This window comes from Amycolatopsis sp. NPDC104819, from assembly GCF_055583145.1.
In genome coordinates, this window is sequence record NZ_JBVJON010000006.1 from 209149 (window position 1) to 265964 (window position 56816).

51 protein-coding genes (2 of these 51 only partly in view) are annotated in these 56816 nt (G+C 71.8%); 20 read left to right on the plus strand and 31 right to left on the minus strand.

Annotated elements, in window-relative coordinates:
* The 3 genes in view from ACZ63E_RS20375 to ACZ63E_RS20385 are tightly spaced (at most 10 nt apart) and all read right to left on the minus strand, a layout consistent with a single transcriptional unit that may run on beyond the window.
* Positions 1-3632, minus strand: partial view of a coiled-coil domain-containing protein gene (locus ACZ63E_RS20375; protein WP_465337720.1) — the 5' portion only. 838 nt of this gene lie to the left of the window's left edge; the window shows 3632 of its 4470 coding nt (coding positions 1-3632); its start codon is at positions 3630-3632; its stop codon lies off the left edge, out of view.
* Between the two features lie 10 nt (positions 3633-3642).
* Entirely contained in the window at positions 3643-4443 is an 801-nt protein-coding gene (locus tag ACZ63E_RS20380) for a hypothetical protein (RefSeq protein WP_465311176.1), read from the minus strand.
* Positions 4443-5918 (minus strand): hypothetical protein, encoded by a 1476-nt coding sequence (locus ACZ63E_RS20385; protein WP_465311175.1) that lies wholly within the window; start codon positions 5916-5918, stop codon positions 4443-4445. Before ACZ63E_RS20385 ends, ACZ63E_RS20380 begins: the two co-directional genes overlap by 1 nt.
* Positions 5919-5980: 62 nt before the next feature.
* Here ACZ63E_RS20385 and ACZ63E_RS20390 point away from each other — a divergent pair, with 62 nt between their 5' ends.
* The 3 genes from ACZ63E_RS20390 (at position 5981) to ACZ63E_RS20400 (ending at position 10316) form a co-directional block, all read left to right on the plus strand.
* Positions 5981-6418 (plus strand): PPOX class F420-dependent oxidoreductase, encoded by a 438-nt coding sequence (locus tag ACZ63E_RS20390; protein ID WP_465337721.1) that lies wholly within the window; start codon positions 5981-5983, stop codon positions 6416-6418.
* A gap of 39 nt (positions 6419-6457) precedes the next feature.
* The gene (gene hemF / locus ACZ63E_RS20395) at positions 6458-7402 is read left to right on the plus strand and encodes an oxygen-dependent coproporphyrinogen oxidase (protein ID WP_465337722.1); all 945 of its coding nucleotides are present in this window, start codon (positions 6458-6460) and stop codon (positions 7400-7402) included.
* A gap of 346 nt (positions 7403-7748) precedes the next feature.
* On the plus strand, positions 7749-10316 hold the full coding sequence (locus ACZ63E_RS20400; protein WP_465337723.1) for a PQQ-dependent sugar dehydrogenase: 2568 nt from the start codon (positions 7749-7751) through the stop codon (positions 10314-10316).
* Between the two features lie 57 nt (positions 10317-10373).
* On the opposite strand, the gene ACZ63E_RS20405 is transcribed toward ACZ63E_RS20400, so the two are convergent.
* Complete coding sequence (locus ACZ63E_RS20405; protein WP_465337725.1) at positions 10374-10742, minus strand: hypothetical protein; 369 nt, start codon at positions 10740-10742, stop codon at positions 10374-10376.
* 639 nt (positions 10743-11381) lie between these two features.
* On the opposite strand from ACZ63E_RS20405, the gene ACZ63E_RS20410 reads away from it, so the two are divergent.
* Complete coding sequence (locus ACZ63E_RS20410; RefSeq protein ID WP_465337726.1) at positions 11382-11855, plus strand: hypothetical protein; 474 nt, start codon at positions 11382-11384, stop codon at positions 11853-11855.
* Between the two features lie 7 nt (positions 11856-11862).
* Here ACZ63E_RS20410 and ACZ63E_RS20415 read toward each other — a convergent pair whose 3' ends face one another.
* A complete protein-coding gene (locus ACZ63E_RS20415; protein WP_465311169.1) occupies positions 11863-12471 on the minus strand; it encodes a TetR/AcrR family transcriptional regulator in 609 nt (202 codons plus the stop codon).
* A gap of 70 nt (positions 12472-12541) precedes the next feature.
* On the opposite strand from ACZ63E_RS20415, the gene ACZ63E_RS20420 reads away from it, so the two are divergent.
* Complete coding sequence (locus ACZ63E_RS20420; protein WP_465337727.1) at positions 12542-13420, plus strand: sterol desaturase family protein; 879 nt, start codon at positions 12542-12544, stop codon at positions 13418-13420.
* Here the strand turns inward: ACZ63E_RS20420 and ACZ63E_RS20425 are convergent.
* Positions 13399-14160, minus strand: coding sequence for a GntR family transcriptional regulator (locus ACZ63E_RS20425; protein ID WP_465337728.1), 762 nt, complete (start codon positions 14158-14160; stop codon positions 13399-13401). The genes ACZ63E_RS20420 and ACZ63E_RS20425 overlap by 22 nt on opposite strands.
* Positions 14161-14267: 107 nt before the next feature.
* Here ACZ63E_RS20425 and ACZ63E_RS20430 point away from each other — a divergent pair, with 107 nt between their 5' ends.
* Positions 14268-14750, plus strand: a complete 483-nt coding sequence (locus ACZ63E_RS20430) for a glycine-rich domain-containing protein (RefSeq protein ID WP_465337729.1) — start codon at positions 14268-14270, stop codon at positions 14748-14750.
* A 115-nt stretch (positions 14751-14865) separates the two neighbouring features.
* Positions 14866-15591 (plus strand): hypothetical protein, encoded by a 726-nt coding sequence (locus tag ACZ63E_RS20435; RefSeq protein ID WP_465337731.1) that lies wholly within the window; start codon positions 14866-14868, stop codon positions 15589-15591.
* A 4-nt stretch (positions 15592-15595) separates the two neighbouring features.
* Here the strand turns inward: ACZ63E_RS20435 and ACZ63E_RS20440 are convergent, their stop codons facing one another.
* Positions 15596-16594: a glucosyl-3-phosphoglycerate synthase gene (locus ACZ63E_RS20440; RefSeq protein WP_465337732.1), complete on the minus strand. Its 999-nt coding sequence runs from the start codon at positions 16592-16594 to the stop codon at positions 15596-15598.
* Between the two features lie 157 nt (positions 16595-16751).
* On the opposite strand from ACZ63E_RS20440, the gene ACZ63E_RS20445 reads away from it, so the two are divergent.
* The gene (locus ACZ63E_RS20445) at positions 16752-17162 is read left to right on the plus strand and encodes a DUF6086 family protein (protein ID WP_465337734.1); all 411 of its coding nucleotides are present in this window, start codon (positions 16752-16754) and stop codon (positions 17160-17162) included.
* Positions 17159-18016: a hypothetical protein gene (locus ACZ63E_RS20450; RefSeq protein ID WP_465337735.1), complete on the plus strand. Its 858-nt coding sequence runs from the start codon at positions 17159-17161 to the stop codon at positions 18014-18016. The genes ACZ63E_RS20445 and ACZ63E_RS20450 overlap by 4 nt, the downstream gene beginning before the upstream one ends.
* On the opposite strand, the gene whiA is transcribed toward ACZ63E_RS20450, so the two are convergent.
* The 4 genes from whiA to uvrC are packed head-to-tail and all read right to left on the minus strand — an operon-like array spanning position 17982 to position 22823.
* Entirely contained in the window at positions 17982-18974 is a 993-nt protein-coding gene (whiA, locus tag ACZ63E_RS20455; protein WP_395923744.1) for a DNA-binding protein WhiA, read from the minus strand. The genes ACZ63E_RS20450 and whiA overlap by 35 nt on opposite strands.
* Positions 18974-19966, minus strand: coding sequence for a gluconeogenesis factor YvcK family protein (locus tag ACZ63E_RS20460; protein WP_465337736.1), 993 nt, complete (start codon positions 19964-19966; stop codon positions 18974-18976). The genes whiA and ACZ63E_RS20460 overlap by 1 nt, the downstream gene beginning before the upstream one ends.
* Before the next feature lies 1 nt (position 19967).
* Positions 19968-20825, minus strand: a complete 858-nt coding sequence (gene rapZ, locus ACZ63E_RS20465) for an RNase adapter RapZ (protein ID WP_003101350.1) — start codon at positions 20823-20825, stop codon at positions 19968-19970.
* A 42-nt stretch (positions 20826-20867) separates the two neighbouring features.
* The gene (uvrC, locus tag ACZ63E_RS20470) at positions 20868-22823 is read right to left on the minus strand and encodes an excinuclease ABC subunit UvrC (protein WP_465337737.1); all 1956 of its coding nucleotides are present in this window, start codon (positions 22821-22823) and stop codon (positions 20868-20870) included.
* A 164-nt stretch (positions 22824-22987) separates the two neighbouring features.
* On the opposite strand from uvrC, the gene ACZ63E_RS20475 reads away from it, so the two are divergent.
* Together ACZ63E_RS20475 and ACZ63E_RS20480 are read left to right on the plus strand one after the other, a co-directional pair.
* A complete protein-coding gene (locus ACZ63E_RS20475) occupies positions 22988-23710 on the plus strand; it encodes a S1 family peptidase (RefSeq protein ID WP_465337738.1) in 723 nt (240 codons plus the stop codon).
* A 72-nt stretch (positions 23711-23782) separates the two neighbouring features.
* On the plus strand, positions 23783-24559 hold the full coding sequence (locus ACZ63E_RS20480) for an exodeoxyribonuclease III (protein ID WP_465337739.1): 777 nt from the start codon (positions 23783-23785) through the stop codon (positions 24557-24559).
* Positions 24560-24587: 28 nt separating this feature from the next.
* Here ACZ63E_RS20480 and ACZ63E_RS20485 read toward each other — a convergent pair whose 3' ends face one another.
* The 5 genes from ACZ63E_RS20485 to rpe all read right to left on the minus strand — a co-directional run bounded on the left by ACZ63E_RS20485 (position 24588) and on the right by rpe (position 28242).
* Positions 24588-24989, minus strand: a complete 402-nt coding sequence (locus ACZ63E_RS20485) for a PH domain-containing protein (RefSeq protein ID WP_465338090.1) — start codon at positions 24987-24989, stop codon at positions 24588-24590.
* Positions 24990-25036: 47 nt separating this feature from the next.
* The gene (ribH, locus tag ACZ63E_RS20490) at positions 25037-25543 is read right to left on the minus strand and encodes a 6,7-dimethyl-8-ribityllumazine synthase (RefSeq protein WP_465311157.1); all 507 of its coding nucleotides are present in this window, start codon (positions 25541-25543) and stop codon (positions 25037-25039) included.
* A complete protein-coding gene (locus ACZ63E_RS20495) occupies positions 25540-26868 on the minus strand; it encodes a bifunctional 3,4-dihydroxy-2-butanone-4-phosphate synthase/GTP cyclohydrolase II (RefSeq protein WP_465337740.1) in 1329 nt (442 codons plus the stop codon). The genes ribH and ACZ63E_RS20495 overlap by 4 nt, the downstream gene beginning before the upstream one ends.
* Positions 26865-27491: a riboflavin synthase gene (locus ACZ63E_RS20500; protein WP_465337742.1), complete on the minus strand. Its 627-nt coding sequence runs from the start codon at positions 27489-27491 to the stop codon at positions 26865-26867. The genes ACZ63E_RS20495 and ACZ63E_RS20500 overlap by 4 nt, the downstream gene beginning before the upstream one ends.
* A gap of 79 nt (positions 27492-27570) precedes the next feature.
* A complete protein-coding gene (gene rpe, locus ACZ63E_RS20505) occupies positions 27571-28242 on the minus strand; it encodes a ribulose-phosphate 3-epimerase (RefSeq protein WP_465338091.1) in 672 nt (223 codons plus the stop codon).
* 134 nt (positions 28243-28376) lie between these two features.
* On the opposite strand from rpe, the gene ACZ63E_RS20510 reads away from it, so the two are divergent.
* The 5 genes from ACZ63E_RS20510 to ACZ63E_RS20530 all read left to right on the plus strand — a co-directional run bounded on the left by ACZ63E_RS20510 (position 28377) and on the right by ACZ63E_RS20530 (position 34215).
* Positions 28377-29576 (plus strand): sensor histidine kinase, encoded by a 1200-nt coding sequence (locus ACZ63E_RS20510; protein ID WP_465337743.1) that lies wholly within the window; start codon positions 28377-28379, stop codon positions 29574-29576.
* Positions 29573-30232: a response regulator transcription factor gene (locus tag ACZ63E_RS20515; protein WP_465337744.1), complete on the plus strand. Its 660-nt coding sequence runs from the start codon at positions 29573-29575 to the stop codon at positions 30230-30232. Before ACZ63E_RS20510 ends, ACZ63E_RS20515 begins: the two co-directional genes overlap by 4 nt.
* 156 nt (positions 30233-30388) lie before the next feature.
* Positions 30389-31783 carry an alkaline phosphatase gene (phoA, locus tag ACZ63E_RS20520; protein WP_465337745.1) on the plus strand — a complete coding sequence of 465 codons (1395 nt, stop codon included), beginning with the start codon at positions 30389-30391 and terminating at the stop codon, positions 31781-31783.
* A gap of 156 nt (positions 31784-31939) precedes the next feature.
* A complete protein-coding gene (locus ACZ63E_RS20525; protein ID WP_465337746.1) occupies positions 31940-33055 on the plus strand; it encodes a serine hydrolase domain-containing protein in 1116 nt (371 codons plus the stop codon).
* A gap of 35 nt (positions 33056-33090) precedes the next feature.
* Positions 33091-34215: a serine hydrolase domain-containing protein gene (locus ACZ63E_RS20530; protein WP_465337748.1), complete on the plus strand. Its 1125-nt coding sequence runs from the start codon at positions 33091-33093 to the stop codon at positions 34213-34215.
* Positions 34216-34275: 60 nt separating this feature from the next.
* On the opposite strand, the gene ACZ63E_RS20535 is transcribed toward ACZ63E_RS20530, so the two are convergent.
* The 4 genes from ACZ63E_RS20535 to fmt all read right to left on the minus strand — a co-directional run bounded on the left by ACZ63E_RS20535 (position 34276) and on the right by fmt (position 38557).
* Positions 34276-35469, minus strand: a complete 1194-nt coding sequence (locus ACZ63E_RS20535; RefSeq protein ID WP_465337750.1) for an IS110 family RNA-guided transposase — start codon at positions 35467-35469, stop codon at positions 34276-34278.
* Positions 35470-35715: 246 nt separating this feature from the next.
* Positions 35716-36213, minus strand: coding sequence for a flavoprotein (locus ACZ63E_RS20540; protein ID WP_465337752.1), 498 nt, complete (start codon positions 36211-36213; stop codon positions 35716-35718).
* Positions 36210-37634 carry an RsmB/NOP family class I SAM-dependent RNA methyltransferase gene (locus ACZ63E_RS20545; protein ID WP_465307076.1) on the minus strand — a complete coding sequence of 475 codons (1425 nt, stop codon included), beginning with the start codon at positions 37632-37634 and terminating at the stop codon, positions 36210-36212. The genes ACZ63E_RS20540 and ACZ63E_RS20545 overlap by 4 nt, the downstream gene beginning before the upstream one ends.
* Positions 37631-38557 (minus strand): methionyl-tRNA formyltransferase, encoded by a 927-nt coding sequence (gene fmt / locus ACZ63E_RS20550; RefSeq protein ID WP_465337753.1) that lies wholly within the window; start codon positions 38555-38557, stop codon positions 37631-37633. Before fmt ends, ACZ63E_RS20545 begins: the two co-directional genes overlap by 4 nt.
* A gap of 634 nt (positions 38558-39191) precedes the next feature.
* Between fmt and ACZ63E_RS20555 the strand changes: the two genes are divergently transcribed.
* Positions 39192-39665 (plus strand): GNAT family N-acetyltransferase, encoded by a 474-nt coding sequence (locus ACZ63E_RS20555; protein WP_465337755.1) that lies wholly within the window; start codon positions 39192-39194, stop codon positions 39663-39665.
* 1 nt (position 39666) lies between these two features.
* Here ACZ63E_RS20555 and ggt read toward each other — a convergent pair whose 3' ends face one another.
* A complete protein-coding gene (gene ggt / locus ACZ63E_RS20560) occupies positions 39667-41466 on the minus strand; it encodes a gamma-glutamyltransferase (RefSeq protein ID WP_465337757.1) in 1800 nt (599 codons plus the stop codon).
* A gap of 205 nt (positions 41467-41671) precedes the next feature.
* Between ggt and ACZ63E_RS20565 the strand changes: the two genes are divergently transcribed.
* Positions 41672-42487 (plus strand): lysozyme, encoded by an 816-nt coding sequence (locus ACZ63E_RS20565; protein ID WP_465337758.1) that lies wholly within the window; start codon positions 41672-41674, stop codon positions 42485-42487.
* A 48-nt stretch (positions 42488-42535) separates the two neighbouring features.
* Here the strand turns inward: ACZ63E_RS20565 and ACZ63E_RS20570 are convergent, their stop codons facing one another.
* Positions 42536-42829: a hypothetical protein gene (locus tag ACZ63E_RS20570; protein ID WP_465337760.1), complete on the minus strand. Its 294-nt coding sequence runs from the start codon at positions 42827-42829 to the stop codon at positions 42536-42538.
* 130 nt (positions 42830-42959) lie between these two features.
* Here ACZ63E_RS20570 and ACZ63E_RS20575 point away from each other — a divergent pair, with 130 nt between their 5' ends.
* Positions 42960-44435 carry a helix-turn-helix domain-containing protein gene (locus ACZ63E_RS20575; protein WP_465337761.1) on the plus strand — a complete coding sequence of 492 codons (1476 nt, stop codon included), beginning with the start codon at positions 42960-42962 and terminating at the stop codon, positions 44433-44435.
* A gap of 96 nt (positions 44436-44531) precedes the next feature.
* Complete coding sequence (locus ACZ63E_RS20580) at positions 44532-45878, plus strand: pyroglutamyl-peptidase I (RefSeq protein ID WP_465337762.1); 1347 nt, start codon at positions 44532-44534, stop codon at positions 45876-45878.
* A 70-nt stretch (positions 45879-45948) separates the two neighbouring features.
* Here the strand turns inward: ACZ63E_RS20580 and ACZ63E_RS20585 are convergent, their stop codons facing one another.
* The 9 genes from ACZ63E_RS20585 to carA all read right to left on the minus strand — a co-directional run.
* Positions 45949-48042, minus strand: a complete 2094-nt coding sequence (locus ACZ63E_RS20585) for a primosomal protein N' (RefSeq protein ID WP_465337763.1) — start codon at positions 48040-48042, stop codon at positions 45949-45951.
* An 89-nt stretch (positions 48043-48131) separates the two neighbouring features.
* The gene (metK, locus tag ACZ63E_RS20590) at positions 48132-49343 is read right to left on the minus strand and encodes a methionine adenosyltransferase (protein ID WP_465308232.1); all 1212 of its coding nucleotides are present in this window, start codon (positions 49341-49343) and stop codon (positions 48132-48134) included.
* 94 nt (positions 49344-49437) lie between these two features.
* Positions 49438-50658, minus strand: coding sequence for a bifunctional phosphopantothenoylcysteine decarboxylase/phosphopantothenate--cysteine ligase CoaBC (gene coaBC / locus ACZ63E_RS20595; protein ID WP_465337764.1), 1221 nt, complete (start codon positions 50656-50658; stop codon positions 49438-49440).
* A complete protein-coding gene (rpoZ, locus tag ACZ63E_RS20600) occupies positions 50651-50920 on the minus strand; it encodes a DNA-directed RNA polymerase subunit omega (RefSeq protein ID WP_005152353.1) in 270 nt (89 codons plus the stop codon). The genes coaBC and rpoZ overlap by 8 nt, the downstream gene beginning before the upstream one ends.
* The gene (gmk, locus tag ACZ63E_RS20605) at positions 50917-51585 is read right to left on the minus strand and encodes a guanylate kinase (protein WP_465337765.1); all 669 of its coding nucleotides are present in this window, start codon (positions 51583-51585) and stop codon (positions 50917-50919) included. Before gmk ends, rpoZ begins: the two co-directional genes overlap by 4 nt.
* Positions 51582-51899: an integration host factor, actinobacterial type gene (mihF, locus tag ACZ63E_RS20610; RefSeq protein WP_013224622.1), complete on the minus strand. Its 318-nt coding sequence runs from the start codon at positions 51897-51899 to the stop codon at positions 51582-51584. Before mihF ends, gmk begins: the two co-directional genes overlap by 4 nt.
* 107 nt (positions 51900-52006) lie before the next feature.
* Entirely contained in the window at positions 52007-52876 is an 870-nt protein-coding gene (gene pyrF, locus ACZ63E_RS20615) for an orotidine-5'-phosphate decarboxylase (RefSeq protein ID WP_465337766.1), read from the minus strand.
* Positions 52873-56187, minus strand: coding sequence for a carbamoyl-phosphate synthase large subunit (carB, locus tag ACZ63E_RS20620; protein ID WP_465337767.1), 3315 nt, complete (start codon positions 56185-56187; stop codon positions 52873-52875). Before carB ends, pyrF begins: the two co-directional genes overlap by 4 nt.
* Positions 56187-56816 carry the 3' portion of a glutamine-hydrolyzing carbamoyl-phosphate synthase small subunit gene (gene carA / locus ACZ63E_RS20625; RefSeq protein WP_465337768.1) on the minus strand. The gene runs 492 nt beyond the window's last position, so only the last 630 of its 1122 coding nucleotides appear in the window; its start codon lies off the right edge, out of view; the stop codon is at positions 56187-56189. The genes carB and carA overlap by 1 nt, the downstream gene beginning before the upstream one ends.

Genomic DNA, 56816 nt, shown 5'->3' on the forward strand with positions numbered 1-56816 from the left:
GGCCGCAGCGCCTCGGCCCACTCCGCGGCGTGCGCCGGGAGCTGGTCGCGCTTGACGGAGATGACCTGCTGCCGCACCGGCGTGCTCAGCTTCTCGAACCGCTTCTCCGTCGCGTACTGCGCGAGCTGGTCGGCGGCGGCACGCACCCGCCGGTCTCCCGCGTCGGCGGCGTCCTGCGCCTCGGACAGCGTCGCGTTCAGCCGCGTGTGCTGCGCACGGGCGGTGTCGACGTCGCCGTCGTAGGCCACGGCAGTGTCGTTTTCGGTGTCGGTCACCAGGTGGGCCATCGACTCGGCGAGCAGCGAGAACCCGGACGCCGAGCTCTTCGCCGACTCCAGGGTGGCCTCCGCCGCGGCCCGGCGTTCCTGCAGCTCTTCCCACTTCCGCGCGGCCACGGACATCTCCAGCCCGGCGGCGTCGATCAGCTCGAGGCCGTGCTCGATGTCGCGCGGCTTCTCCCCGGAGACGCCGTTCTGCAGCGGCAACGCGTCCAGCTCGGCACGCCGGGTCGAGACCAGGCCGATCGCCTCGGTGCGCTCGTCCTCCAGGCCGTCGACGACCCGGCGGGCGCGCGCCAACGCGGCCGCGCGGGCCGAGGCGTCGGAGCCGTCGGGGGTTTCCAGCAGTTCCGCGGCCCGCGAACGGACGGCCTCGTCGAGCGACTCGACGGCCGAACCCGCGGCCGCTTCGGCCGACTCGGCCTGCTCCAGCTCGGCCCGCAGGTCGCTGCCGACCTCGACCTTCGCGTACGACTCGGACGCCGACAGGTAGGTCCGCCGCAGCGCGTCGACCGGCTCGGACGGCACCGGGCCGTCCGACGCGTCGGCCGCGCCCGGGACTTCGGCGAGCTCGGCGCGGGCGGTGGTCGCGGTCCGGCGGTGGCCGTCGGCGGTGCGCTGCTCCTCCCCCGCCTGCTCACGCAGCCGCGCGGCCTTGCCGGCGGCGTCGGCGGCCTGCAGGTCGGCGCGTTCGGCGACCTCGGTGGCGCGCTCGACGTCCTCGGTCCACTCCGCGATCCGGGCGCCGCGCGCCCCCAGCTCGCCGAGCCGCCGCGCCTTCTCCTCGGCTTCGGCCGCGGCCGCACGCAACTCGGGGACGCGCTCACGCAGCGACGCGGTCTTTTCGCTCAACCGCGCGAACTCCGCGTCCGCCTGCTCCAGCGCCGTGCGTGCGGTTTCCCGCGCGGTGCGGGCCGCCTGGGTCTGCTCGGCGAGCGTCGCGATGGCGCCCGGCGGGTAGTCCTCACGCCAGGTCGTCAGCTTCCACGTCAACGCGCCGTCCGCGGACAGCTTGGCGGACAACGACTCCAGCCGCCGCTGGCGCTCGGTGTTCCGCCGCGCCACGGCTTCCCGCTCGGCGTCGGCGGCTTCTTCGTCGTACATTGCGGGGTTCGGCGGCACGAGGAACTCGACACCGGGCGCGGCGGGCACCTCGGCCAGGAGCCCCTCGGTGGTGCCGACGGCGATGATCGCGGACGGCAGCAGCCGCCGTTTGGTCAGCACGTCCCGGGCGCGATCGGCGTGCGCGGCGTCGTTCAACAGCACCCCGGACACCAGCTGCGGCAGGCTTTCCAGCACCTCGTCCCGGCGCGAGGAGTCCAGTTTGGACAGATAACGCCAGCCGGACCACGCCGTGATCCCGGCTTCTTCCAACGCGTCCAGCGCGGCCTGGACGTCTTCGGGCGGCGGCAGCAGCCCGCCGGAACCGAGGGCGGAGAGGGCGCGCTCGTCGGCGGACTCCTCCATCCGGAGAGCGGTCTGCTCCTTCTCGACGGACGCGCTCGCTTCGCGCAGCCGTTCCAGCAGCACCGGCAGGTCGCTCTCGAGGGCGACGTCGTCCGCGCCGAGCAGCTCGACGAGCCGGCCTTCGGCGGCAAGCGCGTCGGTGCGGCGGTGCGCCCGGTCGAGGTCCTCGGTGGCGCGTTCGAAGCGGTCCTGGGTCGTGCCCGCGAGCTGGTGCGCCTCGTTCACGGCCCGTTGCGCCGCTTGGAGATCCGCCGCGACACGGTCCAGCTCCTGCTCGCGCCGGGCCAGCTCGGCGGACGCCGATTCCGCCGCCGAGCGAGCGGCCCGGGACGCGTCCGCGACGTCGGCGCCCGAGGACAGCAGCCCGCCGCGGACGGCGTTCTGGACCTCTTCCCGCAGCTCGGTGATCCGCGCGGTCAGCCCACGCGCCTCGGCCCGCCGGGCGGCCGCGAGGTTCGCGGCCTCGTCCCGCTCGGTCTGGGCCTTCTCCGCTTCGGCACGCAACGCGCCCGCGTGCGCCTCGGCCTTGTCGGCTTGACGCTGGGCGTCCTGCGCCAGCGAATGCAGCCCGCGGGCCAGCGCGGACGCCGCGTTGTTGCGCGCCTGCAGCGCCGGGCGCGCCTTCTCTTCACGGCTGCCGACGAGCTCGCGCAGGTCCTTCGCCTTGCGGGCCGCGTTGAGCTGGTTGAGCACGGTCGCCGTCTCACGCCACGCTTCCGCGGCGGTCTTCGCCGACGCGAGTTCGGCGTCGACACGCTTGCGGGCCTCCTGGGCCTCGTCCAGGCGCAGCACCGCGACCAGGCGGCGCAGCTCCGTGACCCCGGCCGCGAGCCGCCGGTGGTCGCCCTCGGCGAGCTTCTCCGCGGACTTGACCTCGGTGACGTGGTCTTCGAGCCCGGACAGCCGCGCGTTCTCCAGCTCGTTGCGCGCGACGACACGGCCGGCGAGCGACGCCATGTCGGCCTTCGCGGACTCCGCGATCTTCCGCGACTCCGCGGCGACGCCTTCTTCGGCGGCCAGCGGCCCGAGCAGGTCCAGCGCGCCCGCGACGAAGTCGCGCTCCGACAGCAGGTCTCCGCGCTGCGCGAGGTTGTGCGCGTAGGTCGAGACGACCTCGGCGAGGTCCTTCGGCTCGTCCTCGGAGATCACCGCGCGCAGCAGGAACTCGACAAACGCGTCGTCGGTGCCGAAGGCGAACGCGTCCGCCGCCTCACCCTCGCCGGCGTTCATCGCGCGCTGGTAGCGGAACAGCTCGGTGTCGAGCCCGAGCGTGTCGAGCCGGCCGGTCCACTCGTGGTGGCGCCGGGTCCAGGACAGCTCCAGCTCCGGCTCGGCCAGCTGCGCGGCGGCGAGCTTGTCGTGGAAGCCGGACATGGTGAGCAGCCGGCCGTCCTGCGTCATCGGCAGCGAGCCGAGGGCCAGCGCGGCGGTCGGGCGGAAGCAGTACCAGGAGTCGACGAGGTTCTCGGAGTCGGCGGACACGACGTGCCCGCGCCACTCGGAGACCTTGCCGGTGATGATCCGGTGCCCGCTCTCGACGTGCAGCCACTCCAGCACGACGTGTGAGACGTCCTTGGCGGCGACGAACTTCTCGAGCACCTTCGTGCTGGTGGTGCCGACGACCTGGCGGCGGCCGGGCAGCATGACCGAGAAGATCAGCTTGATGAGGACGGACTTGCCGCCGCCGTTCTCGAGGAACAGCACGCTCGCCGGGGACGGGCGGCGCAGCTCGGCCGGCCCGGTCGCGTGGATGCCGGCGCTGAACAGGGCGTCCTGCTGGGGCGCGGTGATCTTGGCGCCGACCCCGCTGAAGTCGAGGACGACGTCCTGGTAGCGGGCGCCCGCCGGGCCCACCGAGTGCAGGCGGACCCGCGAAAGCTCGTACATCGATTCCCCTCTACAGCGTGTCCGACGCCGTGGCGCGCAACGTGCCCCCGGCGTTCGCGACGGCCACGACGTCCAGCGCGAGCAGGTCGTCGAAGGCGGCGTCGGCGGCGAGTTCGCGGACCTGGATCTGGTAGCGCGGTGTGGTGCGGTAGGTGCCGCCCTGCTCGTCGCTCACCGGGACCAGGAAGCCCTGGTCGGCGAGGAAGCGCAGGGCGCGGCTGACCATGCCGCGGGTGGTGTCGGCGGCCAGGCGGCCGTCCTTCGTCGCCGCGGCCGCGGGACGGCGGGCGTAGGCGCGCCAGGCCTGTTCGAGCTCGGGCGCGTCGGCCAGCGGGTCGTTGTTGGCCTCGGCCGCCGCGGCGCGTTCGTCGAGCATGCGGGCGGCCTCGCGGACCATCGCGTCGACCTGCTCGACGCTGACGCGGCCGATGTAGGTGTCGTTGGCGAGGTCGTCGGGGCGCGGGTAGCCGAGCGCGGCGGTGGCGAGGTGGATGAGGCCGTGCAGGACCTTCTCCGTCTCGCGGCGCTCGCGGATCTTGGCCTGCCGGGCGTAGGAGTCCATCTTGATCTCGAAGACGGACTCGTCGGTGGCCGCGAGCACCGCGCCGGCCTGCTGATTGACCTCCAGCACCATCAGCCCGAGGCCCGCCGCGACGGCGTGGGTGAGCGCCTTGAACGCGTTGTCCTCGCCGTAGCGGCGCACGAGGTCGCCGTAGACGACGTCACGCGCGGGCAGCTGCTTCGGCCGCATGCCGAAGGCGACCAGCCGGGCTGCGGCCTCGGCGTCCACGCTGCTGTGGGACAGCGCCATTACGCGACTTCCTCTTCTTCGTCGGCCCGCTCTACGGCGGCGGTGGACAGCAGCAGGTCGGCGCCACCGAACTCCGGGTCGTCCAGGAGGACGCCGTCGTCGACGGCGAGCAGCACCGAGCGGTCCCCCTGGCGCCGGGCGGCGCCGATCCCGGGACTGTAGGCGTGGACGGCGCGCAGCGCGACCAGGGCGGCGAGGCCGGGCTGGCGGCTGCGGCGGGCCTCTTCGATGAGGCCGGACAGCCGGCGCGGCACCTCCGGCAGGTCGAGCAGCTCGTCGGCCGCGCGCCAGACGTCGTCGCCGAACTTGTCGGTGACCTCGGCGGGCATCAGCTCGGGCTCCGGGATCTCGCCGACGAGCTGGTCACGCTCGGGCGCGGGCCGCAGCAGCAGCGAGACCAGGCTCGACAGCGACGGCACGACGGGCGCCGTGATGCCCGCCGCGGCGTGGAAGAAGTGCTCGGCCGGGGCGACGGCGTCGGCCAGCGGCAGGCCGAGCGTCGGCACGAGGAGCTGGCCGAACAGGTCGAGGGTCGCCCGTTGGGGTGGTCCGGAGAACTGCTGGCGGTCCTGCTCGGCGCGGAAGACCGCACCCGCGTCGGCCAGCCGGGACTGCAGGCGTGTGTGCCGGCGGATGCAGTCGCCGACGATGTCGACGAGCTCGGCGGCGCGGCGCTTGCGGTCGAGGTCCTCGGTCTCGTCGCGGGCGGTGGTGATGTTCTTGAGGATGGCGTTCTCGGCGCGGAAGCGGGCCTCGATGTGGCTCAGCGCGCTGTCGAGCAGCTCCGGGACCTCGCGCTCCCAGTCGACCGACCGGACGTCGCGGCGGGTCGCGTCGAGCTTCGCGCGCAGCACCTCGCCGTACTGGACGGTCCGGTAGCGGGCCTGCTCGGCGGCCAGCTTCGCGTCGGCCAGGCGGCCGCGGTTGATCAGGTTCTCGAGCTTGACCTCGGCGGCGATCTGCGCCGACTCGACGTCGGTGTCGAGCGCGCCGACCAGCACGTTGATCGCCTCGTCGGTGGCGCGCAGGTAGACCTCGCCGTCCGGGGCGGCCAGCTCGACCAGCAGCTTGAAGTCGAACTGGCGGCGCTGGTAGCCGCCCGGGCCCATCGAGCCGTAGACGCGCCGGAAGCCGCGGTCGGTGGTGCCGACGTTGATCAGGTTGTCCAGCACCCACTTGGCCACGCGGACGTGCTCTTCGGGCATCCGCGACGGCGCCTGGGCGGCGATGAACGGCAGCAGCCGGTCGATGACCTCGTCGTGGCCGGCGCCGGTGTCGAAGTCCATCGCGATGGTGACCTGGTCGATCGTGTGCAGCGCGATCTCGGCCATCTGGTAGATCGTGGCGTCGGCCCAGTCGAGCAGGGCCTTGCGCGCGTCCAGGTCGTGCAGCGGCGCGGTGCAGGCCAGCGCCTTGAGGCGGCGCGTCAGCCCCTCGTCGGCCAGGCCCGGGCCGCCGGTCTCGTCGTCTCGCACAGCAGGCCAGGCTAGTCGGCCACCCTCTGCGCACGCGCGGGTGACGGGCTAACGTCGCTCACATGCGTGAGATGACCCGCGAAGAGTGGTGGAAGTTCGCTTCGGAAGGCACCCGGACCGGCAAGCTCGCCGTCGTCCGGGCCAACGGCGCCGCGATCGTCGCGCCGATCTGGTTCCTGCTGAACGAGGGCCCCGACGGCGACGAGCTGATCTTCAACACCGGCACCGAGACCATCAAGGGCAAGGCGATCACCCGCGACCCGCGGATCTCGCTCGTCGTCGACGACCAGCGGCCGCCGTACTCCTACGTCCAGTTCACCGCCGAAGCGCGGCTGACCCACGACCACGACGAGACGCTGGCGTGGGCGACCCGCCTCGGCGGCCGGTACATGGGCGCCGAGCGCGCCGAGGAGTACGGCAAGCGCAACGCCGTGCCCGAAGAGGCACTCGTCCGGGCGAAGATCACCAAGGTCGTCGCACGCGCGGAAATCGCCGGCTGACCTGCGTTCGCTGGTAACCTGCCGCCGGGGGTGGGGGCCATGCTTTCGGGTGCGGACAGCAGACGTGACGCCGTCAAGGCGATGATGAGCTCGGGCCAGCGCGAGCTGGTCGCGGAACTGGAACGCCTCGATGGCGGGGGCCGCTTCGGGCGGTCCACGTGGCAGCGGCCCGAAGGCGGAGGCGGTCAGGCGCGGCTGCTGGAGAACGGCGACGTCTTCGAGCGCGCCGGCGTCAACTATTCGGCCGTGCACGGCGAAACCCTGCCCGAGGCGGTCGCGGCGCAGCACGGCCTCGACCCGGACGGCGGGTTCTTCGCGACCGGGCTGTCGGTGGTGATCCACCCGCGCAACCCGTACGTCCCGGCGTTCCACGCGAACTTCCGGTACTTCGAGTCGGGCGGCACGTGGTGGTTCGGCGGCGGCGCGGACCTGACGCCGTGTTACGGCTTCGCCGAGGACGCGGCGCACTTCCACCGGGTGCTCAAGAACTACTGCGACACGTTCGACCCGGCGTTCCACGCGCAGGCGAAGCGCGCCTGCGACGACTACTTCCGGCTGCCCCACCGCGGCGAGACCCGCGGCATCGGCGGCATCTTCTTCGACCACCTGCACCTCCCGGGCCCGGACGGCTGGCGGCGCGTGGCCGCGTTCACCGCGGCGGGCATCGCCACGATCGCGCCCGCGTACCTCCCGCTGGTCCGCCGCCGCCACGAGCTTCCGCACGGCGAGCGCGAGCGCCAGTGGCAGCTCTACCGCCGCGGCCGGTACGTCGAGTTCACTCTCGTCCACGACCGCGGCACACGGTTCGGCCTGCAGACCGGCGGTTACGTCGAGGCCATCCTGATGGCGCTGCCGCCGCTGGCGCGGTGGGAGTTCGAGTTCACGCCGGAGCCGGGGAGCCCGGAGGCGGAGCTGACGTCGTTCCTCGTGCCGCGGGACTGGGCGGGCGAAGCGGCCGTGTCCGGCTCCCCGCTGGCGGGCTGACGCAAGCGCCCCAAGGCGGCCTTGGTTGCGTCACACGCACCCAATGTGGCCTTCGGTGCGTGTGACGCACCGAAGGCCACATTGGGGCGCTCGGGACGGGCCGAGCCGCCGCGCCGGAAACCGGGTCCGCACTCCGCCGTCCGGGCGCATCCGCCCCGCTCAGCGGGAAACCCTTCTTCACCAAGGGTGAGCGCGTGCGTCGAGTATTGACACGACCCGCTCGGAGGGTGTGAGATCTGTCCCATAGATAGGAAAGTTTCCTAACTATTTCACCCCCGTTCCGGTGGTCCGCCGACCATTCCGCCCCGGTCACCCCCTGTCCCCCGACCCACGCAGGAGGCTCCCAGTGGCACCCCGTCCACCGTGGCGCGTGGTCCTGGCCGGCACCGCCGTCGCGGCGCTCGGCTTGACCGTGCTCTCCCCGGTAAGCGCTTTCGCCGCCGCGGCAACGGACTACGAGTCCGAGAACGCCGTCGTGTCGCAAGGCGTCGTCGAGTCGAACCACGCCGGGTACTCCGGCACCGGGTTCGTCAACTTCGACAACGTCGTCGGCAGTTACGTCGAATACTCCGTGAACGCCGCGCAGGCGGGCACGCACACGCTGACCTTCCGCTACGCCAACGGAACCGCCGACAACCGGCCGGTGAAGCTGGTCGTCGACGGCGGGGACAAGGGCACCGTCGACTTCCCCGGCACCGGCGCGTGGACGACGTGGAAGACCGTCACCGCGAGCGTGCAGCTGACCGCCGGTGTCAACAAGATCCGCACCACGGCGACCACCGCCAACGGCGGCCCGAACGCGGACAAGCTCACCGACACCTTCACCGCGCCGGCCGACGGCGAGCCGCCCACACCGCCGTCGAACCTGGTCGCGAGCAACATCCTGCCCACCGCCGCGACGTTCTCCTGGACCGCCGCGACCGACAACGTCGGCGTGGTGCGGTACGAGATCAACCGCGGTGGCAACATCCTCAAGACCGTCGACGGGACCACGACGTCGGCGACGGTCACCAACCTGACCCCGAACACCGCCTATGACATCTCCGTCGGCGCGTTCGACGCCGCGGGCAACCCGTCGCAGCAGAGCAACGTGGTCACCTTCACCACGCCGCCGAGCGACGACACGACCCCGCCGACCGTGCCGGGCAACCTGCGCTCCACCGGCGTCACCGCGAACAGCGTTTCGCTGGCGTGGAACGCTTCCACGGACAACGGCGGCACGGTCGCGGGCTACGACGTCTTCCAGGGCGCCACGAAGGTCGCGACCACGACGTCACTCGGCACGACCGTCACGAACCTGAACCCGAACACCTCGTACACCTTCACGGTGAAGGCGCGCGACCCCGACGGCAACAGCTCGGCCGCCAGCAACGCGGTGACCGCGAAGACCAGCGCTCCGGGCGGCGCCGGGGGCATCCCGGAGTACGACAAGGACATCACGAAGGTCGACCTCGGCTGGTCGGTGGACTTCCTGCCGAACGGCAACGCGCTGGTGACCGAGCGGGACCGCTTCGAGGTCCTGCTGGTGACGCCGTCCGGCCAGAAGACCACGCTGGGCAAGGTCCCGGGCGCGGTCGGCACGAACGGCGAAGGCGGCCTGCTCGGCCTGGCGATCTCGCCGAACTGGTCGAGCGACCACACGATCTACCTGTACCACACGGCATCCGGCGACAACCGGATCGTGAAGATGACCTACGACGGCACCACACTGTCCTCGACGTCGACGCCGGTGCTGACCGGGATCGCGAAGAACCGCTACCACAACGGCGGCCGCATCAAGTTCGGCCCGGACGGCAAGCTCTACGCCACCGTCGGCGACGCGAAGAACAGCGACAACGCGCAGAACAAGAGCTCGCTCAACGGGAAGATCCTGCGGCTCAACGCCGACGGCTCGGCCCCGGCCGACAACCCGTTCTACGCCACCGGCGGCAACGCCCGGTACGTCTACAGCTACGGCCACCGCAACCCGCAGGGCCTCACCTGGGACTCCCGCGGCCAGCTGTGGGCGGCGGAGTTCGGCGAGAGCAGCCAGGACGAGCTCAACCTGATCCAGAAGGGCGGCAACTTCGGCTGGCCGAGCTGCGAAGGCACGCAGGGCAGCTGCAGCGGCTTCATCGCCCCGAAGAAGACCTGGTCGACGTCGCAGGCCGGGCCGTCCGGCATCGAGATCGTCAACGACTGGATCTACATCGCCGGTGTCACCGGTGAGCAGATGTTCGCCACCCAGATCAACGCGGCGGGCACAGGGGTCGGCACGGTGTCGACGTTGTTCTCCGGCCGGTGGGGCCGCCTGCGCTCGGTGACGAAGACCCCGGACGGCGGGCTGTGGCTGACCTCGACCAACGACGACAAGAACGGCGGCTCGCCGAGCGGCATCGACAACGTCATCGTGCGGCTGAAGTTCCCCGGTGGCTCGACCCCCGGTGACTTCAAGCTGACCAGCTCCGCCTTCGGCGACAATACGACGATCCCGGACAAGTACACCTGCGCCGGCGACGGCACGGCGGGCCAGGACCCGTCACCGCCGCTCGCGTGGGGCGCGTCCACCGGCGCGAAGGGCTACGCCGTCGTGTTCGCCGACACCGCGAACAGCGGCACCAAGCTGCACTGGGCGATCTGGGACGTCCCGGCGGCGGCCCGCTCGCTGCCGGAAGGCCTCGGCGCCGGGTACACCGTGCCGAACCAGGGTGGCGCGAAGCAGAAGGCCATGGGCAGCGGGGCGAACGCGCAGAAGTACTTCGGCCCCTGCCCGGGCGGGTCCAGCCACCCGTACACGTTCATCCTCTACGCCCTCAACACCGCGACGGTCCCCGGCCTGAGCTCGTCTTCGACGATGGCCCAGATCGAAACCGCGATCAAGGGCGCGTCGACGGCGAACGTGCAGCTGCGCGGAAAGTCCAGCGCGGCGGCCTAGAAACCGCGGCAGGGGGTGACCGGAGCGGCGCCGGTCACCCCCTGCCGCCCTTACCCTTCAGACGACCTGGTCCGCCTCGCCGGCAACCCTGCGGAGATGGGCGTCGACGTCGAAGCCGTGCTCCTCCAGCCGCCGCCGGGCGAGCAGCAGCTCGTCGGAGGTGAACAGGTCCGCGTAGCCCGGCCGGAGCATCGTCGCCTCGGAGCTGAGGCCGAGCTGGTTCTTCTCCCAGAGGACGGTGAACCCGCCCGCGGTGCCCGCCCCGCGCAGCAGCATCCGGGCCGCCTCGACCCCGCCGTGCTCCCGCACCATGCGCTCGAACTGGGCCGGCCGGTAACCGTAGTCCCTGGCCAGCACCCGGCAGCCGTCGAGGAGATCGTCCGTGAACCGCTGCGCGAGCAGGGCGGTTTCGGGTAATTCGGACATACGACACCTCTCGACGGGACAGCTACCCTTCTTAGTCGCGAGCGGGACCCGTTTCGCTACGCCATTCGAGGAGGAAATCACCGAGGAGCACTCTCCGTGTCCTGAACTGCTGCACGACCCCGCCAACGCAGCTCAGCAAAGCCGTGCACGCTGCCACCAAGGTGCTCACCTCGGTCGGCCGGGGCCACAGGAAGACGTACAGGCCGGCGGCGACGCAGGTTCCGGAGGCCATGATCATGTCGGGCACCGGAGAACGAACATAGCGGGCAAGCCTTTCGTCGGCGTCCCCCGCGACGACCCCTCGCCCTCAGCTTTCTCCACACGAAGCCGAACGAGGCGAGCCACGCTACGGAAAGCGTGACAAATCCGAGTTGCCAGCGCACGGATTCGATGACCTTCTGCAGGGCGACCACGGCTGCGCCCAGCGCGACCCCGGTGAGAATCGCCGGCAGGAAACCGAAATCCTCGCCGCCACGCAGGAAATCAGTGCAGCGCGCATTCCCGATCGGCACTCGGGCCGGAGGCGCATCCGCCGGCGCGTCCCCCGACGAGTCAACCAGAGGGCGGCCAAGAAACCCAAGACGACGAGGAACCAGCCGTCACGTTTCACCGAACTTCTTCCGTGCCAGGATGGCGGCCATGCGAACCGTGGTCCAAGGCGACGTTCATGTCCACTATGGACAGATTTACGGCCAGCGCAACGGGCTGTGCGGCGCCGCCATGCCGGGGACGCTCTTCCTGCTCACCGGGCTGGACACCGGCGACGTCGGGTTCACCGCGGAGGTGCACGAGAGCGAGCCGCCCGACAGCGGCGCGGAGGACGTCGTCGAGGTGTCGTTCCGGACGGAGGGGCGCGCGATGATCGTGACCTGGGGCGGCGGAGATTCATGGGACCTCGGGCTGACGCCGGGCGACCACCGCGTCCGCTACAGCGCCACCGGGATGGACGCCGGCCGTGAGCTGGACACCCGCGTCGACGGCGAACCCCAACGGGATACGTACCTGCTGCAGTTCTGGCCTTCGCCGCCGGCGCCCGACGTCGTCGTCCGGCAGAGCAGCGAGGTTGCCGCGTACTGGCACGACTTCGCGCGGAAGCTGCCGTCAACGGGCTGACACGTGCTCACCAGCCGAAAAGGCCGGCCATGATGCGCGCGCAGCGGGCCGACATCGCGTCCGCGTCCTCGTCCGGGCGGTCGATCCACCAGCTGATCAGCGAGTCGACCACCCCGGTCCAGACCTGCGCGATCGCCTCGATGTCCACCGGGTCGGCCAGGCCGCGCGAGGTCATCAGCTGCGTCGCGCCGAGCACGGCGAACGCGTCCAGGCGACGCCGGTAGTCCGCCGCCGCGGCGGCGATGTCGCCGCTGCCCGGCACCGTCTCGTCGCGCAGGAGGCGCCAGGCGTACCGGTCGTGGTCGAACGTCGTGAAGATCGCCGAAAGCACCTTCAGCGGCATCTGGTCAGGCTCGCCGCCCGCCGCCATGGTCGTCGCGACACCTTCGGTCAGCCGGTCGCCCGCGCGGTGCAGGCAGGCGAGGTACAGGCCGTCCTTCGAGCCGAAGTACTGGTACAACAACGGCTTCGTGACCCCGACCCGGCGCGCGATCTCGACCATGGACGCACCCGCGTAGCCCGCCCGGCCGAACTCCTCGGTGCCGGCCACGACGAGCTGGGCCTCGCGCTCTTCGCGCGGCATGCCCTTGGTCCCGACCGCCCTTGACTCCGTCACGCCCGAGAGCCTACCGTGCGTAAAGTGACTCTAGGGTAAGTTACCGTCAGGTCAGATCCGAGGAGGCGACGTGGCCGAGTTCCTGGCACACCTGCGCGACCCCGTGCTGTTCGCGGTGCCGGTGTTCCTGCTGTTCGTGGTGATCGAGATCGTCGCGGTGCACGTGCTCGGCCACGACGACAACGTCATCGGCTACAGCCCCGCGGACACCCGCACGAGCATGCTGATGGGCACGGTCGCGGTCGGCGTCAACGCGCTGTTCCGGCTGGTGATGCTCTTCGTCTTCGCGGCGCTGTTCGAGCTGGCCCCGGTCCGGCTGGATCCGCGCGACTGGTGGACGTGGGTGCTCATGCTGCTCGGCCAGGAGCTCGTCTTCTACGCCTACCACCGGGCGAGCCACCGCGTGCGGCTGCTGTGGGCCGGGCACCAGGTGCACCACTCGAGCGAGCACTACAACTTCTCGACGGCGCTGCGCCAGAAGTGGACGCCGTACTTCCAGCTGCCGTTCTGGTCGGTGCTGGCGCTGTGCGGGATCCCGCCGTGGATGATCCTGACCGGGCTGTCGATCGACCTGGTCTACCAGTTCTTCGTGCACACGGAGAAGGTCGGCAAGCTGCCGCGCTGGTTCGAGTACGTCTTCAACACCCCGTCCCACCACCGCGTCCACCACGGCAGCGACGCCGAATACCTTGATGCCAACTACGGCGGCATCCTGATCATCTGGGACCGGCTGTTCGGCAGCTTCGTCCCGGAGGGCAGGCGGCCGACGTACGGGCTGACGAAGAACATCACCACGTACAACCTGCTGAAGGTCGGCTTCCACGAGTACGGGTCGATCCTGCGCGACCTGCGCGGGGCCCGGACGTGGCAGGAGCGGGCCGGGTACGTGCTCGGGCCGCCGGGGTGGCGGCCCGCCGTCGACCGGCTTCAGTCGGCCGCCCACTCGTAGGACAGCTGGTAGCGGTCCGCCGCGAGGACCATGTCGTTCATCTCGACCGGCGTGCCGTCCTCACGAAAGGCCACACGCGTCACGGTCACGACCGGCACGCCCTCGGCGAGCTGGAGCAGGGAAGCTTCGTCCGGCGTCGGCATCCGGGCGCCGACGTGTTCCACGAAGGACGCCAACCCATGCCCGGCTTCTTCCAACCGGGCATAGGTGCCGCCTGGTCCGGTGTCGACCTGCTCGATCGCGGTGTCGCGGGTGAGCTCCCGAGGAAGCCGCGACACCGCGAGCTGGACCACGAGCCCGTCGGCGCGCATCACCCGGTCCCTCACGGTGACCTCGGCGCCGGCGTCGACCGCCAGGTGGCCGGCCACCCGCTCATCGGCCCCCTCGAAGGAGATCTTGACCGATGTCGACGGCGTGAACCCGCGTGCCGCGGCGTCCGCGAGGAACGCGCCACGGTTGCGTTCACGCGCTTCTCGCGAAAGGCGGCTCCGCGCGAGCCGCTGAATGCTTGCCGGCGGGCGCACGAACACGCCACGCCCGTGCTCCGAGGTCACCAGCCCCTCGGACCGGAGCAGGTTCACCGCATCGCGAACCGTCGGCCGCGAAACGCCGTACTGGTCGACCAGGTCGCGTTCACTGGGAAGTTGTTCGCCGGGCACCAGGCGACCCGAGGTGATCTTGTCGCGCAGGTCTGCTGCGACCTGCCGGAAGGCAGGAACCCCACTTCGGCGATCGACCATGTGACCATCCTTCCACTGGGTAACTCGTCTTGACCAGTTGGCGGTCCGCCTGTCATCGTACTGGTATTGACGTCTTTACCAGTTCGCGAAGGCCGACAGGAGAAGTCATGACCGTCGTCACCGAAACCGTCGCCGCCCGGTCTCTCGTCTCGGAAGAGCTGTTCGACCGTCTCGCGGACCGGATCACCGTCACCGAAGACGTGCCTCGGGGGCTCGCGGAGCGGATCATGGAGCAGGCGCTGGCTTTCCTGTGCGCGTGCGCCGCCGACCGAGGTTGCGGGCTGACCCCGTCTCCGCTCGTGGACATCGGATGGCACACCTTCCTCCTGCACACCAGGGACTACGCCGAGTTCTGCCATCGGGTGGCGGGCGGCTACATCCATCACGTGCCGGAGCGAGCCGAACCCGGCATGTCGATTGTGGACCGGCACACTGAGCTGACGCGGGCCGTTTCCGCGATCGCGTCGGCCGGCTTCCCCGTGGATCCGGACCTGTGGTCGCTCCGCGCGGCGAACTGCACCAGCGGGGACGACGGGTGTCGCGCGTCCGGCAAGGATGGCAACGAAAACACCGACACGAACGGAAGGTGACGTCCTGTACCACTGGAGCGAGCTGCCGGGCGAAGTGCGCGAAGTGGTGCATCGCCACCTCGGACCGATCAGGGAGACCGTTCCCGCTGCCGCGGCACAGAGTTCGAGCGTCGCGATGACACTCGTCCGTGACGCGCTGCCGGCGGTGTTCCTCAAGGGCGTCCGAGGCGTGTCGCCGACGATGCGGTGGCTGCGCAACGAAGTCGAGACCGCGCCGCTCGTGGGCGGGCTCGGGCCGGATGTTCTGTTCCACCAGGATGTCGGCGAATGGCTCGTCGTCGGCTTCACCCATCTCGCCGGGCGGTCGGCCGCCCTCGGGCCGGGCTCACCGGATCTTCGCGCCGTCGCGGATGCCGTGAACCGGATCGGCGCGATCGACGCACCGCACGTGCGGTCGCTCACCGATCGATGGAAATCCCCTTGGTGGCCCCGCCTCGCCGCCGCGCGGCCGGAGCTGTCCGGTGAGCTGGACGTACTGCAGCTCGCCGCGTGGGAGGAGAAGGCTCCGGACCTCGTCGCCGGAGGCCGGCTCCTCCACACCGATCTGCACGGCGACCAGTTCCTGCTCGGCGAAGACGGCGACGTGCACGTTGTCGACTGGGGCTGGCCCGCTTCCGGGGCGCCGTGGGTCGACCCCGCTTTCCTCGTCATCCGGCTCGTCGACGCAGGCCATCGGCCCGCGGACGCCGAGGCCTGGGCGCGGGCGAACACCTGCTGGGCTTCGGCGCCCCGGGAAGCGGTGACAGCCTTCGCCGCCTACGTTGCGGGGCTGTGGACCGCCAAGGCAGCCGCCTCCCTGGCCCGGACCGCTCGTGACTACGCGCGCTGGCGGCTCGGCTGAGCGGCTACGCCGTCTCCTGCAGGGCGTTCTCCGGCCGGATCACCGCCGGCAAGCTGTTAAGGGGCGGCCGCTGGCGGGACGTCACGTCCGTCAGCACCAGCTCACGCTCGAAGCCGTCCGCTGACGTCCCCCGCTGGAACTGGGCGAGGATCGTCGCCGGGGGGACCGCTGTCACCAGGCGGTCGTAGCGCTCCAGGCGGTCGAACAGCGTCTGCATGATCTGGCCCGACATGCGGCCCAGGGCCTGCGTGCTCTGGTGGCGGTGGACGCGGTGGCCGAGGTCGACCTGGGCCAGCGCGTCGAGGCCGCGCAGCTCCGCCAGGTCGATGAGGTGCCCGATCTCGACGCCGTAGTTCACCACGAACGGGATGCTTTCCAGCACCTCGCGCCGTCCCGCGTACTCGCCGGCCAGGGGCTGGACGAAGCCGGCCAGCTCCGGCCAGAACATGTTCAGCAGCGGCCGCGCGACGAGCTCGGTGACCCGGCCGCCGCCGTCGGCCTCGCCCTTGAGCGGGCGGTGGTAGAACCCCTTGACGTAGGCCACCGACGGGTCGGTCAGCAGCGGGCCCAGCAGACCCGTGACGTAGTCCGTCGTGAAGTCGTAGAGGTCGCCGTCGACGAAGACGACCAGGTCGCCCGTCGTCGCCGCAACACCCTTCCACAGCGCTTCGCCCTTGCCCTGCAGGCCGTCGAGCGCCGGGAAGACGGCGTCCTGCGCGACGACCGCCGCGCCCGCCGCCGCGGCCACCGAGGCCGTCGCGTCCGTGGAATGGCTGTCGACGACGAGGATCTCGTCGACGAGCACCCCCTGGAGCTCCTCGCGGATCGCCGTGACGATCGCGCCGACGGTGGCTTCCTCGTTCCGGGCCGGGATGACCACGGAGACGGTGGTGCCGCGCTTGGCCGCGACCAGCTCGTCGATCGTCCGGTCGCCGACCTTGCTGCTCCGACGGGCGAGCCAGGTGCCGACCTCCGGAGTCACGTGCAGCCGTGCGTCGCGCATGTTTTCCCCTTCCCTCGTTCGGCCTATCCCTCCCCGAGGTTCGAGGTCCCGCGTTTCGGCGATCGCGCCGTGGTGCTACCGGGGTGTTACGAAGTGGCGGGTCCCGTTAACGCGACGCGCCAAAACCGGGTGGCGGCGGTCCGTAGGCTCGCCGGTGATGAGCCAGTACTTCAGCATCGACGGCCGAGCCGTCTGGAACCCCTCGAACGGGCCCGGCACCCTGTTCGCGCACCTCGCCGAGGCGCTGGTCCCGCTCGCGGGCCGGCCCTCCGGGATCGGCGTGACCCCGGGTGATCCCGACGACCACCCGATCGACGGCGCGACCTTCGCGAAGTTCGCCGACACCCTGGTCGCCGAGTACCGCGCGACGGCACACCCGATCCAGCGGACGCTGCTGGAGGGCTTCGTGGCGACGGCGGCCGTCCTGGCCCGGCGCGGCGCGCTCCCCCTGCCCGCGCTCGACGGCCCGGCCGGGACCTCGACGCGGGACATCCCGGGTGGCGGGGCCGCCGGGCCGGACCGGCTCGCCGAGCTGATGGCCGAGCACGAACGCGCGATGCCGGTGTGATCGAAGCGAACCGGCCCTTCCGCTGGGACCTCGTGCGCCCCGACCACCTCGGCACCCTGCTCGACGGCCTCCCCGAACCGGACCTGTGGTTCCTCGAGGACCTCGTCGACTGCGCCGCCAAGGTCCTCGCCCGCTCCGACGACGGCGAGCTGTACTTCCTCGGCCGGTCCGCGGACTCGGTGTTCGACCTGCTCGGCGGCGCCCTGCTCGACCCGGCGCGGCTCCACCTGCTGCCGCTGTCGACGGCGTCGATCGACAGCTGGTTCTTCGGCCGCCTCCACCCGGCCGAAGTGGCGCAGCTGCGCGCCAACCTGGCCGCGCACGGGCTGAGTCCCGCGCTCCTCGCCCGCGGAGCAAGGCCGATCGTCTTCGCCGACGTCGTGTCGACCGGCCGGACGCTGAAGCAGCTGCTGGACATCCTGCGGGACTGGGCCGAGGACGACCGCGCGGACTGGCCGGCCGTCCTCCGCCGGATCCGGATCGTCGGCCTGACGCGGCGCACCCACACCAGCCCGAACACCCACCGCTGGCACCAGCACGTGGACTGGGCGCGCGAGCTGACGATCCGGAACGTCTCCGTCGAGTCCGCGTTGTTCAGCTACCTCGCCGACCGCCAGCGGAAACTGACGCGCTCGTTCGGCCGGGAGCTGTGGGCCGCGCCGGACGTCCGCGAACCGGCCCGGGACGACCGGACCCGCCGCGCGCTGGCCGAAGCCGTGGCGGTTGTCGAAGCCGGACGCACTCCCGCGGTCCGGGAACGGCTCGCCCACACTCTGCAGCGCGAGCCCGCCATCACCGAGCCGTGGCTGCGGGACCTCGTCAGGCGTCTTCTTCTTCGAGCATCTCCGGCGTGACCGCGGACTCGGTGTCCGGGATGCTCAGGTCCTTGGCCCGCTTGTCCGCCATCGCCAGCAGGCGGCGGATGCGCCCGGCCACCGCGTCCTTCGTCATCTGCGGGTCCGACAGCTGACCCAGCTCCTCCAGCGACGCCTGCCGGTTCGACAGCCGGAGCTTGCCCGCCGCCAGGAGGTGGTCCGGGGCTGTGTCGCCGAGGATCTCCAGCGCGCGCTCCACGCGGGCCGCCGCCGCGACCGCCGCGCGGGCCGAGCGGCGCAGGTTCGCGTCGTCGAAGTTGGCCAGGCGGTTCGCCGTCGCGCGGACCTCGCGGCGCATGCGCCGTTCTTCCCACTGCAGCACGCTCGTGTGCGCGCCCAGGCGGGTCAGCAGCGCGCCGATCGCGTCGCCGTCGCGGACCACCACGCGGTCGGCGCCCCGGACCTCGCGGGACTTCGCCTGGATGCCCATCCGGCGCGCCGCGCCGACGAGCGCCAGCGCCGCCTCCGGACCGGGGCACGTCACCTCGAGCGACGACGAACGGCCCGGTTCCGTCAGGGAGCCGTGGGCGAGGAACGCGCCCCGCCACGCCGCTTCGGCGTCGGCCACGCCGCCGGACACCACGGCCGCGGGCAGCCCGCGCACCGGGCGGCCGCGCTGGTCGATCAGCCCGGTCTGGCGGGCCAGGCCCTCACCGTCCTTCACCACGCGCACGACGTAGCGCGTGCCCTTGCGCAGGCCGCCGCTGGCGGTGATGACGTGGACGTCCGAGTGGTGGCCGTACAGCTCGTGGATCTCCTTGCGCAGCCGCCGGGCGACCGAGCCCGTGTCCAGCTCCGCTTCCACGACCACCCGGCCGGCCACGATGTGCAGCCCGCCGGCGAAGCGAAGCAGCGACGCGACCTCCGCCCGGCGCGGCCCGATCTTCGTGATCTCCAGCCGGCTCAGTTCGTCCTTCACCGCGGCGGTCATCGCCATTACTGCCCCTCCCTGCCTTTCGCTCCTCCCCCGTGCTCCCCGTCCCTGCCGAGACCGAGAGCCTCCCGCATGCATCGCGCGAGCGCATCAGGATCATGCCGTCCCGCCACTTCCGGGTCGCCCACCGCCCCCAGGTGCGCGCGCCCGCCGAGCCGTTCCGCCGCGCGCCGGAGATTCGCCGGGTCGGGCACGGAATCGCGGTCCGCGATCACCGCGTCGACCCGAAGATCGGGCGCGTGCTCGAAGAGTACGTCCAGGTGCCGCTCCGGCGAGAATCCCGCGGTTTCCCCCGGCTGGGGGACAAGGTTGAGCACGAGCACCTTCGTCGCGGTGGTCTTCACGAGCGCGTCGTGCAGGCCGGGCACCAGCAGGTGAGGTAAAACGCTCGTGAACCACGAGCCCGGACCGAGGAAAACGACGTCGGCGCCGAGCACCGCCTCGACCGCTTCCTCACACGCCAGCGGCGGCCGCCCCGAGCCGCCCGGCGACCGCAGGCTGACGCGCTGCACCTGCCCCGGCGTCGACGCCACCGCGACCTGCCCGCGGATCGTGCGCAGCGCCTCCGGGTTTTCGCTGTCCAGACCGCTGACCTGGCCTTCGATCTCCAGCGGCTCCGGCGACATCGGCAGCACGCGGCCCGAGACGCCCATCAGGCGGCACGCTTCGTCGAGCGCCGCCACCGGGTCGCCGAGCACCTCGAAGAGCCCGGCCAGCAGCAGGTTCCCCACCGCGTGGCCGGCCAGCGCGCCGTCACCACCGAAGCGGTGCTGGAAGACCTCGGCCCAGAGCGTGCCGCCGTCCTCCGCCGCGAAGGCGGCGAAGGCCTGCCGGAGATCGCCCGGCGGCAGCAGCCCGAGCTCGCGCCGCAGCCGGCCGGACGACCCGCCGTCGTCGGCCACGGTCACGATCGCGGTGACGTCGGGGGTCACCCGCCGCACCGCGGACAACGTGGCGTGCAGCCCGTGGCCGCCCCCGAGGGCGACCGCCCGCACGTTATTCACGACCAAGGTCGCGGTGCACCACCTTCACGGCCATACCGTCCTCTTTGGACAGACGCTGGGCGAGCTCGACCGACAGCGCCACGCTGCGGTGCTTGCCGCCCGTGCAGCCGACGGCGAGCGTCAGGTACCGCTTGCCCTCGCGCTTGTAGCCGGCGCCGATGAGCCGCAGCAGCTGGTGGTAGCGGTCGAGGAACTCCTCGGCGCCCTCCTGGGAGAGGACGTAGTTGCGGACCTCGCCGTCGAGGCCCGTGTGTTCGCGCAGCTCCGGGATCCAGAACGGGTTCGGCAGGAACCGGACGTCCATCACCAGGTCGGCGTCCATCGGCAGGCCGTACTTGTAACCGAACGACAGCACGGTGACCCGGGTCTGGGTGCTCGCCTCGGACCCGAACGCGTCCTCGATCTTCGCGCGTAGGTCGTGCACCGACAGCGACGACGTGTCGAGCACCAGGTCGGCCTCTTCGCGCAGCGGCTCCAGCAGCGTCCGCTCCGCCGTGATGCCGTCGGCGAGCCGGCCGTCACCCTGCATCGGGTGCCCGCGGCGCACCGCCTCGAAGCGCCGCACCAGCACCGCGTCGGTCGCCTCCAGGAACAGCACGCGCGGCTTGTAGCCCCGCGCGTCCAGGTCCTTGATCACCGAGGCGAGGTCGTCGGTGAACGCGCGCGAGCGCACGTCCATGACGACGGCCACCTTCGTGATCGCGCCGCGCGCCTGCGCGCCCAGCTCGACCATGGTGGCGATCAGCTCCGGCGGCAGGTTGTCGACGACGAACCAGCCCAGGTCCTCCAGGCACTTGGCCGCGGTGCTGCGGCCGGCCCCGGACAGCCCGGACACCACCGCGACCTCCATGCCGGACCCGCGGATCTCCTCTTGCGCACTCACTGTCTTTCCCTACTCCCCTGCTTGTGTGCCGTTGCTCGCGCCGGACTCCCCGGCCAGCGCGGCGACCACGGCCTCCGCGGTGCGCCTACCGAAGCCGGGCACCGCCTCGATCTCTTCGATCCTGGCCTGCTTGAGCTTCTTGACCGAGCCGAAGTGCTTGATCAGCGCGGTGCGGCGAGCCTGCCCCAGCCCGGGCACACTGTCCAATTCGGACGTCTGCAGCCGCTTGGAGCGCTTCTCGCGGTGGTAGGCGATGGCGAACCGGTGCGCCTCGTCACGCAGCCGCTGGAGCAGGTAGAGCCCCTCCGACGTCCGGGGCAGGATCACCGGATCGGGGTCGGCGGGCAGCCAGACCTCTTCCAGCCGCTTCGCCAGCCCGATCACGGCGATGTCGGTGATGCCCAGCTCCGCGAGCACGTCCGCGGCCGCCGTGGCCTGCGGGCCCGCACCGTCGACGACCAGCAGGTTCGGCGGGTAGGCGAACTTCTTCGGCCGGCCGGTCTCCGGGTCGAGGCCGGGCGTGCTCGACTCCTCCGCGGTTTCCTTCAGGTAGCGGTGGAAGCGCCTTCGCACGACTTCGGCGATCGACGCGACGTCGCCTTCCTCGGCCGCCTCGCGCAGCGCGAAGCGCCGGTACTCGGACTTGCGCGCGAGCCCGTCTTCGAACACCACGAGCGACGCCACGACGTCGCTGCCCTGGATGTGGCTGATGTCGATGCACTCGATGCGCAGCGGCGCGGTGTCCAGGGCCAGGAACTCCTGCAGCTCGGTCAGCGCCGCCGAGCGCGCCGTCAGGTCGCCGGCGCGGCGCAGCTTGTGCTGGGTGAACGCCTCCCCCGCGTTGCGCTCGACCGTCTCGGCTAGGGCCTTCTTGTCCCCGCGCTGCGGCACCCGGACCTGCACCCGCGAGCCACGCAGGCCGGTGAGCCACTCGGCGAGCGCGTCGGCGTCGGCGGGCAGCTCGGGCACCAGCACCTCACGCGGCACGACCGGCCCGGCGTCGACGTCGTCCCGCGCGTCGAGCTCGGCCTGCTCGCCGTAGAACTGCGTGATGAAGTGGTCGACCAGCGCCGGGACGTCCATCTCCTCGGCCTTGTCGATCACCCAGCCGCGCTGGCCGCGGACCCGGCCGCCGCGCACGTGGAAGACCTGGACGGCGGCCTCGAGCTCGTCGTGGGCGAACGCCACGACGTCGGCGTCCGTGCCGTCGCCGAACACCACGGCCTGCTTCTCCATGGCGCGGCGCAGCGCGCCGAGGTCGTCGCGCAGCCGGGCCGCGCGCTCGAACTCCAGCTCGTCCGACGCCGCGGCCATCTCGTTCTCGAGGCGCCGGATCATCGCGTCGGTCTTGCCGGCGAGGAAGTCGCAGAAGTCCTCGACGATGTCGCGGTGTTCGTCGGCCGAGACACGGCCGACGCACGGCGCCGAGCACTTGTCGATGTAGCCGAGCAGGCAGGGCCGGCCGATCTGGCCGTGGCGCCGGAACACCCCGGCCGAGCAGGTGCGCGCGGGGAACACCCGCAGCAGCAGGTCGAGCGTCTCGCGGATGGCCCACGCGTGCGCGTACGGCCCGAAGTAGCGGACGCCCTTCTTGCGCGCGCCGCGGTAGACGTGCAGCCGCGGGAACTCCTCGTTCAGCGTCACCGCGAGCACCGGGTAGCTCTTGTCGTCGCGGTAGCGGACGTTGAACCGGGGGTCGAACTCCTTGATCCAGTTGTACTCGAGCTGGAGCGCCTCGACCTCGGTGGTGACGACGGTCCACTCGACGCTCGCGGCGGTGGTGACCATCTGCCGCGTGCGCGGGTGCAGGCCCGCGAGGTCGGCGAAGTACGAGTTCAGCCTGCTGCGCAGGCTTTTCGCCTTGCCGACGTAGATGACCCGCCTGGTCGCGTCACGGAACTTGTACACGCCAGGGGCATCCGGGATGCTCCCCGGCGAGGGACGGTAGGTGGTCGGGTCAGCCACTCCCCCAGCCTATGGCGCGGCACCGACAGTTCTCGCACGCCCCCGGTTCGCCCGCCGGAAGTAGGGTGTTCGTCCGGATGCGACCTTCGGCGGTGTCGCCCCGGGTGACCCGGTGGTTACTTTCCGACCCAGCAGGTCCGGCCCCATCCGAAAGGATCACCACCGTGAGCTCTCTTCGTATCCTCGGCGCCGCCTCCGCGGCCGCCGTCGCGCTGACCCTCGCCGGTGGCGCGGCCGCCTCCGCCGGTGTCCAGCCGAACATCGTCGGCGGCACGACCGCGCCGACCGTCTCCTGGGGCGCCCAGGTCTACGTGAACACGCCCGGGCGTGACTTCCAGGGCTTCAACTGCTCCGGCACGGTGATCGCGGCCCGCTGGGTCATGACGGCCGTGCACTGCCTCGACCAGGACGGCTCGGGCATGCACGTGAAGGTCGGCAGCAACACGCTCTTCTCCGGCACGCAGATCGCCGTCGACGGCAAGTACGAGTCCCCGAACGGCGACATCGCGCTGCTGCACCTGGCCTCGGCGACCAGCGCCGGGCCGATCTCGCTCGGCAGCGCGGACCCGGCGACGGGCAGCACCAACCAGCTCTACGGCTGGGGCCGCACCACCCCGACCGGCCCGCCGGCGTCGGCGCTGAAGGTGGCGAACGTGCAGGTCACCGGCCGGTCGTCGGACGCCTACGGCGGCCGGGCGATCCAGAGCGTCGGCATCAACGGCGCGGCGTGGAAGGGCGACTCGGGCGGCCCCGAGGTCGCCAACGGCGTGCAGGTCGGCGTCGCCTCGACGGTCCAGAACCAGAGCGGGACGAACACGCGCGGCACGAACAACTACGCGAGCGTCGCGTCGAGCCGGTCCTGGATCCGGTCGACCGCGGGCGTCTGAGGCCGGTTCTTCCCGGGGCGGCGCTTCGGCGCCGCCCCGGTTCTGTCGGTGGGGTGTGCGAAACTCGCGGGCATGCGGATCGCCACCTGGAACGTGAACTCCATCGTCCCCCGCCTGCCCCGGGTGCTGGACTTCCTGGAGCAGAGCGCGCCGGACGTGCTGTGCCTGCAGGAGCTGAAGAACACGACGGAGAAGTTCCCGGCCGCCGAGGTCGAGGCGCTGGGCTACGAGGTCGCGGCGTACGGGCTCGGGCGCTGGAACGGCGTCGGGATCGTGTCGAAGGCAGGGCTGTCCGACGTGGTCCGCGGCCTGCCGGGCGAGCCGGAGTTCGACGGCGCGGCCGAGGCCCGCGCGATCGGGGCGACCTGCGGCGGCGTGCGGGTGTGGTCGGTGTACGTGCCGAACGGGCGCGAGCCGGACAACCCGCACTACGCGTACAAGCTGGAGTGGCTGGAGGCGTTGCGGTCGCTGGTTTCTTCCGAGCTTTCGGACGCGCCGTTCGCGGTGCTCGGGGACTTCAACGTGGCTCCGACGGACGCGGACGTCTGGGACATCACGCTGTTCGCGGAGTCGACCCACGTGACGAAGCCGGAGCGCGACGCCCTGGCCCGGCTGCGGGACCTGGGGCTGACGGACGTGTTCCCGCGGCCGTTGAAGTACGACCACCCGTTCACGTACTGGGACTACCGGGCGGGCAACTTCCCGAACAACAAGGGCATGCGGATCGACCTCGTGTACGGCAACGCGGGGTTCACCTCGGCCGTGACGGATTCCTATGTGGACCGTGAGGCCCGGAAGGGCAAGGGCCCGTCGGACCACGCGCCGATCGTCGTGGACCTGGACCTCTGACCGCTCCCCCGGAACGGGGGCCGAGCGGTCAGCCGCCGGTGGCCGCGCGGTGCAGTTTCCGCAGGGCCCGGACCGCTTCCACCGCCCGGCCCCGGTCGACGGCCTGCACCGCCATCACCGAGTGGTACTCGTCGTCCGGGAGCTCCAGCCGGGCCCACGAGGCGCCGTCCGGGAAGCTCACCGACAGGACCTCGGTCCACGCGAACCGCCGGGTCACCAGGACGTTCCGGACCTCGATGCCCTCGGCGTCCGCGCGCACGCGGGCGATCGCGAACAGCATCACGCCGCACGCCAGCAGGATGCCGATGCCGATCATCGCCGCCTGGTCGGAGCGCTGGAAGTGGACGCCGGTGTCGCCGTTGCGCAGCAGCACCGCCACCACCACGAACACCGCCAGCAGCGCCACCGCCATCACGCTGCACATGATCATCGCCCGGCGGGGCCGGAACACCAGGGTCGCCGTCGAAGTAGCCACGCTCACACAAAACCCCGCTCGGTCCACGGCTGGCGCAGGCTCCGCAGCACGTGCGCGGAGTCCAGCGCGGCCACGGTCGCCTCGTAACCCTTGTCTTCCTTCGCCCCGGGACGGCCCGACCGATCGACGGCCTGCTCGTGCGTGTCGCACGTCAGCACGCCGTTGCCGACCGGGGTGCTTTCGTCGAGCGCCACCCGGGTCAGGCCCGCCGTCACCGCGTCGCACACGTACTCGAAGTGCGGGGTGCCGCCGCGGATCACCACGCCGAGCGCGACCACCGCGTCGTGGTTGCGGGCCAGCGCCTGCACCACGACCGGGAGCTCGATCGCGCCCGCGACGTGGACGACCGTCGGGTCCTCTTCCAGCTCGGCCTCACGGGCGGCGACCAGCGCGCGCTCCAGCAGGACGTCGGTGATGTCCGCATTCCACCGGGTGGCGACGATGCCGAGCTTCAAGGTCTTGCAGCCGGTCAGGTCCAGGGAGACCTCCGGCCGGCCTTCGCCGCTCACAGCGCTCCTCCGTCGGGGTGCTCGGCGCCGGCGCCCACCTGGTCGTAGTGCTCCAGCTGGGCCAGGTCGTGGCCCATCCGGTCGCGCTTGGTCCGCAGGTAACGCAGGTTCTCCGGGTTCGGCGAGATCGGCAGCGGCACCCGCCCGGTGACGCGCAGGCCGTAGCCCTCCAGGCCGATCCGCTTGGCCGGGTTGTTCGAGAGCAGCCGCATGGTGCGGACGCCGAGGTCGCAGAGGATCTGCGCGCCGGTGCCGTAGTCGCGGGCGTCGGCGGGCACCCCCAGCGCGAGGTTGGCGTCGACGGTGTCGGCGCCGTCGTCCTGCAGCTGGTAGGCCTGCAGCTTGTGCAGCAGGCCGATGCCACGGCCTTCGTGGCCACGGATGTAGAGCACCACCCCACGACCTTCGGTGGCCACCGCTTCCAGGGCCGCCTCCAGCTGCGGGCCACAGTCGCAACGCAGCGAGCCGAAGACGTCACCGGTCAGGCATTCGGAGTGGACGCGCACGAGGATGTCCTGGCCGTCGCCGATCTCGCCGTAGACGAACGCGACGTGCTCGATGCCGTCCAGCAGGCTGTCGTAGCCGACGGCGCGGAACGTGCCCGCGGCCAGCGGGATGCGCGCCTCGGCGACCCGCTCGACCTGCTTCTCGGTGCGACGGCGGTAGGCGATCAGGTCGGCGATGGTGATGATCGCCAGGTCGTGGTCGGCCGCGAAGACCTCGAGCTCGTCGCGGCGCGCCATGTCGCCTTCGTCCTTCTGCGACACGATCTCGCAGAGCACGCCCGCCGGCGCGAGGCCGGCCATCCGGGCGAGGTCGACCGACGCCTCGGTGTGCCCGGGGCGGCGCAGCACGCCGCCTTCCTTCGCGCGCAGCGGCACGACGTGCCCGGGACGGCGGAAGTCCTTCGCGGTGGACGCCGGGTCGGCCAGCAGCCGGATCGTGTGCGCGCGGTCGGCGGCGGAGATGCCGGTGCTGATGCCGTCGGCGGCGTCGACCGTGACGCTGTACGCGGTGCCGCGCGCGTCCTGGTTCGTGTGGTACATCGGCGGCAGGTCCAGCCGGTCGGCCTCGGCCTCGGTCAGCGCCACGCAGACGTAGCCCGAGGTGTAGCGGACCATGAACGCCAGCAGCTCCGGCGTCGCCTTTTCAGCCGCGAAGATGAGGTCACCCTCGTTCTCGCGGTCCTCGTCGTCGACCACGACGACGGGGCGCCCCGCCGCGACGTCGGCGATCGCCCGCTCGATGGCGTCGGCGTCGAACACCGCGCCGGTCCCGCACGGGGTCCAACCCGCTTCGGGCTCTGCCGCACTCGTCTCGCTCATGACCGCTCCTCCGTGCCGCCGCCGTCATTGTTCCCCTGCCGCAGGTGCGGCGTGGCGAGTTTTTCCACGTACTTGGCGACCACGTCGACCTCGAGGTTGACCAGGTCGCCGGCTTCGCGCCCGCCGAGCGTGGTCACCTCGAGCGTGGTCGGGATCAGCGCGACCTTGAACTGCTCGTCGGTGATCGCCGCGACCGTCAGGGAGATCCCGTCGACCGCGATCGACCCCTTCTCGACGACGTAGCGCGCCAGGTGCCCCGGCAGCGCGAAGGTCGTGACGCCGGTTTCGTCGCGGGAGAGGAATACGCCGGTCCCGTCCACGTGCCCCTGCATGATGTGCCCGCCGAGCCGGCCGCCCGCGGGGGTCGCGCGTTCCAGGTTGACCCGGTCGCCGACCGCGACCTTGGCCAGGCTCGACCGCTGCAGCGTCTCGTGCACGACGTCGACGGTGAACTCGCCGCCGGCCACCTCGACGACGGTCAGGCAGACGCCGCTGACCGCGATCGAGTCGCCGTGCCCGGCGTCACTGGTGACCAGCGGGCCGCGCACGCGCAGCCGTGCCGCGTTGGTCAGCTGCTCGACCGCGGTGACCTCGCCGATCTCCTCGACTATGCCGGTGAACACGTCCGCTGCCTCCTAGTGAGCCGGTCCTCCCATCCAACACCCGCCGCGGCCCGGAAGCTTCTCCGGTGCCGCCGCGTGATCAGCCGGCCCGGCCCCGGGCCGCCTGCTCGCGCAGCGCGGCGACCGCTTTGCCCGGGTCTTCGGCGCCGTAGACGGCGGACCCGGCGACGAAGCAGTCGACGCCCGCCTCGGCGGCCTGCTCGATGGTGTCGGTGTTGATCCCGCCGTCGATCTCGACGACCAGCTTCAGGTGCCCGGTGTCGACGAGCCGCCGCGCGGTGCGGACCTTCTCCAGGACGTCCGCGATGAACGACTGCCCGCCGAAGCCCGGTTCGACCGACATCACCAGCAGCGTGTCGTAGTGCTTGAGCGCGTCGAGCCACGGCTCGAGCGCGGTGCCCGGCTTGACCGACAGGCCGGCCTTGGCGCCCGCGGCACGCAGGTTCTTCGCCAGCGCGATGGGGTCCTTCGCGGCCTCGGCGTGCACGGTGACGTTGTAGGCGCCGGCCTCGGCGTACCCGATCGCCCAGCGGTCCGGGTCGTCGATCATCAGGTGGCAGTCGATCGGCACGTCGGTGCTCTTGAGCAGCGCCTGGACCACCGGCAGGCCGAGGGTCAGGTTGGGCACGAAGTGCGCGTCCATCACGTCGACGTGGACCCAGTCGGCGCGGGTCTCCCCCGCGCCGGCCACGGCGGCGATCTCCTCGCCGAGCCGGGCGAAGTCCGCGGACAGGATGCTGGGGGCGATCAGGGGTCGGTCAGCCACGTCCTGAGTGTAGGAGGGCACTGCTAACGCTCGCTAACCGGTTGTGACCAGGATCCGGCTCCCGATCTGGCTCCGCAGGGGGAAGCACCCGGGGCCGGAGTCCCCATAACCTCGGGGTCATGTCCGGTTTCCCGCGTTCCCTGCTGCGTCCCGGCGGCTACCTCAGCGTGCCCTACGCCCTGCTGGGGACCGCTCTGACGCTGCCCGCGTTCCCCTTCGCCCTCGTCGTGGCGCTCATCCCGGGCCCGCCCCAGCTGCACTTCGTCCTCGCGCTGGCCGCGCTCGCCCTCTTGCTGGGGCTCGCCGGGCTGGCCGGGCCGACGCGGCGCTTCGGCGTGGCCGTGGCCAACGCCATGCTCGGGACCGACCTGCCCGCGCCGGGACGGGCCCGGCCCGCCTGGCCGGACCGGCTGCGCTCGGCCGCCTGGCTGGTGCTGCACGCCGCACTGGGCGGGCTGCTGCTCGTGGTCGAAGGGGTGCTGCTGCTCGGTGTCCTCGTGCCGGTGATGTGGCTGAACGGCGACCAGGGGCAGTTCTCGTTCTTCGGCGCGACCGCCGAAGCCGGGCCGTGGACGGTGCCGGTCGCCCTGGTGATGCTCGTGGCCGCGCTGCTGCTCGCGGCCGCCGCCACCCGCGGCTTCCGGGCCGGCGCGGCGGCGCTGCTGGGCCCGTCCGCGGCCGAGCGCGCGGCGCTGGCCGAGCGCCGCGCGGCCGTGCTCGCCCAGCGCAACCGGCTGGCCCGCGAGCTGCACGACTCGATCGGGCACACGCTCACGACGTCGACCATCCAGGCGGCCGCCGCGGCCGACCTGGTCGAGACCGATCCCGCGCAGGTCCGGCGCGCGCTCGGCACGATCGAAGAAAGCTCCCGCGGCGCGCTCGAAGACCTCGACCACGTGCTCGGCCTGTTGCGTGAAGAGCCCGCGACGAAGGAGCCGACCCGCACGCTGGCCGAGGTGGACGTCCTCGCCGTGCGCGCCCGCGAAGCCGGGCTCGACGTCCGGCTGACCGTCGACGGGCCGGTCGGCGCGCTGCCCGCCGCGGTGTCGCGCGAGGGGTACCGGATCGTCCAGGAGGGCCTGACCAACGCCCTGCGCCACGCCGGCCCGGGCGCGGTCGACGTCCGCGTCTTCGCCGGGCCCGAGCGGCTGGCGATCGCCGTGGTCAACCCCCTGCGCAGCGCGGAGCCGCGGCCCGGGCGGCACGGGCTGGCCGGGCTCGCGGAGCGCGTCGAAGCCCTGCGTGGTGAGCTCGACGCCGGGCCGGACGGCGAGCGGTGGCGGCTGCGCGCGACCATCCCGCTGCGGACGGGCGCATGAGCCCCGGCGTGCTGCTCGTCGACGACGAGCCGCTGGTCCGCACCGGTCTGCGGGCGCTGCTGGAGCAGCAGGGCATCACCGTGGCCGGCGAGGCCGCCGACGGCTCGGAGGTCCTGGCCGCGGTGCGCCGGACCGGCCCGGACGTCGTGCTGATGGACGTCCGGATGCCCGGCACCGACGGCATCGAGGCCACCCGGCAGCTGCTCGCGGCGACCACCGAGCCGCCGAAGGTCCTCGTCGTCACGACGTTCGACAACGACGACTACGTGCACGAAGCGCTCCTGGCCGGGGCCAGCGGGTTCCTGCTGAAGCGGGCCCGCAAGGAGGAGATCGCGCACGCCGTGCGGACCGTGGCCGCCGGGGAGTCGCTGCTGTTCCCCGAAGCGATCCGGCGGCTGGTGACCGCCCGGCAGCCGGGCGGGACGCACGCGCGGGCGGCGAAAACGCTCACCCGGCGTGAAGCCGAGGTGCTCCGGCTGATCGCCACCGGACTGTCCAACCAGGACATCGCGGCCGCGCTGGTGATCAGCCTCGAGACGGTGAAGACGCACGTGGGCAACGTCTTCGCGAAGCTCGGCGCGGGCAACCGCGCCCAGGCAGTGGTCATAGCGTACGAATCGGGCGTCGTCCGGCCCGGGCACCTCGCCGGTCAATAACCGACGTGCTCTTGGTCACCCGCGGGAAGCCATGAGTTCGGGCACCGGCCACCTGGTGCTCACCTGACGGCCGCGCCCGGCACACATGCAAAGGGACTAATAACGCGTGTCCGAAATCCGGGCTGTACCTCCTGAAGTCCCCCAATGAGGAGAAACATGGCTTCGCTGCTCACCGGCCGCCGCCGGTGGCTGGTCGCGGGCGCGCTCGGCGCCGCGCTGATCGCCGCCGCGCCGGTCGCCATCGCCGCCAGTGGTTCCGGCTCCGCCGACGCGCGCTCGTCGGCCGGCGCCGGGGACCGCACCAACGACGTCCGCTCGGCGATCCAGGGCGGCTCCGCCCGCAACGTCATCCTGTTCCTGGGTGACGGCATGGGCCAGTCCGAGATCACCTCCGCGCGCAACTACGAGCGCGGCGCCGCGGGCCGGCTCGCGATGGACGAGCTGCCGCTGACCGGCGACTACACGACCTACGCCGTCGAGCAGAACAACCCCGGCAAGCCGAACTACGTGACCGACTCGGCCGCGTCCGGCACCGGCTGGGCCACCGGCGTCAAGACCTACAACGGCGCCATCTCGGTCGACGCGTACGGCAACTCCGTGCCGACGATCCTCGAGCTCGCCAAGCGCGGCGGCCTCCGCACCGGTGACGTCACCACCGCCGAGGTCCAGGACGCCACGCCGGCGGTGCTGGGTGCCCACGTCGTCAGCCGCGACTGCAAGGGCCCGGTCGAGACGACCGCGAAGTGCGCGAAGAACGCGAAGGAGAACGGCGGCGCCGGCTCGATCTCCGAGCAGCTCGTCCAGACCCGCCCCGACGTCCTGCTGGGCGGCGGCGCGACGTTCTTCGACCAGACCGTCACGGCCGGCAAGTTCAAGGGCAAGACCGTCCTGGACCAGGCCAAGGCGGCGGGCTACAACGTCGTGAACACGGCGGCCGACCTGGCCGCGGCGAAGAAGGGCAAGCCGGTCCTCGGCCTGTTCGCCAAGAACAACATGCCGGTGAACTGGACCGGCCCGGCCGCGGTCCACGGCGGCACCCCGCCGTCGCGCTGCACGCCGAACCCGGCGCTGCCGAAGACCCAGCCGAAGCTGGCCGACCAGACCCGCAAGGCGCTGGAGCTGCTCGACGACCGCCACTCGGACAAGGGCTTCTTCCTGCAGGTCGAGGGCGCGAGCATCGACAAGCAGGACCACGCCGCCGACCCGTGCGGCCAGATCGGCGAGACGATCGACTTCGACGCGGCGATCGCGGCGGGCACGGCGTTCGCCCGCAGCCACCCCGACACGCTGGTGCTGGTGACGGCCGACCACGGCCACAGCTCCCAGATCGTCGAGCCGACCGCCACCCCGGGCCTGACCGCGACGCTGGTCACCAACGAGGGCTCGAACATGACCCTGGCCTACGGCACCGCCGAGACCGGCGGCTCGCAGTCGCACACGGGTACCCAGGTCCGCATCGCGGCCATGGGCCCGCAGGCGGCCAACGTCGTCGGCCTGACCAACCAGACCGACCTGTTCGGCACTCTGAAGCGGGCCTTGCGCCTGCGCTGACCCGCTCGTGAGTGGTAATTCGGGTTAGAACCCGAATTACCACTCACGACGAGTGCGGTAGGGCCGGCCCCCGGAACGGTTCGGCGGCCTGCCCCAATGCCCCCTGGTGATGGGCTCCCTAGGTTGGGGAGCACCACGACACCAGGGGGTTCTTTCATGCGGAAGTCCTTGCCCGGCAAGCGAGTCCTCGCGTGCGGCACGCTCGTCGCGCTCCTCGCGGCGACCACCGCGGCGCCCGCGCTCGCCGCCACCACCGACCCGGTCCAGCGCGGGCTCGACGGGCTCACCGCCCAGGACGGCGTCCCCGGCGCCGAAGCGGTGATCCAGGACCACGGCCGCACCCGGGTGGTGCGCAGCGGCCGCGGCGACGTCGCGACCGGGAAACCGTTCCCGCGCAACGGTTCCTTCCGCGCGGGCAGCGTCACCAAGACGTTCGTCGCGACGGTCGTCCTGCAGCTGGCCGGCGAGGGCCGGGTGAAGCTGGACGCGCCGGTCGAGCGGTACCTGCCGGGACTGCTGCCCGACCACCGGATCACCGTCCGGCAGCTGCTGCAGCACACGAGCGGGCTGTACGACTACCTGGGCGACCTCGCCCTCGAAGACCCGGAAAGCCTGCGGCACCGCGGGGCGGAGCCGGCCGAGCTGGTGGCGATGGCGCTCACGCACCCGCCGCTGTTCGAGCCCGGCGCGGGCTGGTCGTATTCGAACACGAACTACATCGTGGCCGGGATGCTCGTCTCGAAGGTCACCGGGCACGCGCTGGAGGACGAGATCACCCGGCGGATCACGCGCCCGCTGGGCCTGCATGACACGTACCTGCCGCGCCGCGGCGACGAGAAGCTGCCGGACCCGCATGCGGTCGGGTACACGGCGATCGCCGGAAAGCTGGTGGACTTCAGCGACTTCGACGCGACGATCGCCGGGGCGGCGGGCGGCCTGGTGTCCACTCCGGCCGACCTCGACCGGTTCTACGGCGCGCTGCTCGACGGCCGTCTGCTGCGCCCGGCCCAGCTCGCCGAGATGCAGCGGACGGTGCCGGCCGACGAGCTCGGGATTCCGGGCGCGCGCTACGGCTTGGGGCTGGGGAGCATTCCGGTGTCGTGCGGGCTGTTCTGGGGCCACGAGGGCGGGATCGTCGGCTTCACGAACCTGGTGGGAGTCGGCCCGGGCGGCCGCCGGGCGACCGTGGTGCTCAACCAGGATCCGGCGCCCGGGAACGCGAACCAGCACCTGCTGGCCGCCACCGACACGGCGCTCTGCTCAGGACAGTAGGTCCGGGAAACCATCGAGACCCCAGGGGTTGCTCCATGCGGAAGTCATTGCGCGGAAAGCAGATCGTCGCGTGCGGAACACTCGTCGCGCTCCTCGCGGCGACCACGGCGGCACCCGCGCCCGCCACCACCACGAACCCGCTGCAGCGGGTGCTGGACCGGGTCACCGCCCAGGGTGGCGCGCCCGGCGCCGAAGCCGTCGTCACCGACCACGGGCGCGTCACCGAGACGCGCAGCGGGGTCGGCGACCTGAGCACCGGGAAGCCCTACCCGCGGGACGCGAAGTTCCGCGTCGGCAGCGTCACCAAGACGTTCGTCGCGACGGTGGTGCTGCAGCTCGTCGGTGAGGGGAAGGTCAGGCTCGACGACCCGATCGAGCGTTACCTGCCCGGGCTGATCACCGGCAACGGCAACGACGGCCGGAAGATCACCGTCCGGAACCTGTTGCAGCACACCAGCGGCCTCCACAACTACACCGACGAGGTGCTGACGGCGGACCCCGAGTCCCTGCGCCACCGCGGCGCCGAGCCCGGTGAGCTGGTCGCGATCGCGCTGAAGCACGCGCCGCTGTTCGCGCCCGGCACCTCCTGGTCCTACTCGAACACCGACTACATCGTCGCCGGGATGCTCGTCGAAAAGGTCACCGGACGCGGTCTCGCCACCGAGATCGACCGCCGGATCGCCCGGCCGCTCGACCTGCGCGACACGGCACTGCCCCGCCGTGGCGACGAACGGCTGCCGGCGCCGCACCCGCGTGGCTACGTGTCACTCGGCGGACCCCCGGTCGACTTCACCGACTTCGACCCGTCGATCGCCGGTGCGGCGGGTGGGCTCGTGTCGAGCGGCCGGGACCTGGACACGTTCTTCTCGGCGTTGCTCGCCGGCCGGCTGCTGCCCGCCGCGCAGCTCGCGCAGATGCGGCGCACGGTCCCGGCGCCGAGCGAGCCGGGCGCCGACTACGGCCTCGGCCTGATCCGCCGGACCCTGCCGGACGGCACGCCGTACTGGGGCCACGACGGGGGCATCTTCGGCTTCGCCACACTGGCCGGCGCCCTCGACGGCGGCCGGGCCGCCGCCGTGTCGGTCAACGAGCTCCCCGCCCCCGACGGCGTGCAGCAGAACACCGAGACGGCGTTCGAGGTGGCCCTGGCCCGGCGGTGAGCCGGAACTGTCGGTGCCTCCCGGTAGCGTGGAAACCGGGGGGGTGTCCCTATGTGGTTGTCAAGCCGCAGCGGGCGCGGGGTGTTGGTAGTGGGTGCCGTTGCGGAGCATGGCGTAGAGGACGTCGCAGCGGCGGCGTGCCAGGCAGATCAGGGCAGCGTTGTGCTTCTTGCCCTCGGCTCGCTTGCGGTCGTAGTAGGCCCTGCTGGTCGGGTCGCCTAAGGCCGCGAACGCGGCCAGGAAGAACGCCCGTTTCAGCTTCCGGTTGCCGGTCCGAGCCGGATGCTCACCTCTGATCGACGAACCGGAGCTGCGGGTGACCGGGGCGATGCCGGCGTAGGCGGCGAGATGTCCGGAGCTGGCGAAGTTGGAGGCGTCGCCGACCTCGAGGAGGATGCGGGCTGCGGTCCTGACGCCGATGCCGGGCATCGAGGTCAGGACCCCGGCAAGAGGGTGCGCATCAAGTATCCCCTCGACCTGCTCCGCAACCTGTTTGCGTTGCTGAAGAACGGTCTTCAGGCTGTCGGCCAGCCTCGGGAGCACGGTGTCCGCGGCAGCGGTGCCCGGAACGGTGACCGTCTGCTCGTCCAGCGCGGTCATGATCGCCTCGACCAATTTGTCGCCCATCCGGGGCGCGTGGACTTTCGCGATCGCGGTCAGTTTCCGGCGGCCGGCCTTGGCGATCCCGGTCGGGCCGCCGCAACGGGAGAGGATCTCCAGCACCGCGGGGTGGCTGATCCGCGGTCCGATGGCGTGTTCGAGGGCGGGGTGGATGCCGGTGAGCAGGCCCCGGATCCGGTTGGCGATGCGGGTGGCCTCGCCGGCCAGGTCGTCGTCGAACCCGACCAGCACGTCCAGTTCGGCCAAGGCATCGTCGCCGACGTCGACCGGGCGCAGAGTGTGGGGCAGGGAGCGGGCGGCGTCGGCGATGATGAACGCGTCCCGGGCGTCGGTTTTGGCGCGGCCGGGGTAGAGGTCGGCGATGCGGCGCATCGCCAGCCCGGGCAGGTAAGCGACCTGGTGCCCGGCGGCGCGGGCGACCGTGACTGGCAGCGCGCCGATCGTGGCGGGCTGGTCAACTACGACCAGCAGCGGTCCGTGGGCGGCGAGCTTGTCGAACAGGGCTTTCAGCTTGGGTTCGGTGTTGGGCAGCGGGCCGTCGTGCAGCCGGTTGCCGTCCGGGTCCAGGCCGACGGCGTGGTGGTTGTCTTTGCCGACGTCCAGGCCGAGAAACACGCTGAAAGTGCTGCTCATCCACCATGCCGTTCGTTCGCCGTGACGTGGTCACCGGGTTGGGCATCGATGGCCGGCACCCACGTTACGACGAGACCTACCAAGCCGGTGGCCGTGTCCCTATTAGCGGTCCCTCGATGCCACCAGACCCGGTGACACCACCCCCCGGATCATGGGTTCGACTGGGGGCGCTAGTCATGCCGGGCCTGGTGACCACAACTCCCTGATGGGAGCCACGAAAAAGGTGACGGGGGCGGCGCCCCAGCTTCAGGGCAGCAGATCGAGCGCTTCGGTCCACGGCCGCCCGACGTCGAGCCGGTGCAGCGTCACCCCGGCGCCCGCGAGGGTGTCGAGGTGACGCTGCCACGCCGGGTGGTGCACCCGGGTGTCCTGGATCTGGTAAGCCACCACGACCGTGATCGCGGGCGCGCCGAGGACGTCGCCGAGCACGGTCAGCGCCTGGTTGTCGGCGATGCCCAGCGCCAGCTTCGCCACGGAATTCGCCGACGCCGGGGCGAAGAGGAACACCGACGGGTCCGGGTGCGGCCGGGGCTCCCCCGGCAGCCTCGACACACTGCGGACCGGCAAGTCGGTCGCGGCTGCGACGTCGTCGAGCGCGCCGGTGGACTCCAGCCAGCGGTGCGCGGTCGGCGTCAGGGTGATCGCCGTCCGCCAGCCACGGGCGGCGGCGGGCCGGACCAGCTCGGCGGCGAACCGGACGTCCAGCCCGCCGCACGAGCCGGCGACCAGCCCGAGATCTCTCACGGTTTGCGCAGCACGGCGCAGAACATCGCGTCGGTGCCGTGGCGGTGCGGCCACAGCTGCACGTACGGCCCGTCCCCGAGCTCCGGCACCCCGGGGAAGAACTCCCGCGAGTCCAGCACCTCGGCCTTGAGCCGCCGCGCCGTCTCGCCGAGGACACCCTCGGTCTCGGCCAGGTGCGGCGAGCACACGACGTAGGTGAGCGCGCCGCCGGGCCGCAGCAGCGCGTACGCCGCCGTGATCAGCTCGCCCTGCAGCTTCGTGAGGTCCGCGACGTCGGACGGCTGCCGACGCCAGCGCGCCTCCGGCCGCCGCCGCAGCGCGCCGAGGCCGCTGCACGGCGCGTCGACGAGAATCCGGTCGTAGCCCGGTTCCAAGCCGCTCTCGCGCCCGTCGGCGACGTGCACCTTCACCGGCAACCCGCTGGTGGCCTTCTCGACGAGCTTCGCGCGGTGCGGCGCCTTCTCGACGGCATCCACGGTCGCCCCGCTCAACGCCGCCAGCGCGCCGAGCAGCGCGGCCTTGCCACCGGGGCCGGCGCACAGGTCGAGCCAGCGCTCGTCGGTGCCCTCGACGGGCACCTTCGTCGCGGCGATCGCGCAGAGCTGGCTGCCCTCGTCCTGCACCGCGGCCAGGCGTTCGCGGACCGGCTCGGCGTCGGCCGGGTCACCCGCGCCCGCGGGCAGCCGCACGCCGTAGGGCGAGTACGGCGCCGGGTCGCCGCCGGTGATCGCGGCCAGCTCGTCGGCGCTGATCTCGCCGGGCCGGGCGACCAGGTGCACCTCGGGCCGCGCGTCGTCGGCTTCGAGGGCGGCCTTGAGGCCGGCGCCCTTGTCCCCCAGCGCTTCGGCGAACGAGCGGGCGATCCAGCGCGGGTGCGCGGTGCGCAGCGCGTAGGCCCCGATGGGATCGGCCCCCTCGTCCGGCGCCAGCTCGTCGAGCCAGGTCTGCTCGTCCTTTTCGGACACCTTGCGCATGATCGCGTTCGCGAAACCCGTTGCCCAAGAACCGGCTTCGGCCCGCACCATGTCCACAGTGGACGTCACGGCGGCGTGCTCCGGGATGCGCGTGCGCAGCAGCTGGTAGGCGCCGAGGCGCAGCGCGTCGAGCACGGCCGGGTCGGTCTGGGACAGCGGGCGCTCGGCGCACGCGGCGATCACGGCGTCGAGCAGGCCCTGCGCCCGCGCGGTGCCGTAGGTCAGCTCGGTGGCCAGCGCCGCGTCCCGGCCGCCGATCCGCCGCTCGCGCAGCAGGTCCGGCAGGACGAGGTTGGCGTAGGCGTCCTTGGTCCGCACCGCGGCCAGGACGTCGAACGCGGCCTGCCGGGCCGGGTCCACCTCCGGCGGGCGGCGCGGGCCTTCCTTGCGCGGGGCCGGGCGGCCCCGCTGCGGCCGTGACGGCCGTCGTTCCCTGCTGTCGTTCACCGGAGGCGTTCTCCCTGGTCGATCCTGGTTCCGCGGGCCCAGTCGGTGGCCGCCATCCGTTTCTTGCCGGGCGCCTGCACCTCGCCGAGCCGCAGCGGCTTCGTCGCCGTGCCGACCAGCACCCGTTTGCGTTCAACCACGATCTCGCCCGGCGGCGGGCCGGGTTCGTCGAGCACCGTGACCGGGCCGAGCTTGAAGCGTTCCCCGCGGAACTCCGCCCACGCGCCCGGCTCCGGCGTGACCGACCGGATCTGCCGGTCGACCGCCGAGGCGGGGTCGGCGAAGGACACCCGCGCGTCTTCGACCGTCACCTTCGGCGCGTAGCTGAGCCCTTCGGCGGGCTGCTCGCGCGCGACCAGGCTGCCGTCGGCCAGACCGTCCATGGTGGACAGCAGCAGCTTGGCGCCGGACTCCACCAGCCGGCCGAGCAGGCCGCCCGCGGTGTCGGTCGCGCCGATCGTCTCGGTGACCACGCCGAAGACGGGGCCCGCGTCCAGCTCCTTGACGATCCGGAAGGTCGACGCGCCGGTGATCTCGTCCCCGGCCCGGATCGCGGCCTGCACCGGCGCGGCCCCGCGCCACGCGGGCAGCAGCGAGAAGTGCAGGTTCACCCAGCCGAGGCGCGGGATGTCGAGGGCGGCCTGCGGCAGCAGCGCACCGTAGGCGACGACCGGGCAGGCGTCCGGCGCGAGCTCGGTGAGCCGGGCGAGGAAGGCCGGGTCGCTCGCGCGTGCCGGGGTCAGCACCTCGATGCCGTGTTCGTCGGCGAGCGCACCGACGGGTGACCGGACGACCCGGCGCCCGCGCCCGGCCTGGGCATCGGGCCGGGTGACGACGGCGACGATCTCGTGCCGCCCGGAGTCGAGCAGGGCGCGCAGCGCGGGGACCGCCGGATCGGGGGTGCCGGCGAAGACGAGCTTCATCGGCCCACCCCCGGCGGAAGCGGGGAGGATTCACGTGACTGGAACATCGCGCCCGAGTCTAGAAGGCCCCGATGATCACGGCGCGCTCGCGCCCACCTGGTTGTCCACAGCATCACCGTGATGTGGACAACCAGGCCCCACAAGACCACTTTCGCGGCTTCCCGTCGGGTGCCCCCAGTAGGCTGGAAGCGGGGCCGGACCCCCGGAGAGGGCGGGGGGCTGCGTTCGGGGCGAACGTGACCGGCGAGCCGCTGCAATGTCGTGAATGACTCATTCACCTCGTCAGAGGTCATGAATGAGTCATTCACGACCCCTTCCCGGGCCGCTACCGCGACCTCCGGTGTGGTGTACCTGGCCGTCCGCGCTGCGAGCCGACCGGCGAATCCGACTTTGCCGGAACCCTGCCGGAAAGGGCGGGGCTGCGTTCGGGCGGGCAGCGGCCCGCCACCCGTGTCGTCAACGCGTGGACCTGGCGCTCGGGAGCCTCGCGGCCTTCGACGGCGAGGGTGATCGCCGGCTGTCCGAAGATCCGCTTCAAGCCCACTGCCGACGAGGTCCACCGGGTCTTCCTCGACGGCGGGGTCCACCCGGCCCACCGCCGCCGTGGGCTCGGCACCGGCTCGTCGAAGCCGGGGTGGCGGCGACGATCCGGCACACCCGGCACCACCCGGAGGCGAAGCTCGTGGTCGACGTGCACCGGCGGCGAGCACATCGCCGGGCTGACTGCTGGGGTGCGGCGCCGATGCCCGCCGACCAGTGGCGCAACAAGATCGTCAACCAGACGTTCCGGCCCGAGGTCAGCTTCCTGTTCCGGGACGCCGCCGGGGAGCCGGTCGGCCTGCTCGTAACGCTGTCCTGGGACGCCGACACCGAGGCCACCGGCCTCCGCGACGCGCACTTCATGGTCGTCGGGACGCTGCCGGACCACCGCAAGCGCGGTATCGCGGCCGCCCTGCTGGCGCACGCGTTGCACGCCGCGAAGGAGCAGGGTTACGACCAGGCGAGCCTGGTGGTGGACTCGGCGAGCCCGTCCGGCGCCTCCGGGCTGTTCGAGCGGGCCGGGTTCATCCCGAAGGCGCCGTACGTCCGCTGGGCTCTCGAAGCCTGAGCTACCAGTGCGCGGGCCACACCACCTGGGCCGAGCCGATGCCGCGGCGGACCGGTTCCGCCGCGGCCAGCCAGCGGCCGTCGCGCAGCCGCTCCACGCCCGTCGCCGCGCCGATCTCCGCCGGCGCCGACGAGAAGCCCTGGCCGCGGGCCCTGAGCGCCGCCGTCTCCGGCAGGTCCAGGAACTGCTGCTCGACCTGGGCCTGAGCCGAGTTCCGCTGCGACGCGCGCGGCGCCGCGATGGCGTCCTCGAGCGACAGGCCGCGGTCGATCCGGCCGGTCAGCACCTGCAGCACCGTCGTGATGATCGACGCGCCGCCCGGCGAACCGGTGGCGAAGAACGGGCGGCCGTCCTTGAGCACGATCGTCGGCGCCATCGACGAACGCGGCCGCTTGCCCGGGCCGGGCAGGTTCGGGTCGGGCACGCCCAGCGTCACCGGCGTGAACGAGAAGTCGGTCAGCTCGTTGTTGAGCAGGAACCCGCGGCCCGGCACGACGATCCCGCTGCCGCCCTCCTGCTCGATGGTCAGCGTGTAGGCGACGACGTTGCCCCACTTGTCGGCGACGGTCAGGTGCGTCGTGTTCTCACCCTCGTACGGCGTCGGCGCGCCGGTGGTCCCGGCCGCGCACGGCGTCGGGTGCCGCGGGTCGGCGGGCGCGACCGGGCTCGTCGCGGCCTTGTCCTTCGAGATCAGGCAGGCCCGCGTGTCGGCGAAGCGCTGTCTCAGCAGCTCCTTGGCCGGGACGTCGATGACGGCGGGGTCGCCGATCCAGCGGTTGCGGTCGGCGAAGGCGAACCGCGTCGACTCCAGGAAGTACTGCAGGTAGTCGGCCTTGCTCGCGTGCCTGAGGTCGTAGTTCTCGAGGATGTTGAGCGCCTCGCCGACGGTGAGCCCGCCCGAGGACGGCGCCGGCATCCCGTAGACGTCCAGGCCGCGGTACTCGGCGTGGGTCGGCGTGCGCTCGATCGCCCGGTAGTCGGCGATGTCGCGCGCGGTGAGCTTGCCGGGCCGCACGTTCAACGTCGACGCCGGGTCCTTCGGCGGCTGCTGGACGGTCTTGGCGATGTCCGCGCCGATCGGACCCCGGTAGAGCGCGTCGACTCCGCGGCGCTCGAGCTGCGCGTAGGTGTCCGCGAGGTCGGGGTTCCGGAAGACCGTCCCCGGCGCCGGCGGCGCGCCGTTGGGCAGGTACAGCGACCGCGTCGACGGGAACGCGGAGAAGCGCGCGGCGTTGTTCGCGATCTGCGTCTGGAACGTCGGGTCGACGACAAAACCCTTGCGCGCCAGGTCTTCCGCGGGCTTCAGGGACTTCGCGAGCGAGCGCGTCCCCCACTTGCGCAGGGCTTCGGACCACGTCGCGGGCGTGCCGGGCACGCCGACGCTGAGCCCGCTCGTGACGGCGTCGTTGAACGGCAGCGGCTGGCCGTTTTCGACGAAGAGGTTCGCGTCGGCGGACTTCGGCGCGGTTTCGCGACCGTCCAGTGTGTGCACGCGGTGCGTCTTCGCGTCGTAGTAGACGAAGAACCCGCCCCCGCCGACGCCGGCGGAGAAGGGGTCGGTGACGCCGAGTGCGGCGGCGACCGCGACGGCCGCGTCCACGGCGTTGCCGCCGTCGCGCAGGACCTTGGTGCCGATCGCGGTGGCGTCGGCGTCGATGCTGGCCACGGCGCCGCCGAAGCCGACGGCGACCGGCGACTTCGGGGTGGGCGTGGCGGCGGAGGCGGGTCCGGCCGCGACGCCCGTGGCGAGCACGGCGGTGGCGGCGACGAGGAGGACGCGGCGGCGTCTGAGCGGCGGCATGCGGGCGAGTCTGCCCCTCGCACCGGCCGCCTTCAAGACGCCAAAGGGGCCGGTTCGCCCGCTTTGTCAACTTTTCACGTGATTCAGGGGGGTAGGAAATTAAATCACATGGAGCAGTGACGTTGTGGTCCCCGGCGTAACAGAATCATGCGGCGCGGCCTGCACACCGCGCACCGCGAGGGTGATTCGAAGGGAACAACTCAAGATGACTGCACCACGACGGTGGCGCCGCCTGCTCGGCGCCGCCATGGCCGTCTCGGCCTCCCTGCTGGTCGTGACCGCCGCCGGCGCCTCGGCTTCACCGGGGCTGCCGGACCAGGACGCGTCGAACAACCACGAGATGGGCGCGGCGATCCGCGCCCATGACGGGGTGCCTCCGGCGGGGCTCGCGCCGGCGTCGGTGGACGCGAGCGTCCCCGGCATCGACGTCAGCTCCTACCAGGGCAACGTCAACTGGGCGTCGTACTGGAGCTCGGGCAAGAAGTTCGCCTACGTCAAGGCGACCGAGGGCACCGGCTACCAGAACGCCTACTTTTCCCAGCAGTACACGGGTTCCTACAACGTGGGCATGATCCGCGGCGCGTACCACTACGGCCGCCCGGACACCTCGGGCGGCGCGGCCCAGGCCGACTACTTCGTCGCCCACGGCGGCAACTGGTCGAAGGACGGCAAGACGCTCCCGGGCACGCTCGACATCGAATGGGGCCCGAACAACGCTTGCTACGGCAAGACGCCGGCCCAGATGGTGGCGTGGATCAAGGCGTTCAGCGACGAGTACCACGCGAAGACGACCCGTTGGCCGGTGATCTACACGGCGACGAGCTGGTGGAGCCAGTGCACGGGCAACACGGGCGACTTCAGCTCGACGAACCCGTTGTGGGTGGCGCGGTACGCGTCGTCGGCGGGGACGCTGCCGTACAACTGGGGCTTCTACACGTTCTGGCAGTACAGCTCCTCACCGATCGACCAGGACTCGTTCAGCGCGGACATTTCACGGCTGAAGGTCCTCGCGACGGGCTGACGTGGTGGGTCGGGAGCACACCCCCTCCCCCGCGTGCTCCCGACCCGGTCACTTAGCGCCCTTGATCTTCTTCTCCAGCTCTTTTTTCGCTTTGGCGAGCTGGCTCTCTTTGATGGGCTGATCGGAATCCTCCAGAATGTCCCGAGGGACGACGTAGACGCGACGGAAATCTGGCTTATAAGTGCCCCAATCCTTGATCGCGTGGGCCACGAGAGACTCGTCCGGGCTCTCGTTGAACTGCGAAAACAAGACAAAAACCAGCCGACGGCCAGCCAGCGACGTGAACCCGTTATTCGGGAAGGAGCAATAGTAGAAACGGCCGCTCACCACATCACGCGCCATGTTCGGATTCCTTTCGAACGGACGAGAAACCGACGGTAAGGCATACGCAGCGCCCTCAAGCCGTTTGCTGCGAAACCGGTGCACCCGTTCGGCGGCGTTCCCCGCCGAACCGACCGGGCAAACTCGGGTGATGCCGACGGCTCGGCGTGGACGACCGACCTCCCTCGGCGACGTCGAGGCGGCGGATCCGTGGCCACGCGTCGAACGAGGTCAGCTCGCGGCCTGGCTGCTCAAGATGTGGCGCCTCTACGGCGAAGCCGACATCCTGACCATCCGGCAGCTGGCGACCGCGGTGCGGACACCCGTCGACAACGCCACTATTTCCCGCTGGGAGAACTCCCGGGCCACGGTGCCGACGTGGGCCCTGCACCAGTACGAGAAGCTCTTCGACCTGCCGCCCGGTGAGCTGGCGGCCGTCGTGACCGCTCTCGGCCGGGAGCGGCCGACGGGACGCCGGGCCGCGCGTCCCTGCGATGAGCTGCTCGAGAAATGCCTCGGCCGTGATCCCGTCTCCGCGGCGGAATGGGCGGAGCTGACGGTTTCCCTGACCCGGCCGCGACGCAAACTGGCCCGGCCGACCTGGGACATCCTCGTCCACCGGATGCTCGCCGAAATGTGCCTCTCCGTGGGCTGGCGATACCTGCTCCGCCTTTCAGCGTTGCAGCGGGTGCACGAACACCCGCAAGGCGGCGCCGCGCTCGTCGCCGCGACCGAAGAATTCGTCACCGAGCCCGCCTGTCAGCTGATCATCGACCCGATCGCTTTGCTCGCGGCGAATCCGGAGCCCGTCGCGTCGCGGCAGCTCTTTCAGCTCTTGTGCGCGCCGCGAAACGACGCCGAGCAGCTCGGCGCGCTCTTCGCCTGGGCGGCCCGGCCACCTGGTGACCCCGGCACGGCGCGCCGACTCGAAGCAGTCGCCCGCGAGCTGTACGACGGCACGTCGACGTCTCGACCGATCCGGGAAGCCGCCTGGGACGTCCTCGGGGCGGCGCGACGGCACCGCCCGAGCCATCCCGGCGCACGTTCGGTGTCTCTGGGAAAAGCAGGGGACATGGCCTTCGACAAGGTGCACAGTGCCCTGACCACAGCTCAGGTCCGACGCCACGAACCGGACCTGCTCGGCCGGCGGATCCTCCGGCAGGCGCTGGCCAGCACCGACAGCGATCTACGCATCCTCACCGTCAACGTCCTGCACGCGTCGCCGTTTCGCGGGGTCCTCGCCGACACCGTCGCGTCGATGCTGACCAGCGGGCGCACGAGGACCGGCTCGGCGATGCACAACGTGCTCGTGGACCTGCTGGGCAGTCTCGGCGAAGCCCGGCACCGTCCAGTCGTCGAGGACCTCATGCGGCGGGGCGCGGCGCGAGACGCGGCGGCCGTGGCGCTGGCCCACCTGCCCGGCCGGACGGACCTGCGCCTCTGGCACCACCTGCTCACCACACAAGCGACCGGCGCGAGCACCCAGCGAGCGGTGCTCTATGCGGTCGGGATGAAGGGCGACCGCGCCGGGTTGCGGCTCCTGCGAGCACACGCCCCCGTTGTGCGTGCCCGCGCGAACTGGTGGCTGCGGCTTCCGGCCGAGGCAGCTGCCGGCGCAGCCCTCTGACGTCGCGACGGGCTGATCCCCGACTTCCGCGGGTTACGCGGGTGGCGCGGTCGGCGGAAGACTCGACCGCGTCACCCACGCCGTGGAGGGAAACCCGTGCGCCTGACCGCCCTGCTCCCCCTGCTCGCCGCCGTTCCGCTCTTCGCCTTCCCCGCCGTGGCCGGCGCCGCGCCCGGGTGCTTCGACGCCGGTGTTCCGCTGACCGTGGAAGAACAGCGGCTCTCCGCTTCCCTGCCGGCCGGTGGGCCCGCCGTCGGGCCTGAGCTCGTTCGGCTGGCCGGCTTCGATCCCCTGGTCGCCGAGGTGAAGCACGACCTCTGCGCGGCACGCACCCCGCGTCGGGCCGAGCGGGTGGTCACCCAGGCCGGCGATCGGCTGTGGCGGACGGCGGTCGACCGCGCGCAGGGCCGCCGCCCGGACCTCGGGACGCTCGACCGCTTCGACGACCGGCCGCTGTACTGGGCGCGGCTGCAGCTCAGCAGCGCGATTCGCCAGTGGAAGTCGTTCCCGTCGCAGCGGGACGCGCTGCTGACCGCGTTCGACCGCGGCTCGCGCGGCCTCGACGACGTCCGGTTCCCGCTCGGCAAGACGCGGCGGGTCATGGTCAGCGGCTTCGACCCGTTCCAGCTCGACGGCCCGGGCCTGACCATCTCGAACCCGGCCGGGGCGTCGGCGCTGCAGCTGGACGGCCGGGTGCTGGACACGCCGTCCGGGCGCGCGGTGGTGCAGGCGGTGAGCTTTCCGGTGGTGTGGGGCTACTTCGACGAAGGAATCGTCGAAGCGGCTTACGGCACGGCGTTGCGCGACCGCGCGCGGCGGCCGGACGTGGTCCTGACGATCAGCCAGGGCCGCCCGGGCCGCTTCGACATCGAACGCTGGGCCGGCGCGTGGCGCGGCGGGTTCCCGGACAACAACAACGTGTCCGTCACCGGCGGCGTCCCGCCGGCGGCGGGCTGGCCGCAGCCGGACGTCCAGTTCATCGAGACGACCCTGCCGTACCAGCGGATGCTGGCCGCGCCGGCCGGCGCGTACCCGGTGAACTTCAACCAGGCGTTCTGCGTGTGGCCGGATTCTTCGCACCCGGGCACGGGAACGCCGGTGTGCCGTTCGGACGCCCCGGCGCCGGGCGAGATCGCGGCGTCGGGCGGCGGCGGGAACTACCTGTCGAACGAATCGATGTTCCGCGCGAACCGCGTCCGGCTGGGGCTGGGCCTGACGTCGGTGGCGGGCGGGCACCTGCACACGCCGGTGCTGGGCCAGCCGGCCGACCCGGCGGCGCTGACGGACCCGGCTTTCGAGTCCCGCCGCCAGGCGATCGCGGCACAGGTGATCACGTTGGCGACGGCCACGGCGGATGCTTCTTCCGCGGCGATCCCAGTCCGGGCAACGGAATCCCCGCGGGCGGCGGTGGAATCCCTGCCGGGGACAGTCCTTCCGGGCTGAGCCACCGTGCTCGAAGGGTCGACACGCGTGTTTGAAGGGTCGACACGCGTGATTGAAGGGTCGACACGGGCTAGATGAGGTCCAGGGGGTCGAGCTGGATGCGGATCGGCTCCGTGGCCTTCCGGGCGTCCCGGCGTGCCGCCGCCGCGTGGATTTCGGCCGCCAGTGCCTTTCCTTCCGCTCGGGACACGCGCACCAACGCCCGTTCGCGCGAAGCGTTGCCCTCTTCGTCCACCTCGCCCAGCGGGACCGGGCCGAGGACCTCTCCCGACGACGGCAGCGGCAGGTCGTCCAGCACCGAAGCCACCGCGTCCGGGCTGCCCTCCACGCTCGCCATGCGCATCGCCGGGGGGAAGCCGAGCTCCTGGCGCTCGGCCAGCTCCTGGGCCGCGTGCCAGGCCGGGTCCCAGCGGACCAAGGCCTGGACCACCGGCATCGCCGCCTCCGCGCCGACGATCACGCGGCCGCCCGACGACGACGGGCGCACCAGGGCCGCCGCTGCCATCCAGCGGCGCAGGGCCTCCTCCGACGCTCGCAGGTCCTGGCGGCCGAGCAGCGCCCAGCCGTCCAGCAGCAGCGCCGCGCCGTAGCCGCCTTCCGCCACCGGTTCCGCTCCCGGCGTGCACACCACCAGCGCCGGTTTGCCCGGCACCGAGGCCAGGACCTCCGACGCTCCGGACGTGCGGACCGGAATGCCCGGGAACGCGCGGCCGAGCTCCTCCGCCGTCCGCTTCGCGCCGACGATCACCGCGCGCAGCCGGACCGAGCCGCACGCCGTGCAGCGGAACGCCGTCTCCGGGACGCCGCACCAGCGGCACGCCGGGGGTTTCGGCTGGCCGTCGATCGAGCCGCCGGGCAGTGCCAGCGGACCCGCGCACCGGCGGCAGTGTGCGGGCGTGCGGCAGTTTCCGCAGGCCAGGCCCGGCACGTACCCGCGCCGCGGCACCTGCACCAGTGTCGGGTGGCCCGCCGCGAACGCCTGCCGCGCGGCCTCGAACGCCACCGCGGGCAGCCGGGCGACGCGGGCGGCCTCGTCGCGGGCGACGTCGAAGTCCTCGCCGACCGGCGTGACGCGCGGGGCGGCCGAGCGCAGCACCGTGCGGTCCGCCAGCACCGGCGCCGCCCAGCCGGACTCGACGAGCAGCTGGGCCTCCGCCGTCCGGGCGAACCCGCCGACCAGCAGGGACGCCTTCGCCGCGTGGGCGCGGTCCATCAGCACGTCCCGGACGTGCGGGTACGGCGCGTGCTGGTCGAGGTGCAGGTCGTCGCCGTCGTCCCAGACGACGAACAGGCCCGGGTCGTGGACCGGCGCGAACATCGCCGCGCGGGTCCCGACCACCACGCGCACCGCGCCGCGCAGCACCGCCAGCCAGCGCCGGTACCGCTCGGCGGGCCCGAGCCCGGCGATCAGCGCCACGACGCCTTCCTCGCCCACCAGCGAAGCGCACGCCTCGTGCACCCGCGTCAGGTCACGGTGGTCGGGCACCACCAGCACCGCGCCGCGGCCCGCCGCGGCCACGGACGCCGCCGCTTCGGCGAGCCGGCGCGGCCAGTCCTCACCCGGCAGGGCCTGCCAGACGGCGTTCGCGGGCTTGCCCTCGGCCAGCGCCTCCAGGAACGCCGGGCCACGCTGGTAGCGCGCCCAGGCCGTGGTGTCCGGCGCCTCCGGGAGCGCCGCCGGGGGCAGCGGCGGCTCGCCTTCGACCTTCGCGTGCCGCGGCGGGATCGCGAGCCGCAGGACGTCCGACAGCGTGCCGCCGTAGCGGTCGGCGACCGCACGGCACAGCCCGCGCAGCGACGGCGGCAGCACCGGCTCGGCCGAGGTGACGCGGTCCAGGAACGCCAGCTTCCGGTCGTAGTCGCTGGACTCGCCCCGCTCGACCAGGTACCCGTCGACGAGCTGCCCGGCGAACCGGACACGCACCCGGCAACCGGGCACGGCGGTCTCGTGCAGCTTCTCCGGCACGAGGTAGTCGAAGGTGCGGTCCAGGTGCGCCAGCGGGATGTCGACGACGATCCGCGCGACCGGCCGCGCGGGCGCGGGCGACTGGGCGCCCTTCGCCTTCTGCCCCGGCTTCGGTTTCCGGGCACGCGACGGCGCCGCCTGAGCGGCGGGCGGCTTCTCCGGGAGGTCCCAGAGAGCGGCGGGCTCGGAGCTACTCACGCCGTGATCTCTACCAGACCCCTCCGACACCCCGGACGCCAGGAAGGCCACCTCGACGGGGGTCGAGGTGGCCTTCACCGGATCGTGCGTCAGGCTCCCGCGGCGTTCTTCAGCGCCTCGGCGCGGGCGGTGCTCTCCCACGGCAGGCCGAGCTCGGGACGGCCGAAGTGGCCGTACGCCGCCGTCGGGGCGTAGATCGGGCGCAGCAGGTCGAGGTCGCGGATGATCGCCGCCGGCCGCAGGTCGAAGACCTCGGTGATGGCCTGCTGGATCTTCGACGGGTCGACCGTCTCGGTCCCGAACGTCTCGACGAACAGGCCGACCGGGGCCGCCTTGCCGATCGCGTACGCGACCTGGACCTCGGTGCGCGTGGCCAGCCCGGCGGCGACGACGTTCTTCGCCACCCAGCGCATCGCGTACGCGGCGGAGCGGTCGACCTTGGACGGGTCCTTGCCCGAGAACGCGCCACCGCCGTGGCGGGCCATGCCGCCGTAGGTGTCGACGATGATCTTGCGCCCGGTCAGGCCGGCGTCACCCATCGGGCCGCCGATGACGAAGCGGCCGGTCGGGTTGACCAGCAGCCGCGCGCCGGAGGTGTCGATGCCCAGGCCCTCGAGCTCGGGCGCGACGACGTGCTCCTTGACGTCGACGCCGAGCATGCGGTCGAGGTCGATGCCGTCCGCGTGCTGGGTCGACACGACCACGGTGTCGAGGCGCACCGGCTGGTCGCCGGCGTACTCGATGGTCACCTGGGTCTTGCCGTCCGGGCGCAGGTACGGCAGCACGCCGTCCTTGCGGACCGCGGTCAGCCGCTTGGACAGGCGGTGGGCCAGCGCGATCGGCAGCGGCATCAGCTCGGGGGTGTCCGAGCAGGCGTAGCCGAACATCAGGCCCTGGTCGCCGGCGCCCTGGCGGTTGATCTCGTCCTCGACCGAGGACCCTGTCTCGACCCGTGCCTCGTACGCGGTGTCGACGCCCTGGGCGATGTCGGGCGACTGGGAGCCGATCGCGACGTTGACGCCGCACGAGTTGCCGTCGAAGCCCTTGGCCGACGAGTCGTACCCGATCTTCAGGATGACGTCGCGGACGATCGTGGGGATGTCGGCGTACGCCTCCGTGGTCACCTCGCCCGCCACGTGGACCTGGCCGGTGGTGATCAGGGTCTCGACCGCGACGCGGCTGCGCGGGTCCTTCGACAGGAGCCCGTCGAGGATCGAGTCGCTGATGGCGTCACAAATCTTGTCGGGGTGCCCTTCGGTCACCGACTCCGAGGTGAACAATCTGCTGCTAGACGCGGTCACGGTGGCCGTCACTTCCTCACCTAGACGTCGGATGCCCGGCAAGTTAGGCACCCCTTAATTAGTGCAAGCGTACTGACTATCGCTCTGGGGACAGTCAACGCTTCATGAAGCTCACAACAGCGTCCCACAACGTGGACGCGAGTTCGGCCTTCGCACCGAGAGGTATAGGGATTTCCGTGCCGTCGGACCCGAGCAGCCAGCCCGAATTGTCCTCCGTGCCGAACGCCTTGCCGTCGCCGACGGCGTTGACGACGAGCAGGTCGGCGCCCTTGCGCTTGAGCTTCACGCGGGCGTGGTCGAGGACGCTGCCGTGCTCGTCGCCGGTCTCCGCGGCGAACCCGACGACCACCTGACCGGGCCGCCGGCCCCGGACCAGCTCGGCCAGGATGTCGGCGTTGCGGTCCAGCGTGAGCACGGGATCCGGCTGGTCATCGGACTTCTTGATCTTGACGTCGGCCCGGTTCGCCGGCCGGAAGTCGGCGACGGCGGCGGCCATCACGAGGACGTCGGCCGCGGCGGCTTCGGCGTGCATGGCCTGCCGCAGCTCTTCGGCCGTCGAGACGTGCTTCACGACCGCGCCCGCCGGGTCGGGCAGCGCGATCGTGTGCGCCGTGACCAGCGTGACCTCGGCGCCGCGCTGCGCGGCGACGCGGGCCAGCGCGTACCCCTGCTTGCCGGAGGAACGGTTGCCCAGGTAACGGACCGGATCCAGCGGTTCGCGGGTGCCGCCGGCCGAGACGACCACGCGGACGCCTTCGAGGTCACGGGGCAGCGCGTCCGGCCTGGCCAGCAGCAACCGGGCTAGGTCGACGATCTCGGCGGGGTTCGCGAGGCGGCCCTTGCCGGTGTCGACGCCGGTCAGCCGGCCGGAGTCCGGCTCGGCGACGGTCACGCCGCGTGAGCGCAGGACGGCAACATTGTCGCGGGTTGCCGGGTGCTCCCACATCTCGGTATGCATCGCCGGAAAAAAGGCAACCGGGCACCGGGCGGTGAGCAACGTGGTGGTCAACAGGTCGTCCGCGAGGCCGTGGGCGGCCTTCGCGAGGAGGTTCGCCGTCGCCGGGACGACCAGGACGAGGTCGGCCTCCTTGCCCACGCGGACGTGCTGGACCTCGGGCACCTCGGTGAACACGCCGGTGTGCACCGGGTGCCCCGAGAGAGCCTCGAAGGTGGCCGCGCCGACGAAGTTCAGCGCGGCCTCGGTGGGTACCACGCGGACGTCGTGACCGGACTCGGTCAGCCCCCGCAGGACCTCACAGGCCTTGTAGGCGGCGATGCCGCCGCCCACGCCCAGGACGACCTTGGGTTTACTCACCCTCGGTGTGCTCGAGCAGGCCACCGTGGATCTCGCGCAGCGCGATCGAGAGCGGCTTCTCGCGCGGGCCCGGCTCGACGAGCGGGCCGACGTACTCGAGCAGGCCCTCGCCCAGCTGGGCGTAGTAGTCGTTGATCTGGCGGGCACGCTTGGCCGAGTAGATCACCAGCGCGTACTTCGAGCTGACCTTCTCGAGCAGGTCGTCGATCGGCGGGTTGGTGATGCCCTCGAGCTCTTCGTGCAGCGTCGCCTGAGTCGTCACTCTTGGTGCTCCGAATCTGTGGGACTACCGGCGGCAAACTGCTCGCCGGCAATCAAGTTTAGCAAGTGCTCAGCGGCCTCCCGCACGTCGGCGTTGACGAGGCGGTGGTCGAACTCCCCGGCGGCGGCCAGCTCACGCTCCGCTTCCGCCAGCCGCGCCTTGACGGCGGCCTCGTTCTCCGTGCCGCGTCCGGTGAGCCGGCCGACCAGCTCGTCCCACGACGGCGGCATCAGCATCACCAGCCGGGCCTCCGGCATCGCCGCGCGGACCTGGCGCGCGCCCTGCAGTTCGATCTCCAGGACCGCCGGACGCCCTTCGGCGAGGGCCTTCTCGACCGGCTCGCGCGGGGTGCCGTAGCAGTTGCCCGCGAACTCGGCCCACTCGAGCAGCCTGCCGTCGGCGACCATCGCGTCGAACTCGGGACGGTCGACGAAGTGGTAGTGGGCGCCGTCGACCTCGCCGGGCCGCGGCTTGCGCGTGGTGACCGAAACGCTGAAGTAGACGTCGGGCTCGAGCTTGCGCAGCTCCCCCACCACGCTCGACTTCCCGACCCCCGAAGGCCCCGATACGACGGTGAGCCGGTGCCGGGGGAAATCCCCCGCCACCGGCTCACTGCCGCGGTCGGTGCCCGGGTTCACCGGGTGGTCACGACCGACGCCGTTCACTCGCCGCTGAACTCGGCCAGCAGCGCCTTGCGCTGCCGGTCGCCGAGGCCGCGGAGACGACGGCTGGGGGCGATCTCCAGTCGTTCCATGGTCTGCTGGGCGCGGACCTTGCCGACGCCCGGAAGGGCCTCGAGCAGAGCCGAAACCTTCATCTTGCCGAGGACTTCGTTCTCCTCGGCCTGCTTCAGCACGTCGACCAGAGTGGTACCGCCCCGCTTCAGCCGCTCCTTCAGCTCAGCACGGATCTTGCGAGCAGCGGCGGCCTTCTCCAGCGCCGCAGCGCGCTGTTCCTCTGTCAGCTGGGGAAGTGCCACGTTTTCCTCCGGTAGTTCTCAAATCTGGGTGGGTGACGCGACGGTACCCACCCGTGAGCACCGGCCACAATGCGGGGGTGGCTGGTGGGACTGGTTTCCGGGGCCTGCTATTGGCCGTTTTCCTGCGGGTCGGCCAGCACTTCGGCGACACGTTCGACCGCTTGGCGCAAAGCGGGTTGCTCCGGTCCGTGCCGCAGCAGGTCACGGGACGATGCCGGTAGCAGCACTCCAGGCCGTCCCGTACCGGCTGTATCACCAAAGAGAGCCCGCAAATCGGCCACAGTGGCTCCCTGGGCCCCGAAACCGGGCGCCAGGACCGGTCCGTTCAGCCCGGCGAGCGCGAGCTCTCCCGGCGCAACGGTGGCTCCGACGACCACGCCCACATCGCCGAGCGGCGCGGCTCCGTCGTTGAGTGCCGCCGCTTCGTCGACGATCGCCTGCGCGACGGTGCGCCCGTCGGGCAGTTTCGCGTTCTGCACGGCGGCCGCTTCGGGGTTGGAAGTTCGCGCAAGCACGAAGATGCCGCGCCCCGCGGCGACCGCCGTTTCGGCGCATTGGGCCAAAGAGCCGAACCCGAGATAGGGCGAAACGGTGATCGCGTCGGCCGCGATCGCCGCGCCGTCGGCCACGTACGCGGCCGTGTAGGCCGCCATCGTGGAGCCGATGTCGCCGCGCTTGACGTCCAGCAGCACGAGCGCGCCCGCGTCCCGGGCCGTTTCCACGACCCGTTCGAGGACGCGGACACCGGCCGCCCCGAAACTTTCGAAGAACGCCGACTGCGGCTTCACGATCGCCGTGTGCGCCGCCAGGACCTCCGTGGCGGACAGCGCGAAGCGCTCCAGGCCTGACGCGTCCACCGGGAGCCCCCAGGCCTCGATGAGGCCCGGGTGGGGGTCGATCCCGGCGCACAGCGGGCCCCGGGCCGCGACGGCCTTCGCCAGCCGCGCCCCGAACCGCTCCCCTGCTGAAGCCGTCACGACTTCGCCTTGAGCGCCGCCTGCAGCTCCTGCAGGGACTTGACCCCGATGTCACCGCGGATCAGCGCCTCGATGCCGTGCACGGCCGCCGCGGCGCCCTGCACCGTGGTGACGCACGGGATGTCCCGGGACACCGCCGCGGTGCGGATTTCGTAGCCGTCGACGCGCGGACCGCTGTTGCCGTAGGGGGTGTTGATCACCATGTCGACGTCGCCGTCGAGGATGACGTCCACGATGTTCGGCTCGGCCTCGGTCGAACCCTCGTAGTGCTTGCGCACCACCGTGCAGGCGACCCCGTTGCGCCGCAGCACTTCCGCGGTGCCGGACGTGGCGAGGATCTCGAACCCGAGGTCCGCCAGGCGCTTCACCGGGAACACCAGCGAGCGCTTGTCGCGGTTGGCGACCGAGACGAACACGCGCCCGGACGTCGGCAGCGAGCCGTACGCGGCGCTCTGGGACTTGGCGAACGCCTTGCCGAAGTCCACGTCGACGCCCATCACCTCGCCGGTGGACTTCATCTCCGGGCCCAGCAGCGAGTCGACGCCGTGGCCTTCGGGCGTGCGGAAGCGGTGGAAGGGCAGCACCGCTTCCTTCACCGCGACCGGCGAGTCGGCCGGCATCTGCCCGCCGTCGCCCTCGGCCGGCAGCACCCCGCTGCCCCGCAGGTCCTTGATCGTCGAGCCGGTCATGACCAGCGCGGCGGCCTTCGCCAGCGGCACCGCCGTCGCCTTGGACACGAACGGCACCGTCCGCGACGCGCGCGGGTTGGCCTCCAGGACGTAGAGGACGTCGTCCTTGAGCGCGTACTGGACGTTCAGCAGCCCCCGCACCCCGACGCCGCGCGCGATCGCCTCGGTGGAGCTGCGGACGGTCTGCAGGTCGGTGTGCCCGAGCGTGATCGGCGGCAGCGCGCACGAGGAGTCGCCGGAGTGGATCCCGGCCTCTTCGATGTGCTCCATGACCCCGCCGAGGTACAGCTCTTCGCCGTCGAACAGCGCGTCGACGTCGATCTCGATGGCGTCGTCGAGGAACCGGTCGACCAGCACCGGGTGCTCCGGGGTGACCTCGGTGGCGCGGCGGATGTAGCCGGCCAGGGTCTCCTCGTCGTAGACGATCTCCATGCCGCGCCCGCCGAGCACGTAGGACGGCCGGACGAGCACCGGGTAGCCGATCTCGTCGGCGATCCGCTTGGCGCCCTCGAACGACGTCGCCGTGCCGTAGGCCGGCGCGGGCAGCCCGGCCTCGGTGAGCACCTCGCCGAACGCGCCGCGGTCCTCGGCCAGGTCGATGGCCTCCGGCGGGGTCCCGACCACCGGGACACCGGCGTCGGCGAGCCGCTTCGCCAGGCCCAGCGGGGTCTGGCCGCCGAGCTGGACGATCACGCCGGCGACCGTGCCGGACGCCTGCTCGGCGTGCACGACCTCGAGGACGTCCTCGAAGGACAGCGGCTCGAAGTACAGCCGGTCCGAGGTGTCGTAGTCGGTGGACACGGTTTCCGGGTTGCAGTTGACCATGACGGCCTCGAACCCGGCCTCCCGCAACGCGATCGCCGCGTGCACGCAGGAGTAGTCGAACTCGATGCCCTGGCCGATCCGGTTCGGGCCCGAGCCGAGGATGAGCACCTTCGGCTTTTCCGTCTGCGCGGCCACTTCGGACTGCGCCTCGGGGTCGGACTCGTAGGCCGAGTAGTGGTACGGCGTCTGGGCGGCGAACTCGGCCGCGCAGGTGTCCACGGTCTTGAACACCGGCCGCACGCCGAGGCGGTGGCGCAGCGCGCGGACGCCGTCCTCACCGGCCAGCTCCGGGCGCAGCGCGGCGACCTGGCGGTCGGACAGGCCGGTGCGCTTGGCGCGGCGCAGCAGGTCGCCGTCCAGCACCGGCGCGTCGCGGACCTCGGCGCCGACCTCGCCGACGAGGGCGATCTGGTCGATGAACCACGGGTCGATGCCGGAGGCCTCGTGCACCTGCGCGACGGTGCCGCCCAGGCGCAGCGCGCGTTCCACTTCGTACAGCCGGCCCTCGTGCGCCGTGCGCAGCGAGTCCAAAGTGGACTCCAGCGTGACGCCCTCGGGGTCCGGCAGCGTCCAGAAGCCGGTCGCCTTCGTCTCGATCGAGCGCATCACCTTGCCGAGCGCCTCGGGGAAGCTGCGGCCGAACGACATCGCCTCGCCGACGCTCTTCATCGTCGTGGTCAGCGTCGGGTCGGCGCCCGGGAACTTCTCGAAGGCGAACCGCGGCATCTTGACGACGACGTAGTCCAGCGTCGGCTCGAAAGCCGCCGGGGTCTCGCCGGTGATGTCGTTGGTGATCTCGTCGAGGGTGTAGCCGATGGCGAGCTTCGCGGCGATCTTGGCGATCGGGAAGCCGGTCGCCTTGGACGCCAAGGCACTGCTTCGGGAGACGCGCGGGTTCATCTCGATGACGACCATCCGGCCGTCGGCCGGGTTGATCGCGAACTGGATGTTGCAGCCGCCGGTGTCGACGCCGACCTCGCGCAGCACGGCGATGCCGACGTCGCGCATCACCTGGTACTCCCGGTCGGTGAGCGTCATGGTCGGCGCGACGGTGACGGAGTCGCCGGTGTGCACGCCCATCGCGTCGACGTTTTCGATCGAGCAGACGACCACGACGTTGTCGTGCTTGTCGCGCATCAGCTCGAGCTCGTACTCCTTCCAGCCGAGCACGCTCTCCTCGATGAGCACCTCGGTGACCGGCGACTCGGTGAGCCCGGTGGACGCGAGCCGCTCGAGGTCCTCGGGCGTGTGCGCCATGCCGGAGCCGAGCCCGCCCATGGTGAAGCTCGGCCGGATCACCACCGGAAGGCCGAGGTCCTCGACGGTCGCGCGGACCTCGTCCATGTCGTGGCAGACGCGGGAGCGCGGGACCTCGGCGCCGATGGTGCGCACGATGTCCTTGAACTTCTGCCGGTCCTCACCGCGCTGGATGGCGTCGATGTCGGCGCCGATCAGCTCGACGCCGTACTTGTCGAGCACGCCGCGCTCGTGCAGGGCGACGGCGCAGTTGAGCGCGGTCTGCCCGCCGAGGGTGGCGAGGATCGCGTCCGGGCGTTCGGCGGCGATGACCTTCTCGACGAAGTCCGGCGTGACCGGCTCGATGTAGGTCGCGTCGGCGAACTCCGGGTCGGTCATGATGGTCGCCGGGTTCGAGTTCACCAGGGAGACGCGCAGCCCTTCGGCGCGCAGCACCCGGCAGGCCTGGGTGCCGGAGTAGTCGAACTCCGCGGCCTGCCCGATCACGATCGGCCCGGAGCCGATCACCAGCACGTGCTGGATGTCCGTCCTCTTCGGCATCAGGCCTTCTTCTCCATGAGCGAAACGAAATCGTCGAACAGGGGGGCCGCGTCGTGCGGGCCGGCCGCGGCTTCGGGGTGGTACTGGACCGAGAACGCCGGGACGTCGAAGGCCCGCAGGCCCTCGACCGCGCCGTCGTTGGCGCAGTAGTGGCTGACCTGGGCCGCGCCGAAGGGCGACTCGAAGCGCTGCCCGGGCTCGCCTTCGAGGGCGAAGCCGTGGTTCTGCGCGGTGATCGCCACCGACTTCGTGGCGACGTCGATCACCGGGATGTTGATGCCGCGGTGGCCGTAGCGCATCTTGTACGTCCCCAGGCCGAGCGCGCGGCCCAGGACCTGGTTGCCGAAGCAGATGCCGAACAGCGGGATCTCGCGCCCGAGGACCTGCTTGGTCAGCTCGGTGGCGTGGGTCGTGGTGGCCGGGTCGCCGGGGCCGTTGGAGAGGAACACTCCGTCCGGCTCGATGGCCAGGAGCTCGTCCAAGGTCGACGTCGAGGGCAGCACGTGCACCTCGATGCCGCGCCGGACCATCTGCCGGGGGGTGTTGGACTTGATGCCCAGGTCGAGCGCCACCACCCGGAAGCGCGTCTCCCCCTCGGCCGGGACGACGTACGGCTTCGGCGTCGAGAC

Excerpts from the sequence above, each read along its gene's own strand:
- fmt (WP_465337753.1), bottom strand. The coding sequence starts at position 38,557 with ATGAAGCTCGTCTTCGCCGGCACCCCCGATCCGGCGGTCCCCGCGCTG.
- ACZ63E_RS20390 (WP_465337721.1), top strand. The coding sequence starts at position 5,981 with ATGCGTGAGATGACCCGCGAAGAGTGGTGGAAGTTCGCTTCGGAAGGC.
- ACZ63E_RS20480 (WP_465337739.1), top strand. The coding sequence starts at position 23,783 with ATGCGGATCGCCACCTGGAACGTGAACTCCATCGTCCCCCGCCTGCCC.
- carB (WP_465337767.1), bottom strand. The coding sequence starts at position 56,187 with ATGCCGAAGAGGACGGACATCCAGCACGTGCTGGTGATCGGCTCCGGG.
- ACZ63E_RS20410 (WP_465337726.1), top strand. The coding sequence starts at position 11,382 with ATGCGAACCGTGGTCCAAGGCGACGTTCATGTCCACTATGGACAGATT.
- ACZ63E_RS20485 (WP_465338090.1), bottom strand. The coding sequence starts at position 24,989 with ATGATCATGTGCAGCGTGATGGCGGTGGCGCTGCTGGCGGTGTTCGTG.
- ACZ63E_RS20530 (WP_465337748.1), top strand. The coding sequence starts at position 33,091 with ATGCGGAAGTCATTGCGCGGAAAGCAGATCGTCGCGTGCGGAACACTC.
- ACZ63E_RS20380 (WP_465311176.1), bottom strand. The coding sequence starts at position 4,443 with ATGGCGCTGTCCCACAGCAGCGTGGACGCCGAGGCCGCAGCCCGGCTG.
- ACZ63E_RS20510 (WP_465337743.1), top strand. The coding sequence starts at position 28,377 with ATGTCCGGTTTCCCGCGTTCCCTGCTGCGTCCCGGCGGCTACCTCAGC.
- ACZ63E_RS20495 (WP_465337740.1), bottom strand. The coding sequence starts at position 26,868 with ATGAGCGAGACGAGTGCGGCAGAGCCCGAAGCGGGTTGGACCCCGTGC.
- ACZ63E_RS20525 (WP_465337746.1), top strand. The coding sequence starts at position 31,940 with ATGCGGAAGTCCTTGCCCGGCAAGCGAGTCCTCGCGTGCGGCACGCTC.
- hemF (WP_465337722.1), top strand. The coding sequence starts at position 6,458 with ATGCTTTCGGGTGCGGACAGCAGACGTGACGCCGTCAAGGCGATGATG.
- ACZ63E_RS20430 (WP_465337729.1), top strand. The coding sequence starts at position 14,268 with ATGACCGTCGTCACCGAAACCGTCGCCGCCCGGTCTCTCGTCTCGGAA.
- ACZ63E_RS20515 (WP_465337744.1), top strand. The coding sequence starts at position 29,573 with ATGAGCCCCGGCGTGCTGCTCGTCGACGACGAGCCGCTGGTCCGCACC.
- ACZ63E_RS20445 (WP_465337734.1), top strand. The coding sequence starts at position 16,752 with ATGAGCCAGTACTTCAGCATCGACGGCCGAGCCGTCTGGAACCCCTCG.
- ACZ63E_RS20535 (WP_465337750.1), bottom strand. The coding sequence starts at position 35,469 with ATGAGCAGCACTTTCAGCGTGTTTCTCGGCCTGGACGTCGGCAAAGAC.
- ACZ63E_RS20440 (WP_465337732.1), bottom strand. The coding sequence starts at position 16,594 with ATGCGCGACGCACGGCTGCACGTGACTCCGGAGGTCGGCACCTGGCTC.
- phoA (WP_465337745.1), top strand. The coding sequence starts at position 30,389 with ATGGCTTCGCTGCTCACCGGCCGCCGCCGGTGGCTGGTCGCGGGCGCG.
- ACZ63E_RS20565 (WP_465337758.1), top strand. The coding sequence starts at position 41,672 with ATGACTGCACCACGACGGTGGCGCCGCCTGCTCGGCGCCGCCATGGCC.
- rapZ (WP_003101350.1), bottom strand. The coding sequence starts at position 20,825 with ATGGAGGTCGCGGTGGTGTCCGGGCTGTCCGGGGCCGGCCGCAGCACC.
- ggt (WP_465337757.1), bottom strand. The coding sequence starts at position 41,466 with ATGCCGCCGCTCAGACGCCGCCGCGTCCTCCTCGTCGCCGCCACCGCC.
- ACZ63E_RS20405 (WP_465337725.1), bottom strand. The coding sequence starts at position 10,742 with ATGTCCGAATTACCCGAAACCGCCCTGCTCGCGCAGCGGTTCACGGAC.
- ACZ63E_RS20435 (WP_465337731.1), top strand. The coding sequence starts at position 14,866 with ATGACACTCGTCCGTGACGCGCTGCCGGCGGTGTTCCTCAAGGGCGTC.
- ACZ63E_RS20570 (WP_465337760.1), bottom strand. The coding sequence starts at position 42,829 with ATGGCGCGTGATGTGGTGAGCGGCCGTTTCTACTATTGCTCCTTCCCG.
- ACZ63E_RS20575 (WP_465337761.1), top strand. The coding sequence starts at position 42,960 with ATGCCGACGGCTCGGCGTGGACGACCGACCTCCCTCGGCGACGTCGAG.
- ACZ63E_RS20425 (WP_465337728.1), bottom strand. The coding sequence starts at position 14,160 with ATGGTCGATCGCCGAAGTGGGGTTCCTGCCTTCCGGCAGGTCGCAGCA.
- whiA (WP_395923744.1), bottom strand. The coding sequence starts at position 18,974 with ATGGCGATGACCGCCGCGGTGAAGGACGAACTGAGCCGGCTGGAGATC.